Consider the following 55,902-nt stretch of genomic DNA (forward strand, 5'->3'; position numbering starts at 1 on the left):
CGCCCAATATTGCAGCGTGTTGAAGGCGCCGATGCCGGTGACCGAGAGCGTGATCATCAGGCCGAGCCTGCCGCGGATCGCGGGCCAGTCCTGGGCAAGATGTTTCCAGGCGAACGGCAGCACCAGCAGGAAGGCAAAGAACCAGCGCAGGAACGACAGCGTGACCGGCGGGATGTGGCCGGCGGCGAGCCGGCCGACGATGGCGTTGCCGGCCCAGCACAGCGCGGTGATGCTGAGCAGCAGATAGGGCTGGTTGGCGATCCAGCTGTGGCCGGATGTCTCCGCGCTCGTGGTCTGGCCGGTGGCGGACATTCGGATTGGCGTGCCCCGCGTGCGCCGAGGCTTCCAGCCCGGCGGGATCCGGGCCGGCTGATCGCCCGGCGCTGTCCAAAGACACGGAAATCGGGGCTGCATCAACGGGGGGCGGACGCATCGCGACCATGCAGCGGCGGATTGAGCCTCTCACGCTTTGGTCGAAGCCTCGCGCGCCCCCGCGAAGGTTTCTGGATTTTCCGGGGATATCAAAGGCTTGGAGTGGCCCCGAAGCCCTGAAAATGCCCCGTTCTTGCTTGCCTAGAGAGGCTGCTTCCTTTATCCGGTTGGGCTGCCTCGGTGCGAACGGCCTCTGGCCGGGAATTGGGCTGGGCGCAGGCATGATTCCGGAAAAATGGGTACCAATTTTCCGTTCGGATCGTGCCACCTACAGAGAAATCTTCGAAGGATTACCCGCGAATGGCCAATGTTGTCGTCGTCGGCGCCCAATGGGGCGACGAAGGAAAGGGCAAGATCGTCGACTGGTTGTCGGAGCAGGCGGACATTGTCGTCCGCTTCCAGGGCGGTCATAACGCCGGCCACACGCTGGTGATCAACGGCAAGACCTACAAGCTCGCTCTGCTGCCCTCCGGCGTGCTGCGCGAGCAGAAGCTGTCGGTGATCGGCAACGGCGTGGTGTTCGATCCCGCCGCCTTCCTCGACGAGGTCTCCAAGCTGCGGGCGCAGGGCGTCGCGGTCTCGCCGGAGAACCTGCGTATCGCCGAGAACGTCACGCTGATCCTGCCGCTGCACCGCGAGCTCGATGCGCACCGCGAATCCGCCAGCGCGGCGACCGCGATCGGGACCACCCGCCGCGGCATCGGGCCTGCCTATGAGGACAAGGTCGGTCGCCGCGCCATCCGCCTGATGGACCTCGCCGACCTCGACACGCTCCCGCACAAGATCGACCGGCTGCTTGCCCACCACAATGCACTTCGCCGCGGCCTCGGCTTGCCCGAATTCGACGGCAAGGTGATCTTGAAGGAGTTGAGCGCGCTGGCGCCGGAGCTGCTGCCCTACGCCGAGACGGTGTGGCGGCTGCTCGACATCAAGCGGCGTGAAGGCAAGCGCATGCTGTTCGAAGGCGCGCAAGGCGCGCTGCTCGACGTCGACCACGGCACCTATCCCTACGTCACCTCGTCCAACACGGTGGCGGCGCAGGCCGCGACCGGCGCCGGCCTCGGACCGGGGGCGGTCGGCTATGTGCTCGGCCTGTGCAAGGCCTACACCACCCGCGTCGGCCAGGGCCCGTTCCCGACCGAGCAGGACAACGAGACCGGCCGCCGGATCGGCGAGCGTGGCCGCGAGTTCGGCACCAACACCGGCCGTCCGCGCCGCTGCGGCTGGTTCGACGCCGTGCTGGTCCGCCAGGCGGTCCGGACCTGCGGCATCAACGGCCTGGCGCTGACCAAGCTCGACATCCTCGACGGCTTCGACACGATCGAGGTCTGCACCGGCTACAAGCTCGACGGCAAGGAGATCGACCACTTCCCCGCCGGCGAGGGCGCCCAGGCCCGGGTCGAGCCGATCTACGAGACCATCGAGGGCTGGAAGGAGCCGACCGCCAATGCGCGGTCCTGGGCCGACCTGCCGGCCCAGGCCATCAAATATGTCCGGCGGATCGAGGAATTGGTGGGGTGCCCGGTTGCGCTGCTTTCCACCAGCCCCGAACGCGAAGATACTATCCTGGTGCAAAATCCGTTTGAGGCTTAACGATATCTTACCGGGACGCGCGTATAGTTGAGTTGAAATGGCTGATTACTATCCGCTGATCGCCCGCGCTATTGCCGCCTTGGACCCGAACGCTCCCGGCGAAAGCCGTCGCGCGCTCTATGAGCGGGCGCGCACGGCGTTGATCGCGCAGCTCCGCAGCGTGCAGCCGCCGCTCTCCGAATCCGAGATCACCCGCGAAAGGTTGTCGCTGGAGGAGGCCGTCCGCAAGGTCGAATCGGAGGCTGCCCAGCGCGCCCGCGAGGCCTCGCGCCCCGGTGGCGGCGCCCGCAGCGGCAGCAGCGGCGATGCCTTCCGCCGCGCCAGCACCCGAGCCGCCGAAGGCAGCCCGGCTGCGGCTGGGCCGGCCCCGCCGCGGACGCGTCCGGCCCCGCCGCCGCCGCGCGCCGACCGTCCCTCCTTCAACGTCGATGACCAAGGCGAGGCCCCGCGTCCGCCGCGCGCGCCTCGTTTCGACGCCCCGCGCCAACCGGGACCGTCCGCCCCCCCACCGATGCCGGAGCCGGCGGCCGGGCGCGATCGCGCTGGTGCGCGTCGTCCGCCCGATGTCGGACCTCCGCCGCCGCTGCCGCCGGCACCGGGCGTGCGCGGCTTCCGCGACATCACGGCCGACGCCAATGATCTCGGAGGCGCTGCCGCGCAGGCCAGCCGCGCCGCGCGCCGCACCTACGCCAACGTGCCCTCGCCTTCGCCGGAATTCGACCGGCTCGAGCCGAGCCTGGAAAACCGCGCCGGCGAGCAGGACGCGCCCTATTCCTACGACGAGTCGGTCGAGGAGGCCGAGCGCTACGCGCCGCAGCCGCCGTCGCCGCGTCCGCGCATCGCGCCCGAGCGCGACGCCAAGAAGCGCGCCCGCACGCGCTCCGCCTTCCCGTTCAAGAGTGCGATCGCCGTCGGCATCGTGCTGATCCTCGTCGGCGCCGGCATCCTCTGGGGCAAGCAGCTGGTCCAGATCGCGACCAACCTGCTGAAGTCCTCGCCGACCCAGGTGGTGGAGGCGCCGAAGGATCCGTCCCAGCCGCAGAGCAAGCCGAAGATTCCGGATCGTGTCGGCCAGCCCTCGGCCAGCGACCAGCCGGTCGCGCCGGTGGCGCAGAAGGTCGTGCTCTATGACGAGGATCCGTCCGATCCGAAGGGCAAGCAATATGTCGGCTCGGTGGTGTGGCGGCTCGAGCCGATCAAGGCCTCGGGCGCCCAGAAGGCCGACGTCGCCGTGCGCGCCGACATCGAGATCCCCGACCGCAAGTTCAAGATGACGATGTCGTTCCGCCGCAACACCGATTCCTCGCTGCCGGCGAGCCATACGGCGGAGCTGACCTTCATCCTGCCGCCGGATTTTCCGGGCGGCAGCGTCTCCAACGTGCCGGGCATCCTGATGAAGTCGAACGAGCAGGCGCGCGGCACGCCGCTCGCCGGCCTCGCGGTCAAGGTCACCGACGGCTTCTTCCTGGTCGGCCTGTCCAATGTCGACGCCGACCGCTCCCGCAACGTCCAGCTTCTGAAGGAGCGTTCGTGGTTCGACGTGCCGCTGGTCTACGCCAACCAGCGCCGCGCCATCATCGCCATCGAGAAGGGCGCCCCCGGCGAACGCGCCTTCAACGATGCTTTCGCGCAGTGGGGCGATTAGGCGTTTCACCTCTCTCTCCGGGAGAGGTGAAGCAACGGCCCTTCGCGCTCAGCGGCTCAGTTTTATTGAGCCGTCTTACTGCGCCGCCGCTTCCCGCTTGCGCGATGCGACCGCCTCGCGGTCCATCACGGCGCGGCAGCCGGGGCTGACCTGGGCTTTGTTCCGCACCATGCAGGCCCTGACCCTGGGAATGTCGGGGATCTCACTGGAGCACAGCCGCATCGCGTCACCCGTGCACATCTGCTGCGCTTCGGATGAGAAGGCGAGGCCGGGTGAGGTCTGGAGTGCAATGGCGGTGGTTGCGACGGCGAAGAGCGAAGCGATCGTCTGATAGCGTGTCATGTAGAATGCGTCCCCGAGTTCCGTGAGCTTGAGCCACTTGGTTTTTGGGGCGCCGCACACGGCTTGATCTGCCGCATGTCACAGCCTTCACGTCGGGAACTCTAGTCCCGCATGTGGTCGCTCGATTTCATGATGTTCGAATCGAAAAGTGCTGCGCCGCCCGAGCGAAGTATGCGCCATTGTCACGTGGCTGCAATGGCAGGCGCAAAGGAATTTGCAATTGTTGCGTGGACGTCACGCACAAAGCGTGCGCGCGCGATCAGATCATCCGATCGAAAGATGCGCTCGCTTGTTCCACATCGCTCGCGCCGAGCGCGGCGGCGTGTTCCTCGACGGCGGTGACGCCTTTGGCCGTAAGCTCGAATAGATCGCCGTCCTTCATCACGTAGCCGTCGGCGATGAGTTCGCCGATCTTGCCGTGGCGGTCGTCGGCGAAGGCAACGGACTGGCTGATGTCCCGCAGGATCGAGAGCTGTTCGTCGCGCAACATGGCTTCACTCTCCGTTCGCTGGGGATGGTCGGTCCCTCACATGCCGTGGCTCTGAAACACCTTGCTGCAAGAGCGCGACAGCTTGGCCCGGTTGGCTTGCAGGCAGCCCTGCACGGCGCCGTCATTGCCGAGGTCCTTGCGACAGAAGCGCGAGGCGTCGCGCGAGCAGGCCTGCTGTTCCTGCGGCGAGCCCATGTGGCCTTGCGCGAGAGCGGGTGCGTTCGACAGGCCACTCAGGGCTGCCAGCGTGATCGTCGCCAGGAGAAATTTGCGGGCCATCGGCGGCTCCAATCTGACAGGGATAATTCAGGTCCTGTCTGAACTCGTCGCCTTGCCACTTGTTCCCCCAAAGGCGGAGCTCGCCGCGCTATTCAAGGTTCCCGCGGCGCTGCTATAACACCGGCGAAGTGAAAGGGTGTTTGATGAAACGCTATCTGGTGTTTGCGCTGGTTGGCCCGTTCGTCGGCGGGTTCCTGCTGCTGCTGACGACGACCTATCAGTCCGGCTATTGGACCCAGACCAGTCTCGGCGAGGTCGGCAAGCTGTTCGCGGTGTTCTTCAAGACCCTGCAATACAGTTATCTGTTCGGCTTCCTGCCTTCGCTGATGATCGGCGCGGTCGATGACATCCTGACGCATGTCAGGCGGATCGGCCCGGGCTTGCGGATGCTCCTGGTCGGCCTGTTCGCCTTCGTGCTGGCCTCGCTCACCTACAGCTCGCGAGGGCCGGATTCGGGTGCGGTGCAGTTCATCCTTTATGGCCTCGTCGGGTTCGTGCCGGCGGTGATTTCGTCCTGGCTCGTGCATAAATACATCAAGGAGCCGCAGCCGGTGGCGGCGCCGACCTGAGCGCGACGTTCGGGCGCGGCGCAGCAACCTCCGCCGCGCTAGCGCGTTCCCTGAAGGCCATGACCATGTCCGACGACGATATCCTTGCTCCACGCAGATCCCGTTCGGGGAGTTCGCGCGCGACCGCTTCCGGTAGCGAGGCACGCGGGCCGATCATCGATCAGGACGGCCGGGAAATCCGCCCTGAAACGCTGGAGCAGGGCTTTCGCGAGTTCGGTTTCGAGCTGGGCAAGGACAATCCGTTCGCCGGGAGCCCGTTCGGCAATCTCACGCGCGAGCAGCGGATCGCGCGGATCGAGGCGATCGCCAAGCTGCTCGACGTCGCCTTCATCCTGCCCGGCACCAACATCCGCTACGGCATCGACGGGCTGATCGGCCTGATCCCCGTCGTCGGCGACATCATCACCACGGCGATCTCGCTGTGGCTGGTGCGCGAGGCCCGCGCGCTGGGCGCGCCCTGGTACCTCACCGCCCGCATGCTCGGCAATGTCGCGCTCGACGGCGTGGTCGGCATGGTCCCGTTCGCGGGCGACGCTTTCGACGTCATGTTCCGCGCTAACATGCGCAACGTGCGCCTTTTGCGCCGCTGGCTCGACAAGCAGCCGCGGATTTAGCGCGGCGGCTGGGAGCGCTTGCCGCGAGTCCAACTGGTCGATGATGCGCCGCTGCGGGGAGAACCCCCCAAACGCAAAAAACGCGACAGCCTTTCGGCCATCGCGCTTTCTGCGCACATCGGAGGCTTGCGAAAACTTAGGCCGCGTCGGCGGCGTCGGTCTCGGCCGGCGCCGGCTTGGGACGGCGGGGCAACGGGAAGGCTTCGCTCTCATAGAGCGAGCGGATGCCGTTCTGGTCGAAACGCGCTTCCTCGACCTGGAGATAGGCGCCGTTCAGCGAATCCGTCGGCAATTGCTCCATCGCGAACTGCACGGCTTCAGCCGCGGTACCGAACCGGCGATAGGTGAAGCCTGCGCGCTTCTTCTTGCGGATCGCGGCGGGGAAGAGTTCGGCGGAAGTGTTGAAGTTGAACGGACGCAGTGGACGCATGGTCAAAGACCTCGTGATCTCTCTGGGGCTTTAAGCGCGTGGGGTTTGGGAGGGCAGGGGCCGCAATCGAGCGAGCCCGCCGCACATGCCATTTTCGCCCTCTAATATAGGCCGATTTGACAAAAATGCGACCCCCGCGATGGGAGATGATGAATCCGCGCATGGCAGCTCCGCGGATGAAATTAATCAAGTTATTTCAATGACTTATATGGCTTATAATTTGCCAAGCAGCAGCAGGACGACCAGCACCGCCAGCACGACGCCGCCGATGCCCATGCCGGAATGGCCCATCCCATAGCCGTAGCCGCCGACGCGGCCGGACAGGCCGCCGATCAGATAGATGATCACCAGGATGATCAGGACGGTCCCGAGTCGCATGGCATCCTCCCTGGCGGCCGCCAAATGCGATGATCGGCCGCACGCCAGACGAGAAAAGCACATCGCGCGGCCGGGTTCCATGAAGGAACCGGGCCGCGCGCAACCTTATTTCGGCTCCAGCTTCAGCGCGGCCGAGTTGATGCAGTAGCGCAGGCCGGTCGGCCCGGGGCCGTCGGGGAAGACGTGGCCGAGATGGCCGCTGCATTTGGAGCAGAGCACCTCGGTGCGGATCATGCCGTGGCTCGCGTCCCGCTCCTCGTCGATATGGCTCTCGACGGCGGGCTGGGTGAAGCTCGGCCAGCCGCAGCCGGAATCGAACTTGGCGTCTGACTCGAACAGCACATTGCCGCAGCCGGCGCACGTGTAGGTGCCGGCGCGGTGGTCGTGCTCATACTCGCCCGAGAAGGGACGCTCGGTCGCCTTCTCGCGCAGCACCGCGTACTGCATCGGCGACAATTCGCGCCGCCACTGCTCTTCGCTCTTGATGACCTTGTCGTCCGTGGTTTTCATTTTGGTGTCGGGCATGGGTCTCCCGTTTGTTTCGGTGATCCCGCGATCAGTTGGTGGCCTTGCTGGCACTCACCAGCGTCGGCTTTTCAATGTAGTTATCCGCGAACAGCTTTTTCAGGTTCTCGACCTTGGGCAGGTCGTTATAGGCGATGTAAGGCTGGTTCGGGTGCAGCGTCAGATAGTCCTGGTGGTAGGCCTCCGCCGGGTAGAAGGCCTCCAGCGCGCCGACCTTGGTCACGATCGGCTTGCTGAACACCTTGGCGCCGTTGAGCTGGGCGATATAGGCCTCCGCCACCTTCTTCTGCTCGTCGGAGGTGGTGAAGACGGCCGAGCGATATTGCGTGCCGACGTCGGGGCCCTGGCGGTTGAGCTGGGTCGGGTCGTGCGCCACCGAGAAGTAGATCTGGAGGATCTTGCCGTAGGAGATCTTCTTCGGGTCGTACTTGATCTCGACCGCCTCGGCATGGCCGGTCCGGCCGCTCGAGACCGTCTGGTAGTCGGCGGTCGCCTTGGTGCCGCCGGCATAGCCGGAGACCGCGTTGACGACGCCCGCGGTGTGCTGGAAGACGCCTTGCACGCCCCAGAAGCAGCCGCCGGCGATCACGGCGGTCTGGATCCCGCTCGCAGGGGCCGTATCCATGGCGGGGGCGGGGATCACGACCGCATCCTCCGCAGCCCGGGACGGCGCGGCAAAGGTTAGCGAAAGGGCGGTGGTTGCGGCGAGCAGGGAGGCGAGGGCAGGTCGGCGCATGGCGGATCCTCTTTCGGAAGGTCTGACAGTCTAGGGCGGTCGGAGCCGGACGAACAGTTGCCCGGCTGGGTTTTCGCACCATCCGAGGTACGGACGCGGCCGCCGATTGTTACGGTGGGACGGACACGAGTCTGTGAAACGCGCCGCGCGGGATAGCCGGGCGCCAGCAGCTTGGCGAGACCGGGAACTCCGCGCTAGATGAACCGGTGCTATCGATGATCGACTTAAGAAGAATCTGGCTGGAGCAGGCCTGACCCATGCTGCGCGTCGTTTCCCTGACCCTCGTCATCCTGACCGCCGGCCTGTTCAGTGCGGCGGCCGACCCGCAGGCCGACGATCTCACCCTCTGCCGCGACCGCCAGGCGGAGGCCCAGGCCCGCGCGAGCGCCTGCGACAATCTGCTGAAGGCCGACAAGCTCGGCGGCAAGGACAAGGCCATCGCGCTCTCCGTGCGCGGCAACACGCTGATCAGCAAGCGCGATTACGACCGCGCGATCGAGACCCTGTCCATCGCGATCGATCTCGATCCTGATTACGTCATTGCTCTCAACCTGCGCGGCCTCGCCTATGAGCGCAAGGGCCAGGACGACCTCGCCATGGCGGACTACAACCTCGCCCTCCAGAAGCGCCCCACCTACGGTGTCCCCTACAACAATCGGGGCGTCATCTACGCGCGCCGCGGCGCGTTGCAAAGCGCGATCGACGATTTCAGCCTGTCGATCAAATACACGCCCAAATTCCTGCTCGGCTGGACCAATCGCGCCCGCGCGCGCACGCTGATGAAGGATTTCGACGGCGCGATCGCCGATTTCGCGGAGGCCGAGAAGATTGACCCGGCCGCGCCGCAGATCGCCAGCAACCGCTGCATCACTTACGGCATGATGGGCAAGTATGCGCAGGCCCTTGCCGACTGCAACGGCCTGATCGAGCGGCAGCCGAAAAACGTGTTCGCGATCAACAACCGCGCCGACGTCAGCATGATGAAGGGCGACCTCGACGCCGCGCTGAAGGACTACAACACGGCCATCCAGATCAATCCGAATAACATCCGCGCGCATTCCGGCCGCGGCCAGATCTACGAGCGGAAGAAAGATCTCGCGCAGGCGCGCGCCGATTACCGCGCTGCCGCCTATTCGCTGACGAAGTTCGACGAGCCCGACGTTGCCCGCGCCCGTGCCGTCGCGCAGGAGCGACTCGCCGCGCTGACGCTGCAGGCGCCGGCCGGAGCAACCGGGCGCCGCGTGGCGCTGGTGATCGGCAACGGCGCCTACAAGAACGTCCATGCTTTGCCCAATCCGCCGCGCGATTCCAAACTGATCGCGAGCGTGCTGCGCGACGTCGGCTTCCAGAGTGTGATTTCCGTCAATGACCTCACCCGCGACAAGTTCTTCGACGCGTTGAAGGCCTTCGCGGAGGAAGCGGAGAAGGCCGACTGGGCCGTGGTCTATTACGCCGGTCACGGCTTCGAGATCGGTGGGGTGAACTATCTCGTTCCCGTCGACGCCAAGCTCGCTGCCGACAAGGACGCCGAGACCCAGGCGGTCGCCCTCGAGCAGGTGATCGCCGCGGTCGGTGCCGCGCGAAAAATGCGACTCGTGGTTCTGGATGCCTGCCGCGACAATCCGTTCGCGCCGAGCATGCAGCGCACGCTGTCGCTGAAGCTGGTCGACAAGGGCTTTTCCAACATCGAGCCCGGCGCCGGCTTCATGGTGGTCTATGCCGCCAAGCACGGCGAGACCGCGATGGACGGCGACCGCAGCGCCAACAGCCCGTTCGCCACCGCGCTGGCCCGCGAGATCAAGCAGCCCCGCATCGAGATCAGGAAACTGTTCGACATCATCCGCGACGACGTCTGGGCCGCCACCAGGCACGAGCAGCAGCCGTTCACCTACGGCTCGCCGCCGGGACGCGAGGATTTTTACTTTGTGGCGGGGAAGTAAGGGGCGCGATTCCGGCGCCCCATTCTCCGTGCCGTAGGGTGGGCAAAGCGAAGCGTGCCCACGCCTTGTTGCTTATGGAGGGAGATCGTGGGCACGGCGCTACGCGCCTTTGCCCACCCTACGGGAGCGGAGTTTCAGACGACGATGCTGAGCCGCTTCGCCGCCCGCGTGATGCCCGTGTACAGCCGCCGCGCCCTTGAGTCCTGAAACGCAAAACTCTCGTCGAACAGCACGACGTCGTCCCATTGCGAGCCCTGCGACTTGTGCACGGTGAGCACGTAGCCGTAGTCGAACTCGTCATAGGGCTTGCGCTGCTCCCAGGCGATCTGCTCGACGCCGCCCTCGAAGCAATCGGCGCGCACCGAGACCTTGGTCACCTTGTGGCCGAAATCCTCGTCCGGCGACAGCCGCATCGAGAGAATGCGCGATTTCGAGCGCGAGGTGTTGCGCGACTTCACGCGCCACAGCCCGCCGTTGAACAGGCCCTTCTTGCGGTTGTTGCGCAGGCACACCAGCTTGTCGCCGGCGACCGGGAAGACGTCCTCGATGTTCTGGCGCTGGCGTACCCGCATATTGTACGCGCGCCTTGTGTTGTTGCGGCCGACCAGCACCTGGTCAGCGCCCATGACACGATCGGGATCGAGCTCCTTGCGCGACACCACCTCGCTCTCGCCGTAGCGGCCGATGTCGAGCTCGCGGCCTTCGCGGACATCCATCGACATCCGCACGATCGGATCGTCCTGCGCCTGGCGGTGCACCTCGGTCAGCATCGCGTCGGGCTCGGTGTTGGTGAAGAAGCCGCCGCCCTGGATCGGCGGCAGCTGCGCGGGATCGCCGAGCACGAGCAGCGGGCAGTCGAACGACATCAGGTCGCGGCCCAATTCGGCGTCGACCATCGAGCATTCGTCGATCACGATCAGCTTCGCCTTCGAGGCCGGCGCGTCGTCCCACAACTCGAAGCTCGGCTGCTCCTCGCCGGATTCGCGGGCGCGGTAGATCAGCGAGTGGATGGTGGAGGCGTCGTCGCAACCCTTGTTGCGCATGACGAGGGCGGCCTTGCCGGTGAAGGCGGCGAACTTCACCTCGCCGTCGACGCCGTCGGCGATGTGCCGGGCCAAGGTCGTCTTGCCGGTCCCGGCAAAGCCGAACAGGCGGAAGATCGGCGGCGTGCCATTGCGGCCCGGCTTGGCCTTCAGCCAGTCGCCGACGGCCTTGAGAGCGGCATCCTGATGCGGTGTGAAACTGGACATATCTGTCTTGAGGAAGAGCGAAACGAGGCGATTCGCCGTTCCCCAAAACTAACCATTCGGACCAAGGGTTCAAGGCAAGATCAAAGACGTAATACTCGTGTTGTGCTGGGGCGGAGCCGAGGATCGGCCCCCCTGTCTAATCGGACTCAGAGAGGTTTGATCATTTCCAGGACGTTTAGTCCGCCAGAATTTATGACGGGGCTTCCGGTCGGAGTGTTTCCCGTATCAAAAACATGTTCCCAGAATCCGGCGCTCGATTTTCCTCCAAATGTCGTGAGGGACTGTTGGTAGTCTACCCACAATGGCAGCCGTCCGAGGTGCGCTAGGAAGTTCTTGATGTTGATCCAAACTTGTTCTGGGAACGGATACTGGAATAACTTCTCGGTGCGCACGTTCTTTGTCTCGTGTTGGAATGATATGATCGATCTCAAGCTGATCCGAACCGAGGTCCATCTTGTGTCCTGTGATGAAGCAGGACCCTTGCTGGCGCTGCCAAAGGCGCTCTCTCAATTTCTTACGTTCTTCGGGCGAAAGCCTTTGCAAAGCAAGGGACGACATAAAATCTCTCTTAAAATGAATTTACAAAGTCATATTGCTTCATGATCGAATCGATTGCAAGTCGAGCGCAGTACGATATGCAACCAGGGCTCCTGCGTCATCGCTGGTGCGTGCGAGGCTCGCGCGCGGAACATGCACTCCGGCGCCATGCTCTCATGTTTTAGGGCGCCCAAGAGGATGGGCGCGGACCGGCCCTACTGCCAGCCGGGAACGCCGCGCATGTCGGGCAGCTGGTGGGCGATGCCCTTGTGGCAGTCGATGCAGGTCTTTTCCTTCGTGAACAGGAAGCGCTGGTGCGCCACCGAGGCCCGCGGCGACTGCTTGGTGATGTCCATGGAATCGGCACTGTGGCAGTTGCGGCATTCCAGGGAATCGTTGGCCTTGAAACGCGCCCATTCGTGCGCGGCGAGCTCCAGCCGGTGGTCCAGGAATTTTTCCCGGGTGTTGATCGTGCCGAAGATCTTGCCCCAGACCTCCTTGGAGGCCTGCATCTTGCGCGCAATCTTGTCGGTCCAGTTGTGCGGAACGTGGCAATCCGGGCAGGTCGCGCGCACGCCGGAGCGGTTGCTGAAGTGGATGGTCGATTTCAGCTCGGCGAAGACGTTGTCCTTCATCTCGTGACAGCCGGTGCAGAATTTTTCGGTGTTGGTCAATTCCAGCGCGGTGTTGAAGCCGCCCCAGAAGATCACGCCCGCAACGAAACCGGCCAGCACCAGGGTGCCGAGGGCGAACACCGAGCTCGGCCGGGTCAGCACCCGCCAGAGCTCCAGCGCAAAGTCCCAGCTTCGCGCGATGAAGCCGCGCTTGGTTTTCAGCTCTGCATTGGGCTCGCCAGCAGTCGTCGTCATCGGCGGCCACCCGGGCTTGCGCGCGACAGCAGCGTGTCGATGTCGATGAAGTCGTTGCTGACGGGCGGATTGGCGCTGTTCTGTGGCACGTGGCATTCGGTGCAGAAGAAGCGCCGCGGCGAGATCGAGGCCAGAAACTGGCCGTCGCGGTCCATGAAATGCGTGATCGAGACCATCGGCGCCTGCGATTCCGCCGTGCGTGCCCGCGCATGGCAGGACAGGCATTTGTTGCCGTTGAGGTCGATCTGATAGCCGTCGATGGTGTGCGGGATGACCGGCGGCTGCTCCGGATAGTTGCGCACCTCCTTCTCGGACGTGTTGCGGTTCGGCAGCATCGGCGGCGCCGGGCCCTCGTCATTGAGTGGGGCCGGACCGCGCAGGCCTGAGGTGACGGTCTGTGCGGTCAGCGAGCTCGCGCCCGCGGCGATCGCGAAGGCGAGCAGTGCGATTGCGGATCGTTTCATCATGACAGGTTCACCCGCTCGATGCGCACGGCGCATTTCTTGAAGTCGGTCTGCAGCGAAATCGGATCGGTCGCGTCCAGAGTCACCTTGTTGATCAGCTTGGACTCGTCGAACCACGGCACGAAGACGAGGCCCTTCGGCGGCCGGTCGCGACCGCGCGTTTCGACCCGGGCGCGGATGAAGCCGCGGCGGGAGACCACCTTCACCTCGTCCCCGCGACGGAGCTTGGCATCCGCCGCGTCGTCGGGATGCATGAAGCACACGGCTTCGGGGAAGGCCTTGTACAGCTCGGGCACGCGGCGCGTCATGGTGCCGGAATGCCAGTGCTCCAGCACGCGGCCGGTCGAGAGCCAGTAGGGATATTCGTTGTCGGGCGATTCCGCTGCCGGCTCGAACGGCAGCGCGAAGATGCGCGCCTTGCCGTCGGGATAGCCGTAGAACTGCACGTCGGTGCCCTGCTTGACGTAGGGGTCGCTGCCCTCGCGGAAACGCCACTTCGTCTCCTGGCCGTTGACGACGGGCCAGCGCAGGCCGCGCTCGCGGTGATAGGTCTCGAACGGCGCGAGGTCATGGCCATGGCCACGGCCGAACTGGGCATATTCCTCGAACAGGCCCTTCTGCACGTAGAAGCCGAATGCCTTGGCTTCCTCGTTGGAATAGCCTTGTTCGATCTCCGTAACAGGGAATTTATCGACCTGGCCGTTCTTGTAGAGCACATCGAACAGCGTCTTGCCGCGAACGTCCGGCTTCTTGGCGATCAGCTCCTCGGGCCAGACCTCCTCGATCTTGAAGCGTTTTGAAAATTCCATGAGCTGCCAGAGGTCCGACTTGGCTTCGCCGGGCGCGGTGACGAGTTGGTGCCAGAACTGGGTGCGCCGCTCGGCATTGCCGTAGGCGCCTTCCTTCTCCACCCACATCGCAGTCGGCAGGATCAGATCGGCGGCCAGTGCCGTCACGGTCGGATAGGCGTCCGAGACCACGATGAAATTGTCGGGGTTGCGGAAGCCGGGATAGGTCTCCTCGTTGACGTTGGGGCCCGCCTGGAGGTTGTTGTTGACCTGCACCCAATAGGCATTGATCAGGCCGTCCTTCAACATCCGGCTTTGCAGCACGGCGTGCGCGCCGTTCTTGTCGGGAATGGTGCCTTCGGGCAGCTGCCAGATGTGCTCGGCGTGGTCGCGATGCGCCTTGTTGGTCACGACCATGTCGGCGGGCAGGCGGTGCGAGAAAGTGCCGACCTCGCGCGCGGTGCCGCAGGCCGAGGGCTGGCCGGTCAGCGAGAACGGGCTGTTGCCGGGCGAGGAGATCTTTCCGGTCATAAGATGGATGTTGTAGACGAGGTTGTTGCACCAGACGCCGCGGGTGTGCTGGTTGAAGCCCATGGTCCAGAACGAGACCACCTTGATCTTGGGATCGGCGTAGAGCTCGGCGAGCGCCTCCAGCCGGTTCAGCGGCACGCCGGACATCTCGGCTGCCTTTTCCAGCGTGTATTCCGACACGAACTTGACGTACTCGTCATAGCTCATGTCGGTGGAGTCGTTGGCCTTCGCTGCACCCGTTGCCTTTTTCTGAAGCGGATGCTCCGGCCTCAAACCGTAGCCGATATCGGTCTGCCCCCGCCTGAAAATCGTATGCGCGGCGACGAAGTCCTTGTTCACCCGACCGGTCTTGATGATGTGATTGGCAATGGCGTTGAGGATGTAGAGGTCGGTCTGCGGCTTGAACACCATGCCGATGTCGGCGAGGTCGAACGAGCGGTGCTCGAAGGTCGAGAGCACGGCGACGCGGACATGCGGCGCGGACAGCCGGCGGTCGGCGAGGCGCGTCCACAGGATGGGGTGCATCTCCGCCATGTTGGAGCCCCACAGCACGAAGGCGTCGGTCGCCTCGATGTCGTCGTAGCAGCCGGGCGGCTCGTCGATGCCGAAAGTGCGCATCATGCCGGCGACGGCGGAAGCCATGCAGTGCCGCGCATTGGGATCGATGTTGTTGGTGCGGAAGCCGGCCTTGAACAGCTTCGAGGCTGCATAGCCTTCCCAGATCGTCCACTGGCCGGAGCCGAACATGGCGACGCCGTTGGGCCCGCGCTTCTTGAACGCCTCCTTCCACTTCACCTCCATGATGTCGAAGGCTTCGGTCCAGGACACGGGCGTGAACTCGCCGTTCTTGTCGTATTTGCCGCCCGTCTTGCGCAGCATCGGCTGGGTCAGGCGGTCATGGCCGTACATGATCTTGGAGAGGAAGTAGCCCTTGACGCAGTTGAGGCCGCGGTTGACCTCGGCCTTGATGTCGCCGTGGGTGGCGACGACGCGATTGTCCTTCGTCGCGACCATCACCGAGCAGCCGGTGCCGCAGAAGCGGCAGGCGGCCTTGTCCCATTTCATTTCGCTGTTGTCGCGCTCGGTGACGAGATTGGCGGCGAGCGCCGGAGTCGGCATGCCTGCTGCGGCGGCCGCAATCGCGGCGGCCTCGAGCTTGAGCATCTGGCGGCGGTCGAGCTTTGGCGATGTCATGATGGCTCTCCCGGCCCTTAGGCGGTTTCGATGGCGTGGAAGACCAGCGCTGCGGAATAGACGTTGGGCAGCGACTGGATGGTGTTGAGCAGGGTGCCAAGGCTGCCGGCGTCCGGCGCCTCAGTGACGACGATGAGCTTGCCGCGCGCATCGCGGCCATGGATCTCGCAGCCGGGCAGCGCGGCGATCTCAGCTTCGAGTTCGGCGAGGCGCTCGGGGCGCGCCTGCACGATGATGCTGGCGATCTCGCAGCCTGGCGGAGAGATGACGCGCTCGGCGCTGAGGACCCGGCCGGTGATCAATGCGCGGCGGTTGAGTGAGGCTCGGGCCATGATGCCTGTCTTTCGCTTGGAGGAGATCAATGCGGGGAGGGCGGCGGGCCGGGAGGACCGGCAAACATCTGGTAGATCCAGACACCGAGCCCATAGGAGCCGACTGTTCCGACCGCGAGGACGGGCATCACGATCGCGGTCAGGAACAGGAAAGCGAAAATCTCCATGCGCTTGCGGCGCACGCGCGAAGTCGTGTCGTCAGGGGCCGACATATTCGGTCTCTTCGGGATGGTATGGGAAGCGGGACGGCATCCGGGCCGTTGCCTTGCAGCCCTTTTGCTGCAATCGGCCCGCGGTGGCGTTGATCTGGATCAACCTGTCGACTTGCGCGGATGTCGCAGCGGCGGCGCCGAGGCGGGTATGCGTCGCCATGCCAGGCTCGGGATCAGTCTCCCGCGCGGCGGAATTGCTGCTCCGTAGACAGCTCCGCCTCACACCTTAAGATGAGCTTAACAAAAATAAGCGGGAGAGCGACGCCATGAAGTTCGGCATCTTCTACGAGCTGCAGCTGCCGCGGCCCTGGGTGGCCGGCGACGAGCTCCGGCTCTACCAGAATGCCCTCTCGCAGATGGAACTCGCCGACAAGCTCGGTTACGACCATGCCTGGGTGGTCGAGCATCATTTCCTCGAGGAATATTCGCACTCGCCGTCACCGGAATCCTTCCTGGCCGCCGCAAGCCAGCGCACCAGGAACATCCGGCTCGGGCATGGCATCCTGCAGCTCACCACCAATCACCCGGCGCGCGTTGCCGAGCGTGTTGCTGTGCTCGATCTGCTCTCGAACGGCCGCTGCGAGTTCGGCATGGGCGAGAGCGCCTCGATCACCGAGCTGACGCCGTTCGGCCGCGACATGGAGACCAAGAAGGAAGTGTTCGAGGAGGCGGTTGCCGCGATCTTCCCGATGTTCAAGGATGCGGGCAGCGAGCATCACGGCAAGTATTTCGACATTCCCCTGCGCAACGTCGTGCCAAAGCCGGTGCAGAAGCCGCATCCGCCGTTGTGGATGGCGTGCTCGCAACTGCCGACCATCGAGCGTGCCGGCCGCCATGGTTTTGGCGCGCTCGGCTTCCAGTTCGTCAGCGCCGACGCCGCGCATGCCTGGGTGCACGCCTATTACAACGCGATGACCAAGCGGCTGCATAAACTGGCCGACTACCAGATCAACCCGAACATGGCGCTGGTGTCGTTCTTCATGTGCGCCAAGACGGATGAAGAGGCGCGCGCGCGCGCCGACGGCGCCACCTTCTTCCAGTTCGCGCTGCGCTTCTACGGCGCCTCGCAGAACCGCCAGCGGCCCGCGCCCTACACGATCAACATGTGGGACGAGTACAACAAGTGGAAGCGCGACAATCCCGAGGCACAGGAAGCGGCCTTGCGGGGCGGCCTGATCGGCTCGCCGGAAACGATCCGCAGGAAGCTGAAGCGCTTCCAGTCCTCGCATATCGACCAGGTCATCCTGCTCAACCAGGCCGGCAAGAACAGCCACGAGCACATCTGCGAATCGCTCGAGCTGTTCGGCCGCGAGGTGATGCCTGAGTTCCAGAACGACCCGGCGCAGGCGGCCTGGAAGCACGGCGTGATGAGCGGCCAGATCAAGCTGGAAGAGATCGACACCGAGGCCTTTACGGACCGCTACGGAAAGCTGGCGATCAACGTCGCACCGGCGAAGGCCGCCGGGTAGGGGGCTCTGTTGCCAAAACACCGGATCTATACAACCAGCTTCGCGAGCGTTTACCCACTCTACGTTGCGAAGGCGGAGAAGAAAGGGCGCTCGAAGGCTGAGGTCGATCAGATCATCTCATGGTTGACGGGCTATGGTCAGAAAGAGCTGCAAATCCAGTTGGAAAAGCAGACGGACTTCGAAGCCTTCTTTGCGGAGGCCCCCGCAATCAACCCTTCGCGCGCCCTCATCAAGGGTGTGGTGTGTGGCGTTCGGGTGGAGGACGTCAAGGAGCCCACGATGCGGGAAATCCGCTACTTGGATAAGTTGATTGACGAACTGGCCCGGGGAAAAACAATGGACCAGATACTGCGAAGAAAGTGATTTCGAGCAGCCACATCTGTCCATTCGGCTCAGCGACTTCCGCGCAATCTGCTACGCAGAGCCGGCACTTCCAGCCTGCCGCCATTGCTGGTAGACCATGTCAAAAGCGACAGGGAGAAGACGATGCACCCTCGCGGGACACCTACAACTCCAGCGGCTAGTGACATCACGCCCGCGGTGCTCGCCATCGGCCGCTCCGATTTCCCAAAAGTCCTCATCGACACGCTGCGCCGGCAGGCCGATGTCGGTCATTGCATGGTGTTCGCGCTGAGCCGTGCCGGTGCCGCGACCTGCCTGCTCGATGCCGGCAACATCCCGATCGGCGGCGATCTCGGTGCCGCCTATGCCGGCCAGTTCCACGAATCCGATCCCAACCGCGATGCGCTGTTCGAAGGCGAGGGCACCGCGCCGATCATGCTCCCGAGCTTCGCGCCGCGCATGTACGGCGCGCGCTACCGCAAGATCTTTTTCCACGATTCCGGCATCGTCGACAAATGCGCCACTGCGATCTGGACGGGCGACACCTGCTTCTACGTCAACTTCTACCGCATCACGTCCCAGGGCCGTTTCAATGCCGCGCAACGCGAGCGGCTCCAGGCGATCGCTCCGGCGATCGGTGCGAGTATCGCGCGTCATTTTCAGGAGAAGCTGGCGCCCGATCTCTCGACGCTGTTCGCGACGCGCGCGCCACTCTCGAACCTGACACCGCGTGAGCAGGAGGTCTGCCGCCGCATCCTGCTCGGTTTCAGCTCCGAAGCGATCTCGCAAGGACTCGGCATCAGCCTGCATTCGACCCTGACCTACCGCAAGCGCGCCTATCAGCGGCTCGGCATCTCCTCGCAGAACGAATTGTTCTCGATCGTGCTGCGCCTGCTGGCGGGGCCTCACGGCCTAAATTGACGAGACTCTAAGCCCGCGATACCTGCTTCCGAGAGCAAAGCGGACACGCAGTCCACCCTCGGGGATCGTCGCCTTTTGACCCGAAGCTGACGTTTCGGATCCGTGGGCGGAACGTTGATCTAGATCAACTGAAGCGTTGCGGATTGAGCCTCGGGTAGCGTCCACAGGGTTCTTATGTCTCCGAGAGGGAGCTTTCGATGACCCGTGCCCGTCAGGTGACGATAGCTCAAGGCCAGAAAGCCGCTTGGTAAACCGCCGCAACTTGCTGCTTTGTGGCACCGCACTCATCGCCGCTTGTTTGCTGTGCGCGCAGGGAACCAGCCTTGCGCAGCAAACCATCGGCACGCCGGGCTCACCCGGGTCTACCACGACGATAGATGGAAAATATCTTCCGCCGCCGCCGCCGAAGTTTGGCGGCGACATCAACCTGTAGGCCAGTCAGTCCAAACCGTACTGGGCGCGGTATGTCACAGCTCCTAGCCCGTAGCGGATATTCACGGCGATGCGAGTTTTGCCGAAGTAGCACAGGCTCGCAAACGTCGATCGGCTACTATCAGACGTGGCATTGTGCCACGGTTCAAGCGCAAGGAGGAAGCCATGATAAATCTAAAAGTTCTTGCTGCGGTCGTGATTGCGGCATCCGCCCTGTCCAGCTCTGCTGCACTGGCGCAGGCGGCCCTTTCCAATCCTGACGAATGCCAAGCTGAATTCGCGAGCTGCACGGGTCTTGGAACCGGGAGTACTCCCACCGGCGGCTATCAATATCGGCAATCGAATCGGCGAACGGTATATCGGCAGCCGGCGGCGGCGGCGGGCGCTACCGTTGGCAGCTGGGGCAATTCGTACGCGATGTCCGGGGCCGGCGAGATGGGCTGGCACGGCAACTGGAATGCGTATGCTGCCCGCAACGGCATCGTCTGCAGGCCCGGCACCTATTTCAAGGGTGCTGACGGTCTCCGGCATCTCTGCCAATAGGTCATCCGCTCTGAGGCTGAATCAGGCGGCCCCAAAAGGGCCGTCTGTTTCATGCCGGAGAGTAGCTCTCGTTTCTGAGTGCGCCAGCATGGAGGCGGGCAGGCACTTGTCTGCCAGCTGACGACCGCTTCTGGCCCTTCACCGAAGTAGCGCCCCGTCTGACGGAGGTCCGCTCACCGCTGCCGAGCGGACCAGATTTGCTCAACCTGAGTTATTCGCAGTTTGACCCGATGCAGACATCTAGCCGCTCAATGTCCCGCATTCACTACACATATTTTGCTGAGCTTTGTCGGCATTGAGAGCGGGTCTCGTCCAACAACAACAAACGAGAAGCCGTCATCCATGCAACCTAGTCGGTGGGTTGATTAGTGTGCACGACCTTCATCCGTACCAGATCATCCAGCAACGCCCTCGCGTCCCGCAGGTCCGGGCAGTTGAAGCCCTCGCTAAACCAGCCGTATATCGGCGCGAGCAGATCGTACGCCGCTTCTCGCCGGTCCTGGTGTTGCCAGAGTCGGGCCAAGCCCAGGGCTGTCCGCAGTTCCAGAGATTTAGCTTTTTGGCTTCGGGCGATCTCTAAGGAGCGGCGAAGGCACGCCTCCGCATCCCCCGTCGCCGCCCTCTCCAGCAGCAGTTCGCCGCGCACCCTATGGATCTCGGCTTCGAGAAGCCTTTCGTGGAACGTGCGGGCATGCTCTGCTGCGACCTTGATATGATCGAGACCCGCCGCAACGCGACCCGCCTTCGCACACGCATCCCCTAGCCCGACGCTCATTTGCGTCGTAGCGAGCTCGGCGCCCAGCGCCTGCCAGTCGGTCCAACCTTGTTCCATCTCGGCGATACCATCATCGGTTCGACCGAGCGCCGCGCGAGCTCGGCCTCTCATGATCATGGCGTAGGCCGTCCACTGCGGGAAACCGTACACAGCGCAGATAGCTGAGGAGGCGTCGGCGCGCTCCAAGGCTTCAGAAAATTCGTTACGATAAACATGTAGCGCGGATGCGAGGCCGAGGGTCATGGCGTAAATGAAAGGGTTGGACAGCCGCTCGGCATCGGCCAACGCTTTGCTGATCAGTACGCTCGACTTGTCCGGATAGCCGAGGAACCATGTTAGCCACGAGCCATAAGCGCGGCAGAGCACGCTCGGGTCCTCGCCGTAGACGAGGATCTCTGCGCGCGCCTTGTCGGCATCCCAAAACTCGATGGCCTGACGAAAGCTTTCCCAGCCGGACTCGAATTCGCCGCTGAAAAATCGAGCGCAGCCTTGCGCCCGATGAGCGAGCGCCCGACGTGTATCATCACCTTGCGCATCTGCCAGGGCCACCAAATCGGCGCTCAGTGCTTGCGCCTTCAGGAGCGGCTTGCGCAGGAATGCGCTATTCCAAAGGCCGCGCAACACGGTAAAGCGGTGCGGAGTCTCGGTCACGCTGCCGCATAGGTCGCTCGCTCGGTCGTAGATGCTTTCGACGTCAGCGGCCATGTAGCCTCGTGCTGCGATCGTCGGTACGCCGAGGGCGATGAGCAGCTCAAGCTCCTGCCGATCTCGCTCCAGTCCCGCCGATTTCGTCCCCAACAACTCCAGTGCTTTGGTGTAGTGGGTGATCGCCTCTTCGTTGGCGGAACGCACCGCAGAGCGCCGTCCTGCTCTCAGGCTATAAGCGATGGCATCATCGATGAGCCCCGCCTGCGCATAGTGATGCGCGAGAAGTTCGGGTTGGGTCTCAACGATTTGGGGCATCAGCTCCGTGATCGCTACAGCGATGCGGCCGTGAAGCTGTCGACGCGTTGAGCGCAGAAGGCTTCGATAGGCGGCGTCCTGCACGAGCGCGTGCTTAAACATGTAGGTTGTTTCAGGCAGCGCTCCCCTAGGAAAGATCAGTTCCGCCTTGCTAAGCTCGTCGAGTGCGTTCTCCAGCGCCCTGTCGTGTACCGGCGCCACGGCATCCAGCAGCCTGTAGGTAAACTCCCTTCCAATGACAGCCCCGATCTGGGCGATCTCCCTCACGGGCGCGAGGTGGTCGAGCCTCGCCAACAGACTGTCGTGCAGCGTTGCCGGAATCGCCAGAGGAGGCAGCGGGCCCTGCAGAACATAGCGGTCGGCGGCTTCCTCCAGGAGCCCCGATCCCAGGATTGCTTTGGTGAGCTCTTCCACGAACAGCGGCACCCCATCCGTCTTCGCGATGATCTTGTCTCGGACGTCGGCCGGCAACATCTTGCCGTCCGTCAATCTGTCGATCATCTCCGCCACATGGCTCCGCTCCAGCCGATTCAAAGCGAGCGCAGTCACGTTTGGATAGTGGCCCCACGGCACTTCGAACTCGGGACGGAACGTGACGATCAGCAGAACCGGCCAGCACTGCAGCCGGTCGATGGTTCGCGTAAACGATTCAAGAGTCGTCGGATCAATCCAGTGCGCATCTTCCAGGATGAACAAGACTGGGCGTTGCTTCGCCAGGCCGCCGAGCAGCTCGTTGAGCGCCAGTAAAGTTCGCTCCTTCTGCTCTCGGGGCGTGAGGTTGAGTGCTACGTAGCGGTCCTTGATCGGCAGCGACAAAAGCGTCGCAAAGATTGGCGCAACATCATCGATCGTCGAGAACGAACGTGCCAGAACCTGTTCTAATTTGTCGAGCTTAACCTCAGCGGAGTCGTCAGGCGCAATCCCGGCCGCACGCTCGAGTCGGGAAATCACGGGATAAAACGGACTATTCGTATGATGAGGCGAGCACTGATACAGGATGGGCGTATGGTCGTCGTCGACGATTTTCTGCCGGATCTCCGCGACGATCCGCGACTTGCCGATTCCGGCCTCGCCGGACAAGAGGATGACTTGGCCTTCGCCATTTTGCGCCTGGACCCAGCGGTCCATCAGAAGATCGACCTCGCGTTCGCGGCCAAAAAAGCCGGTCGCACGTTGAGCCTGCCCAGCCTCGAAGCGACTTTCGGCCGCGCGTTCGCCAACGACCCGCCACGACGGAATTGGATTGGCCATTCCCTTGAGAAACCGCAGGCCAAGATCCTCGAGGTCGAACAATCTGCCGAGCAGCTGTCTCGTTCCGTCGGCGATGACAACACTGTTCGGCTCGGCGATGACCTGGAGACGGGCTGCAAGGTTCGGCGTCTCGCCGATGACGACCTGCTCCTGAGACGAACCTTCGCCCACCGTCCCGCCGACCACCACGAGACCCGTGCCGATGCCCACTCGGACCTCTAGTCGCACCTTGGTCGGCAGCATCAGTCGGCTGATAACATCGACGACCGCGAGTCCCGCTCTGACCGCGCGTTCCGCATCGTCTTCATGAGCCCTCGGATAGCCGAAATAAGCAAGCACGCCGTCGCCCATGAACCTTGCGATGAAGCCGTCAAATCGACGGATCGCCTGGACGCACGCGTCCTGAAATCCCCGGATGACCTCGCTCAGGTCCTCTGGATCGAGGCGAGCCGAAAGCGCCGTCGAGTCGGCCAAATCGCAAAACATGACGGTCAGGTGCCGGCGTTCCGCAACTTGCCGAGACAGTTCGATGCCCGGCGGCCTCTCCGTGGCAAGGGCACTTGCTCGAACATCCCACGCTAGTCCCATGCCACATTGGCCGCAGAACTTGGCGCTTGGCTCGTTCAGCGCACCACAAGCGGCGCAAATTGGCGCAAGCGGCGCTCCGCATTTGATACAGAACCTATTGCCCGCCTTGGTCTCGGCCCCGCAGCTCGGACACCTCATGGGCTTCCTCGCGATGGCTCAGCCCAATCATACTAGCACAGAGCCGAGCTCGACCGCGATTCCCCGGCGAGACCTTAGGCGGTGGTAACGGAAGAAGGGAAGACTTGAGCCTCGCTAATGCCGGCGACGCACGACGCCGTAAACCAACCGGTCGCCGCCTATCCCTAGCGCCAACTCGTTGTTGTGATGGACAAGTTACCACGCACAACCGTAGCTGCGACCGCGAGGCGCGTCATGCTTGCTAACGAGGGACTTCCGGAATTGGCCCTTAGCTGTCGTCTGTCTCTGGCCTCAGAATGTCGGCTGTCGGGCTTGAAGCGGTCAAGGTCGGAGCGGGGCCGCTCCGCCGGGCGATTCAGGCCTCGCTCGTTCCGCGATGAGAAGCGCGTTGTCCACGTCGCTAGCTCAATATCACGCGGTACTCCGAAATTTGATGCCGCCGAACAAGAGCCCGGCGTTAACCATCGCCGACGGTTCCAGCCTGGACGGCATCGCTTCGAAGTTTCTTAAATTTTGCTGGGTACCTCTGTTGGGCATGGTGACCAGGGGAAAGCGATGAAGAAGCGGGCCAAACGTGGGAAGGCAGAGACGCTCGCAATACCCATGGCCGCGAGAGTTGCCATTGGCGCCGTGGCTGTCGCCGCATTGGGCTACGGTTTGCTGTCCGGCCCGGCAAGCGTTCAGCCGGTACGCAAGCCGTCCGGACAGGAAGCCAAGGCATCGTCAAGTCCGGTTTACGTGGCGCCCCCGGTTCATGCATCCGCGCCGGCGGTAGCTCCGGCTCCGATTCCGACCCCGGCGCCTCTGGTCGAACCACCAAAAGCCGACGCTGATGGTCCCGGAGCATTGGTCCGGCAGGTGGTTGACTACGCCAGCCGCCAGACGCCCGGCACCGTGATCATCGATACCAGGAACACATTCCTCTATTTGGTTCTGAACGACACCCAGGCGTTGCGCTACGGCATTGGTGTTGGCCGCGAAGGTTTCACCTGGTCTGGCGAGCAGACTGTGGCCCGCAAGGCAGAATGGCCGGATTGGCATCCGCCTACGGAGATGGTCTCGCGTCAGCCTTATCTGCCGCGGTTCATGGCAGGTGGCCCCGGCAATCCGCTCGGCGCCCGGGCGATGTATCTGGGCGAGACCGAATATCGAATTCACGGCACCAACAAGCCCGATACGATCGGCAAGCGGGTGTCGTCCGGCTGTATCCGGCTGACCAATGAGGACGTCACGGACCTCTATGAGCGTGTGAAGGTCGGAGCGAAAGTGATCGTGCTTCCGGCAAGCGCTGCCCGCAGACCATCCCAGGGCACGCCGGCCGACGCCGCGTTCCGGTTGCCGGACCCGGCACCGCCATCGAAGCGGCCCTTGGCAGCTAACGCGCAGATGCTGCCATCTGGAGCGAAGATCGCCGAGGCCCGGTAGCTCCAAGGATCTAGCTCCAAAGGGTCGAGCTCGAAGGGTCTGGCTCCAAGGGTCTGGCTCCAAGGGTCTGGCTCCAAGGGTCAGCAGAGCGCCGCGCAGCATCGTCCGGCACGCGCTGCTGGACCGGCGGTGTCAGCTGCCGCCCTCTGCCAGTTGTCCGGCTCCAATGACGTGCGTTCCTGGTTCGCCGGCAACAGCCGCCTCGATGAGCTGCCGGGCCACGTTGGTCACCGCGCTTACACGCGCAACTCGCGGCAACAGGGGGGACGCGAAGTCTAGGACGTTCCGAACTGCTCGCTGTACCGGCCTGCTTTCGGCACGCTCGCCATCCAGGAAGCCTGGCCGCAGGATCGTCAGGGACGGGAAAGCGAGCGCCCCGATGGCCTCTTCCACCTCGCCCTTCGTCCGCGTGTAGAGAAACAGGGATCGTGGGTCGGCGCCCAAGGACGATACCAGCGCTAACCGACCGACTCCAGCGTCGCGCAGCCGCCGCGCGATCAGCAGCACCAGTTCGTAATCGATCGCTCGAAATGCTGCTGCCGACCCCGCAGCCGCCCGCGTCGTTCCGAGCGCGCAGATTGCGCCGTCGGCTCGCCATTCCTCACCGCCGGCACCAGCAATCAGATCATCGAGCCGAGGATTGGTTACCCGCTCCTCGGCTGGCAGCGCACGCCGCGTTGGCGCGATGATGCGCGTGATGCGAGAGTCCGCAAGAGCAAGCGTCATCGCGCGGCCGCCAACCAGCCCCGTCGCGCCTACGATGAGCAATGTGGTCATGACCATCCCGTCTTGGCTTTGCAGGCCAAGCTTTGCACGCCAAGTGTACAGGAACCGGTTGCCACGGCAAATTCGACGCCTGCGTCGCGACGATCTCCAAGCCCGGCACATATCGAGGTTGCGAGCCACGGGGAATTCCTTGTCGTTTTGTCCCGTCAACCGGACTTACACGTAAATGCTCTCCTGCCGTCTGTCCCCATCGCTAGGGACAGACGCCGGCCGCGGAGGTCGCTAGTCTGGCCCGAAGGATACGACAATCCGGGAGGCAGCTTTGAGCACCGCGCCGCGCATCGACATCGACCCGCCCGCGTTCTGGGCCGATCCCTATCCGATGCTCGCCAAAATGCGGAAAGAGGCGCCGATCGCGTTCGTGCCGCAGCTCGGCTCGACGCTGCTGACCAGCCGCGACGACATCTCGATCTCCGAGAAGCAGATCGACGTGTTCTCCTCGCACCAGCCCGCAGGCCTGATGAACCGGCTGATGGGCCACAATATGATGCGCAAGGACGGCGAAGCGCACCAGGTCGAGCGCCGCGCGATGTTTCCGACGGTGTCGCCGAAGACGGTGAAGGCGCACTGGACCGCGCTGTTCCAGGCCCATGCCGACCGCATCCTCGATGCGATCGAGCCGGGGCGGATCGACTTCATGCGCAATTTCGCGCTGCCGTTCTCCGGCGAATGCCTGAAGTCGATCACTGGCCTCACCAATATCGGCTTTGGCGACATGGACGCGTGGTCGCAGGGCATGATCGAGGGCATCGCCAACTATGCCGGCGACCCTGAGGTCGAGGCGCGCTGCCACGCCGCGACGTCGGGCATCGATGCCGCGATCGACGACATCCTGCCGGCGATGCGCAAGCATCCCGACCAGAGCATTTTAGGCGTGCTGCTCGCCTCCGGCATGCCGATGGAGAGCGTGCGCGCGAACGTCAAACTCGCGATCTCGGGCGGTCAGAACGAGCCCCGCAAGGCGATCGCCGGCACGGTGTGGGCGCTCTTGACCCATCCCGAGCAGCTCGATCTGGTGCGCAGGGGCGAGGTGACTTGGCTCGAGGCGTTCGAGGAATATGCCCGTTGGATCTCGCCGATCGGTATGTCGCCGCGCCGCATCGCCAAGCCGTGGAGCATCCGCGACGTCGCCTTCGAGACGGACGAGCGCGTGTTCCTGATGTTCGGCTCCGCCAATCGCGACGAGAGGCATTTTGAGCGCGCGGATCAGTTCGACGTGCGGCGTGATACGACCAAGAGCGTCGCGTTCGGCGCCGGCCCGCATTTCTGCGCCGGCGCGTGGGCCTCCCGCGCCATGATCGCCGATGTCGCACTGCCGACGGTGTTCGCGCGGGCGGCGCAGATCGAGATCGCCGATGACGAGCCGGTGCGGATCGGCGGCTGGGCGTTTCGCGGACTGCAGAATCTGCCGGTGCGGTGGCATTAGCTTGCAGCGCGAACCCTCGCCGCAAGGACGGTGTCATCGCTCGGCCTTGTGCGCAATTGCGCACTGGAGCGGGCGATCCAGTACGCCGCGGCAGTCATGTGAAGTATTGACGTCTCTGGAATACTGGATTCCCCGCCTACGCGGGGAATGACAGCGGAGGTGGTGGCGGGAGCTTCACGCCACGACGGCTCCTACTCCGCGATCATGCCATCATGCTCCTGTTTTGCCCGACGGAGCAATCGGTATCGCCTGCCGCGCAAGTCGCCTGCCATGTAAGTCATTGATCCCGCTATTGCCGGCTACTGTGCATGGGGTCGTTTTCGACATTTTGAGTCTCGGGGCGGTGCGCTCACATTCGCGTGCAGAAAAAATCCCTCTGCATCATCGCGGCCGCTTGAAAGATTAATCATGCGCGCTGCCGCACGCGCAGTGCTCGCATCGCTATTTTTCCGCACGTCTCGACACCTCCGACAACCCGCACCATCATTCCCGAACTGGAATGACTGACGGCCGCACGCGGCCGGGAGTGTGGAATGCAGCGTCGTGATTTTCTCAAACTCTCGATCGGAACCGCGGCCGCCGCTGCGTTCGCCTCGCCCGCACTTGCGCAAGGCGCGGTGAAGGAAATTCGTATCGGCTATCAGAAGAACGGCGTGCTGGTCATCACGCGCCAGCAGGCCGCGCTGGAAAAACATTTCGCGCCGCTCGGCATCGAGGTGAAATGGGTCGAGTTCTCCTCGGGCCCGCCGATGATGGAAGCGATGAATGTCGGCAGCGTCGATTACGGCGCAGTCGGCGATTCCCCGCCGGTGTTCGCGCAGGCCGCTGGCGCCGCGATCGTCTATGCCGCGGGCCAGCCCATCACCAACGGCCAGGGCATTCTGGTGCCGAAGGATTCGCCGATCCGCGCCATCACTGAGCTGAAAGGCAAGCGGGTCGGTTTCACCAAAGGCTCCAGCGCGCACAACATCGTGGTGCAGACGCTGGAGAAGGCGGGCCTGGCCTATGCCGACATCACGCCGGTTTATCTGACGCCGCCGGACGCAGGCCCCGCCTTTGCCAATGGCAGCATCGAAGCCTGGGCGATCTGGGATCCGTATTTCGCGATCGGCGAGACCAGGCAGAACGGCCGCATCCTGATCAACGCGCGCGAGGTCACCAAGACCAATTCCTTCTACATCGCCAAACGCGACTTCGCGAAGAACCACGGCGCGATCCTGCAGCAGATCGTCGACGTCACCACCGCGACAGCCAGATGGGCCGAGCAGCATCGCGACGAAGTCGCGAAGTCTCTCGCCGCGGTGACCGGCATCCCGCTGGAGATCCAGACCATCGCGGCGAACCGGTCGTCCTTCGTCGTCGGCCCCGTCACCGACGACATCGTCGCGACCCAGCAGGGCGTCGCCGATCGCTTCTACAAGCTCGGCCTGATCCCGAAGCCGATCGCGATCCGCGACATCGTCTGGCGCAATCCGGCAGCCTGATCGTGCCGACCAGCCTTCCCACACACAGGGGTTTGAACATGAGGCGTATCATCCAGCGTCTGATCGCGGCCGTCGTGCTGTCGATCGGCATCGTCGCCGCCGCGGTCGGCACGTCCTATGGTCAGGACAAGGTGGTCCGCATCGGCTACCAGAAATACGGCAAGCTGGTGCTGCTCAAGAGCAAGGGCACGCTGGAGCCGAAGCTGGCGGCCGACGGCTACAAGGTGGTGTGGACCGAATTCCCCTCCGGACCGCCGCTGCTCGAAGCGCTCAATGTCGGCGCGATCGATTTCGGCAACACCGGTGAAGCCCCGCCGATCTTTGCGCAGGCCGCCGGCGCGCCGATCCAGTATGTCGCCTATGAGCCGCCGGCCCCACAAGGCGAGGCGATCCTGGTGCCGAAGGACAGCCCGTTGAAATCGGTCACTGAGCTCAAGGGCAAGAAGGTCGCCCTCAACAAGGGCTCCAACGTCCACTACCTCCTGGTCAAAGCGCTGGAGAAGGCTGGCGTGAAATATTCGGAAGTTGAGCCGGTCTTCCTCGCGCCCGCCGATGCGCGCGCCGCCTTCGAGCGCGGCGCGGTCGATGCCTGGGTGATCTGGGATCCGTTCCAGGCCGCCGCCGAAGCGGCCACCGGCGCGCGCACACTCGCTAACGGCACCGGCATCGTCGCCAACTACCAGTTCTATTTCTCCTCGAAGAAATTCCTCGATGCCAACCCTGAGGTCGTCGACGTCGTGCTCGCCGAGCTCAGCACGGTCGACGACTGGGCCAAAGGCGACATTCATGCGGTGGCCGAGCAGCTTGCTCCGGCGATCGGATTGTCGGTGCCCGTGGTCGAGGTGGCGTTGAAGCGACAGTCCTACGGCATCAAGCCGATCACGGATGCCGTCATCGCCGACCAGCAGCAGGTGGCCGACGCGTTCTTCGCGCTGGGCCTGATCCCCAAATCCATCAAGATCTCCGACGTCGCTCGGAAGTCAGGATCGTGAGCAAGACCATGAGCAAGCAACCCAGCGCCAATATCCTCTGGTTTCTGCCGACCCACGGCGACGGCCGCTATCTCGGCACCGGCATCGGCGGCCGCGAGGTCAACTTCAACTATCTGCGCCAGATCGCGCAGGCGGCCGACCAGCTCGGCTATTTCGGCGTACTGTTGCCGACCGGGCGATCTTGCGATGATTCCTGGATCGTCGCCTCCTCAGTCGCGCCGTTCACCGAACGTCTGCACTATCTCGTGGCAGTCCGCCCTGGCCTGCAATCGCCGAGCGTTGCGGCGCGAATGACCGCGACGCTCGATCGCGTCACGGGCGGCCGGCTGCTCGTCAACGTCGTCACCGGCGGCGATCCCGTCGAGAACAAGGGCGACGGCATCTTCCTGTCGCATGACGAGCGCTACGAGGTCACCCGCGAGTTTCTCAACGTCTATAGCGACCTGCTCGCCGGCAAGACCGTCAATGTCGAGGGCAAGCACATCCATGTCGAGGGCGGCAAGTTGTTGTTCCCGCCGGTGCAGTCGCCGCGCCCGCCGCTTTATTTCGGCGGCTCGTCCGATGCCGGCATCGACGTCGCCGTCGATACCGTCGACAAATATCTCACCTGGGGCGAGCCACCGGCCCTTGTTGCCGAGAAGATTGCGAAGGTGAGGGCGGTCGCAAGCGCGCGGGGCCAAAAACTCTCCTTCGGCATCCGCCTTCATGTCATTGTTCGCGAGACCAACGAGGAAGCCTGGGGTGCCGCGAACGAGTTGATCAAGCATGTCAGCGACGACACCATCGCGCTGGCGCAGAAGAACTTTGCCCGCATGGACTCCGTCGGCCAGCAGCGAATGGCGCAGCTTCACGGCGGCAAGCGCGACAAGCTCGAGATCGCCCCGAACCTCTGGGCCGGCGTCGGCCTCGTGCGCGGCGGTGCCGGTACGGCGCTGGTCGGCGATGCCGAGACCGTCGCGGCCTGCATCAGGGAGTATCAGGACATCGGCATCGATACTTTCATCATGTCGGGCTACCCGCATCTGGAGGAGGCCTATCGCTTCGCCGAGCTGGTGTTCCCGCTGCTCGCGCTGGAGCAGCCCTCCAACGTGACCAAGCTGCACTTCAACGGCGGTCCGTTCGGCGAGACGGTCGGCAGCGACTTCCGTCCGCAACATCGGGTGTCGCAGTCATGAGCGCGATCGACAGCGTTTCACTTCCGCGCAGCTTTCGTTTGCCGCGGATCGACGGCCTGATCCAGTGGATCGTGCCGCTCGCCATCATCGCGATCTGGCAGGTCGCCAGCGTGACCGGCTTCGTGCCGACGCGGGTGCTGCCGGCCCCGAGCGACGTCCTGCTCGCCGGCTGGAAGCTGCTGCTCTCCGGCGAGCTCGTTCGCAACATCTGGGTTTCGTTCTGGCGCGCTTCGATCGGCTTTTTTATCGGCGGCAGCATCGGCTTCGCGTTCGGCCTCGCCAACGGCCTGTCGCAGCTCTCGGCCAAGCTCACCGACACCACGTTGCAGATGGTGCGCAACGTGCCGCATCTGGCGCTGATCCCGCTCGTCATCCTCTGGTTCGGCATCGACGAGAGCGCAAAACTGTTCCTGGTGGCGCTGGGCGTGTTCTTCCCGATCTACCTCAACACGCTGCACGGCATCCGCACCGTCGATCCGCAGCTGATCGAGATGGGCCGCATCTACGGCATGACCGACGGCGAATTGTTCCGCCGCGTGATCTTCCCGGGCGCGCTGCCGTCGATCTTCGTCGGCATCCGTTTCGCGCTCGGCATCATGTGGCTGACCCTGATCGTCGCCGAGACCATCGCGGCGTCCTCAGGCCTCGGCTACATGGCGATGCAGGCGCGCGAGTTCATGCTGATCGACGTCGTCGTGCTCTCGATCCTGATCTACGCCCTGCTCGGCAAGCTCGCCGACAGCGCCTCCCGCGTGCTGGAGCGTTTGACGCTCTCCTGGCACCCCGCCTTCCAGAAAAATTGAGCAGAGATACTGGGAATCACATGCAGACAGCCGTTCGTACGTCCCTTCCGGAAACCGAGCTCGCAAGCCGCGCCAATTTTGCGCCTCACGCCCGAATCGTGCGCGAGGCGCAGAGCAGCGGCCTGCCGCTCAGCATCCGGGGCCTGCACAAATCCTTCGGCGACAACGAGGTTCTGCGCGGCATCGATTTGCACATCCCCGCCGGCCAGTTCGTCGCCATCGTGGGAAAAAGTGGTTGCGGCAAGAGCACGCTGCTGCGCTTGATCGCGGGCCTCGACAAGATCGACGCCGGCAGCATCAGCTTCGGCCAGGACATTCAGCCAAAAGACATCCAGCCCGAGGACATCCGCGTGATGTTTCAGGAGCCGCGGCTGCTGCCCTGGGCCCGCGTGCTGGCCAATGTCGAGGTCGGTCTCGGCCGAGATCGCGCTTCAGGCGATGCGCATGCACGCGCCGAGAAGGCCCTGAGCGAGGTTGGCCTTGCCGACAAGCGCGACCAATGGCCCTCGGTGCTGTCGGGCGGACAGAAGCAGCGCGTCGCGCTGGGCCGGGCGCTGGTCTCGCGCCCGCGCGTGCTGGCCTTCGACGAGCCGCTCGGGGCGCTGGATGCGCTGACCCGGATCTCGATGCAGCGTCTTCTGGAGCGCGTCTGGCGCGACCAGGGTTTTACCGCGATTTTGGTCACCCATGACGTCGCCGAAGCCGTGGCGCTGGCGGATCGGGTGCTGGTGATCGAAGAGGGCCGCATCGCCCATGATGTCGTGATTCATGCGGCCCGGCCGCGCCAGCGCGGCTCGGCCGAGCTTGCGGGTCTGGAAGGCTCGATCTTGAGCCACCTGTTGTCGGCGGACGATCGTACCTAAATACAAGGGAACCCCGCCTCGGGGACCATGCCATGAATGTAGTGCCCCGCGATCTCATGACTGAAATCCCCGTCTCGTCCGCCGATTTCCGCGGCGCCATGCGCCACCTCACCGGCGGCGTCAGCGTCATCACCGCCGGGCGCGGCAAGGACGTCACCGGCATGACGGTGACCTCGGTGACCTCGCTGTCGGTCGAGCCGCCGACGCTGCTGGTCAGCATCAATCGTGATGCCTCGTCTTTCCCCTTGATCCGGCGGCACAGCGCCTTCGGTGTGAACATCCTCAATGCCGACCAGCTCGATGTCGCCGAACGCTTTGCCGGCAAGGGCGGGCTGAAGGGCGCTGACCGTTTCAAAGGCGCCAAATGGGTGACGGCGGTCTCGGGCGTTCCGCTGCTCGTCGGCGCGCTGTCGGCCTTCGACTGCGAGGTCGAGGAGATCGTGGAGCGGCATTCGCACGGCATCGTCATCGGCCGTGTCAGGGGCATCAGGAGCTCGACGCGGACCGCAGCGCTGGCCTATTGGCACGGCCAGTATGTGGCGGTCGACCAGGACGAGGACGTCGCGCGGCTTGCAGAAGTGAGCGTTCCCGCGCACGGCCGGCGCGGCCTTTGATCGCGCGGGCAGGCGGGCCGGAAGGCTGGCCTTTTCCCCCTCATCGCTCTAGAAGCGCCTGAGCCTCCCGTTTCGGGACGGCAATGGAGTGGATCGATGAAGCGCGTCGCGACCTTCGCGTTCTATGCCATCGGCGCGCTGGCGATCGCCTATCTCGCGCTCTACGCGTACGCGATGTACTCAGGCCAGCCCGTGATCATCCCCGGCGATCCCATCCACATCTTCCGCAAGCCGGACGCGCCGAGTTATTCGTGAGGCTCGGGAGGTCCGTAGGGTGGGCAAAGCGAAGCGTGCCCACGACTTCCATCCAGCGCAGATAAATCGTGGGCACGGCGCAAGTGCGCCTTTGCCCACCCTACGGCACCTTCATCACCCCCGCAAAATCGCCAGCGCCAGCGCCTGCGCGCGCGGCACGATGCTGTCGATCTCCAGATATTCCTCCGGCGTGTGCGCGAGGCCGCCAACCGGCCCGAGGCCGCAGATGGTCGGCGTTCCGACCGCGGCGGTGAAGCCGGAATCGGCGCAGCCGCCGGAGAATTCGCCCTGGAGCGTGGTGAGGCCGACCTGCTTTGCTGCGGCCTGATAGTTTTCGAACAGCGCCTTTGAATCCGCGCTCTGCACCACCGGCACGAACTCGCCCTTGATCGTCAGCGTCGCACTCGTGCCCGGCACGAAAGATTTCGCGACGATGGTCTCGATCGCTTCCATCACCCTCGCACGATCGGCCGGATCGACGTAGCGCAGGTCGATCTGGCCCTCGGCGTAAGGCGCCGTGGTGTTGACGGACTGTCCGCCCGAGACCAGGCCGACATTGAGCGTGATGCCCTTGTCGAGATCCGTGAGCGCGTGGATCTGCACGATCTTGTGCGCGAGTTCGCCGATCGCGCTGATGCCCGCGGCGAAATTGGCGCCGGAATGCGCGGCTTTGCCGGTGATAGCGAGATGCATGAAGATGCCGCCCTTGCGCCCCGTCACGATGTTGCCGGTGGGGCGGCCCGGCTCGGAATTGAACACGGCGCGGGCGGTGCGGCCTTCGCGCTCGATCACGGGCCGGGAGGAGGGCGAGCCGATCTCCTCGTCCGAAGTGATCAGCAACTTGATCGGATGCGGGTTGCCGCCGAATTTGTGGAAAGCGGTGGCCACGAAGATGTTCATCACGACGCCGGACTTCATGTCGGCGACGCCAGGCCCATAGGCGCGGCCGTCCTTGACCGTGAACGGGCGCCGCTCCGCCTCGCCCTTGCCGAACACGGTGTCGCGATGTCCCATCAACAGCACCGGCTTCTCGTTGCTGCCGGGTTTTGCGACGTCGGCATGGATGGCGTCGCCGAACGTGGCATTGGCCTCGCGCCGGAACGGAATGCCGTGCTCGGCAAAATGCCGCTCGAACCGCGCACCGACCGCATCGACGCCTTCCTTGTCATAGGATCCGGAATCGATGTTCACGACATCGCGCAGCAGATCGATCATCGCCTGCCGCTGCGATGCCAGCCAGTCCGTGATTTGAGCTTGAGACATGTGGTTCCTCGCGTGTTCTCACGCGGGGTTATAGGACCTTGCGCAGGGGCGGCCTAGTCGCTGGATGCGGTGCGGCCATGTGTTCGGTTCGGTAGCTCCCGTAGCCCGGATGAGCGAAGCGATATCCGGGGAAGCGGGCGAGCCGTCCCGCATGTCGCTCCGCTCATGCGGGCTGCGGCGTTCAAAGAGGCAGGACTACCGGCTTGGCTCGGCCTTCGCCTCGGCACCGCGAAGCTGCGTCGCGACGACCAGGGCACCTATCTTTCGGCCCATGTCCTTGCCGACCTCGGTCGAGAACCGGTAGTGGAAGCCGGCGTAGATGCGGGCAATGGCGACTTCCTCGCTGTAGTCCTGCAGCCGCGACCATTTGCGTGTGACCCCCGGTGCCGTCGGGCTGGTCAGGGAGAACTCGCCGAAATCTCCGACGACAGTCTGGAGCACGGTCGAAATCGCGGCCGAGACGATGCAGTGCGCGCAGGGATATTCCGGATGCATCGGCGTGTCCCCGAGCGGCAGCCAGGACGGATCGCGAGGTGTCGCGGCATTCGAGGTTAGATCGGCGTTGCGTATGGCCGTGATCGGACGCCAGAAATTGTAGTGATACTTGGCCTCGAACACGGCGACGATGGCATCGTTGCCGGTCATCGACGTCAAGGCGAACAGGCGGGCGCAGTCGACGAGATCCATTCCCTTGGCCAATGCCGCCTGCCTGACGATGGGATTGTAGGTACGGGCGCCGACGAAGAACCAGAAGCGGCCGATCGTCGTTTGCTCAGGCGTCCGGGTCAGGCTGCCGCGGCCGCCGACCTCGCGGATTTCGTTGACGTCCTTGGTCCAGACCTCTGAATCGAGCGCCGGTGGCGGTCCGGGACGGAATTGCGATCCCGACGCCATGACCCAGGGCGTCGTCGCGCCCGTGGTCTGGAACAACGGAACGGCGGTTGGAGCATAGACGCCAGCTGTGGTGAGGGGGCGGTAGGACTCCGGAGCGTTACTGCCGTCGTTGGCGCGAAGCTGGATGATCTGCACCGCGGCGTCCTTCCCGAGTGCGATGCCGGCGATCTTGGACTCGCCCTCGGCAATCGGCGCCAGAGAGCTCGTCAGCGCCGAATCCAGATCGGGTTTGATATCCGGATAGATCGACAACAGCACATCGTGAGCCGCAGCCGCCGCCGCGGCTTCCCGCGAGGTCGAACGCTCCGCGGACAACGCGAGCTTGTAGGGCGCGTAGCGGCGGTCGATCGCGTTGACGGCCTCGAACATCGCAACGTGCATCATGGACAGGACACGGCTGTGCGGCGCCGGAAGAATTTGCTTCTCGGCGGCGATCGCGTCGGCCTTTGCGTTCCAGTCCATGATCACGTCGGCGCGTGCGAGCGGCGCCGTGGCTGCGATCAGCGTTGCAATCAGCGATAAGCGGGAAATCGTCCACGAAGTGCATTTCATGGCGTGCCCTTTCGGTTGAAGGAGGTTCGCAAAACGCGGATGCGGCCCCTCGCCGGCATCCTGGCAAGCGGCCCCGGGACTCTAGCGATGTCGCGGCGTGTTGATTGTGAACTGCTTCACGCGCCGTACCTCCCGGCGTCGTCCGGCCTCTTACGCAGTTGCGCACGCGGCCGGGACGGCGCCAGCATAGCATCAGCCCTTGCCCGCAAAGAAAATGCCCGGGGCTGGCCCGGGCATCGCATCCTCAATCTTGTCAGAAGCCCTTACGCTCCTATCATCGGCATCCGTGGATACTCGCCCGGCGCTCCCGCCGGGGTGATCGGGATGCCGCCGTCGGAATATTCGTTGAGCTTGTTGCGCAGCGTGCGGATCGAGATGCCCAGGATGTTGGCGGCATGGGTCCGGTTGCCGAGGCAATGCTTCAGCGTCTCCAGGATCAGGTCGCGCTCGACGTCCGCAACCGTGCGGCCGACCAGAGCGCGCGTCACCTGCTCAGCGGCCATCGTGGCGTGCGCCACCGCCGGCGCGGTCTTGGCGAGGTCGAGGCGGTCGCCGTCCGGGGTGATGATGGCATCGGGGCCGATCTCGTCGCCCTGCGCCATCAGCACCGCGCGGTGCATGGTGTTCTCGAGCTCGCGGACGTTGCCCTGCCAGCGGTTGCTGGAAAGCACGCGGCGCGCGTCCGCCGAAATCGGGCGCATCGGCACGCCGTTGGCCTCGGCATATTTCTTCACGAAATGCTGGGCGAGCTCCAGAATGTCGGCGGGGCGTTCGCGCAGTGGCGGGATCTTCAGGTTCACGACGTTGAGGCGGAACAGGAGGTCCTCGCGGAACGTGCCTTCGCGCACCGCTTCCGCGAGGTTGCGGTTCGAGGTCGCGATGATGCGGATGTCGACCGGCACGGGCTTGGTGCCGCCGACGCGGTCGATCACGCGCTCCTGGATGGCGCGCAAGAGCTTGGATTGCAGGCGGACGTCCATCTCGGAGATTTCGTCGAGCAGCAGCGTGCCGCCGGTCGCCTCCTCGAACTTGCCGATGCGGCGCGCAACCGCGCCGGTGAAGGCGCCCTTCTCGTGGCCGAACAGCTCGGATTCCAGGAGATGCTCGGGGATCGCGGCGCAGTTGATCGAGATGAAGGGGCGCTTGGCGCGGGCCGAGCGGGTGTGGACGTAGCGGGCCAGCACTTCCTTGCCCGTTCCGGACTCGCCGGTGACCATCACCGAAGCGTCGGAGCCGGCGATCTGCTGCGCCAGCTTGATCACCTTCGCCATCGCCTCGTCGCGATAGACCAGCTCGCGGGAATCGTTGGCGACCGCGGCCAGCACGGCGGCGATCAGCTCCGGCTCCGGCGGCAGCGGGATGTATTCCTTGGCGCCGGCGTGGATCGCGGCGACCGCGGCGCGGGCGTCGTTGGTGATGCCGCAGGCGACGATCGGGGCGTGGATGTGCTCGGCCTCGAGCCGCATCACGAGGTCGCGGATGTCGAGGGCGACGTCGACCAGCAGGAGGTCGGCGCCCTTGCCGCCGCGCAGCACGCGCATGGCCTGCTCGTGGTCCTCGGCATGGGTCACGGTGGCGCCGTTGTCCATCGCGATCTTGGTGGCAGTGGTGAGCTGGCCCTTCAATGTGCCAACGATGAGAAGCCGCATGTCAGTCTCCTGTCCGTCTGGCCGCGCGCGCTATCAGCTGCGTTCGGTCTTGATGATTTCGGTCATGGTCACGCCGAGCTTGTCCTCGACCAGGACGACTTCGCCGCGGGCGACCAGCTTGTTGTTGACGTAGATGTCGATGGCCTCGCCGACGCGGCGGTCGAGCTCGAGCACGGTGCCGGGTCCGAGCTTCAACAGCTCGCTGACGTCCATCTTCGAGCGGCCGAGCACGGCCGAGACCTGCACGGGAACGTCGAACACCGCCTCGAGGTCGGCGGCGGCACGCGCCGCGTATTCGTCCTCGTTGTAGCCGACGTCCGTGCCGGTGGGCGGCATCGGGCCGTTGAGATCGGGCAGCGGGACCTGTCCGTCGGTGTCGCTCATGGCTTAGCTCCCCCTGCGGGACGCGACATAGCGTCCAACCATCTCGTCGATCTTGGCCGCGATGGCGCCGCGCTCTAGCACGACGCCGCCATCGGCCCATTCGATCCGGCAGTCGCCGGTCGCAATCTCCGGCTCGGCCAGGATCACCAGCCGTCCTTCGAAGCCGCTCTGCTTGGCGAGCCGCTCGATCTTCTCGCATGCGCTGTCGTAGAGCGCGTCGTTGATGCGGACCACCAGATGCGGCGTCGCGACCAGATGCGAGAAGCAGTCCTTGACCAGCGCGACGATCTCGCCGAGCGGCTCGGCGGCGACCAGGTCGGCGCACAGCTTGCGCGCGACCGCCACCGCGACGTCGACCGCCTCGGTTTCCATCTTGGATTCGATATTGCCGATGCCGGATGCGATACCGCGGATGCCGATGTTGATCTCTTCCATGGCAAGCGCGACGCGGCGGTCGCTCTCGGCTTTGGCCTCCTGCTGGCCAGCGGCAAAGCCGTCCTGATAGGCGCGCGCCTCGGCTTCGGCGACCTTCTGGGCGATCTCCGCAGCGGTCGCGGCCTTCTCGCGCGTCGTCCGCTCGGGCGCCGCGAAGTCGGTATCGAACAGGAATTTTGCCGGAGCGCCCATCAATACACCAGCTCGTCGTCGGCGCGGTTCTTGGTCAGCATGATCTCGCCCTTGGCGGCGAGATCCTTGGCGAGGTTGACCAGCAGCGCCTGGGCCTCGTCGACGTCGCGCAGCCGCACCGGGCCCATCGCCGCCATGTCGTCCTGGAGCATCTTGGCGGCGCGCGAGGACATGTTGCCGAAGAAGAAGTTGCGGACGTCCTCGTTGGCGCTCTTGAGCGCGACGCCGAGCTTGTCCTTGTCGACGTTGCGCATCAACGTCTGGGCCGAGCCGGAATCCAGCTTCACGAGGTCGTCGAAGGTGAACATCAGCGCCTTGATGCGCTCGGCCGATTCGCGGTTGTCCTCTTCCAACGAGGTGATGAAGCGGGTCTCGGTCTGGCGGTCGAAATTGTTGAAGATTTCCGCCATCACCTCGTGGGCGTCGCGGCGCCGGGTCTGGGACAGGTTGGACATGAATTCGGTGCGCAGGGTCTTCTCCACGCTCTCGATCACCTCCTTCTGCACCGCCTCCATCTTCAGCATGCGGTTGACGACATCGAGCGCAAGCTCCTCGGGGAAGATGCCGAGCACGCGCGCGGCATGCTCCGGCTTCAGCTTCGACAGCACCACCGCGATGGTCTGCGGGTATTCGTTCTTGAGATAGTTGGCGAGAACTTCTTCCTGCACGTTGGAGAGCTTCTCCCACATGTTGCGCCCCGCAGGACCGCGGATCTCGTCCATGATGCCGTTGACGCGCTCGGGTGCCAGATATTGCTGCAGCAGCCGCTCGGTGGCGTCGAAATTGCCCATCAGCGCGCCTGATGCCGACATGCGCGAGACGAATTCGAGCAGCATGTCCTCGACGGTGTCGACCTCGACGGTGCCGAGCGTCGACATCTCCAGCGAGAGCTGACGCACCTCGTCGTCGTCGAGCAGTCCCCAGATCTTGCCGCCATATTGCTCGCCGAGCGCCAGCATCAGGATCGCGGCGCGCTTCGGCCCCGACACCGTTTCGACCGGCGCGCCCGCGCGGGTGCCGGCACGCTGGCCGAGCGTGGAAATGACACTGGTGATGTCGTTCGAGTTGGCGTTTTGCAGACTGGCGGCCATGTCAGATCACTTCTTGATTCACTTGGCGAGGGATCACTTGGTGTGGATTACTTGGTTGGTTCGGTCAGCCACTGGCGGATGATGGCGACGGTTTCGTTGGGGTTGCGCTCGGCGAGCTCGCCGACGCGATGAACGGACTGGGCGTGGACCTGGCCCTGGATGGTGGCGACGTCGATCGCGCTGGCGGCGCCGCTCGGCAGCAGTGCCTGGCCGGCCGGCGCGGTCTCTTCCGAGGCCGCCGGGCCGGCGAGCACGCCGGAGATGGCGGCGGCGACTTCGTCGGAGGCCAGGATGCGCTTGACCAGCGGGCGGATCACCAGGAACAGCACGATCAGGCCGAGCAGCATCATCACGCCGAGCTCGACGAAGTACATGACGTCGTCCTTGGTGAACTGGAGCATGCCGAGGAAGCCGCCGGGCTCGCCGATCGGGGCAGTGGAGGGCGCATCCGCAAAGCGCAGATTGACGACCTCGACCTGGTCGCCGCGCTTCTGGTCGAAGCCGATCGCCGAGCGCACCAGCGTGGCGATGCGGTCAAGCTGCTCCTTGGTGCGGTCCTGATAGGCCAGCTCGCCCTTGTCGTTCTTGGAGTAGATGCCGTCGACAAGCACCGCGACCGAGATGCGGTTGACCCGGCCGGCTTCGGTCACCTCGGTCTTGGTGGTGCGGGAGATCTCGTAATTGTTGGTCTCTTCGGACTTCTTGCTCTGGTCCTTGGCCGCGACGCCGTTGTTCTGCTGGTTGCCGGGCAGCTCGTTGTTGACGGTGACCTGGCCGTTGTTGTCGGCGGTCATGCTCTGCTCTTCGCGGGTCTGGCTCGAGCGCAGCACGCGGCCCTCGGGGTCGAACTTGTCCGAGGTCTGGGTGATCTTGTTGAAGTCGAAATCGGCGGAGAGCTGGACACGGGCGCGGCCCGAGCCGACCACGGAGGAGACGATGTCCTCGACCTGCTTGCGCATCCGCTTCTCGAAGGAGATGCGGCGCTCGTCGCCGACCGCCTGCTCCGGATCGGTGGCGGCGCCGTCGGCGAGCAGCTGGCCGGCCTCGTCGACGATCGAGACCCGCTGCGGCTTCAACCCGTTGACGGCGGAGGCGACGAGGTGGCGGATGGCGCGGATCTGCTGGGCTTCCAGCGAGCCGCGGACGCGGACCACGATCGAGGCCGACGGCTCCGGCGCCTCGCGCGCAAACAGCGGGCGCTCGGGCAGCACCAGATGGACGCGGGCGGCCTGGATGCGGTCGATGGCGCGGATGGTGCGGGCGAGCTCGCCTTCCAGCGCGCGAAGGTGATTGATGTTCTGGACGAAGGAGGTGGTGCCGAGCGCGTCCGACTTGTCGAACACCTCGTAGCCGACGCCGCCGCCCTTGGGCAGGCCGCCCTCGGCGAGCTTCATCCGCAGGCGCGTGACCTTGTCCTTGGGCACCATGATGATGCTGCCCTCGTTGCGGATCTCGAACTGGATGCCCTGGCGTTCCAGGTCCTTGATAATGCCGGAGGAATCCTCGACGCTGAGGTCGGTGAACAGCGTCGTCATCTGCGGCGTGGTGACGCGCATGATGACGAACGCGAAAAAGCCGACGAGCGCGGCGGTGACCGCGATCATCGCCCCGAACCGGGCGGCGCCGATACTCTTCAAAAAGTCCGCAAGACCTTGCAAGCAACCGCCCCAACAGATTCGGCCGCTTTCACCGGAAAGGCCGACTGGGCAATTATTGCCTAGGTGATGGTTTCGATATGGTTAACGAAGGTTAAGAGGTCGGACAAAAGTCGCGCAAAGGGCGGATATGAAAAAAATCGGCCTCGCAGGGCGAGGCCGATTTTCGTCAAAAGCCGCAGATTTCCGGATCGCCTACTGGCGATATTGCTGGATGCGGGTGGTGCGAAGACCCGCCAGACCATGCTGGTCGATGGAAAACTGCCAGGAGAGGAATTCGTCGACCGTTAGGGTATAACGGCTACAGGCCTCCTCGAGCGAGAGAAGTCCACCACGGACGGCGGCGACGACTTCGGCCTTGCGGCGGATGACCCAGCGTTTGGTGCCGGGTGCAGGCAGATCCGCGATCGTCAACGGACTGCCGTCCGGCCCGATGACGTATTTTACCCTCGGGCGATGGGGTTCTGTCATGGCGTACTCACAAACTCTCAACCACTGAACTCACGCCCGTAACCCTACGCCCGGCGGCTTAAAAATCCGCTAAGCCTAAGGCTTCAATACAATTCTCGTTGAAAATGGCTGGAACGGTGCCGTGTCGGCCGGCGGAACGGTGATATCCGGGCCGGTCGAGGGGGAGTTCGTAAATACTTTACTAACGAATGGAGCCGCAGCGGGCTCTCTAGCCGTCGTCCCGGGGGCGCGCACAGCGCGAGCTATGATGTGCAATTGCGCATCTGAGGACCCATACCCCAGGAAGTAGCTTGACGATGCCTCGGGGTTACGACCTCACGCGAAAACGACTTGCTGTGGCTATGGATCCCCGCCCCCGTGCGCAATGGCGCACTAGGCGGGGATGACACCTGTACGTGGTGAGCGCGGCGCGCCCCTTTAATTGCTGCTGGTGGCGATGATGCTCTTCACTTGGCTCAGGGTGTAGCTGGCGCCGTCGATGGTGAGCAGGGGCGGCGACTGGGTCAGGTCGACCGACGACACGACGCCCTGCACCTGGGCGGCGATGCCGACATTGTTGTTCGCCACGTCCTTGCCCGTCGCCGTGATCGTATACTTGCCATCGGGCCATTGCGTGCCGTCATTGCCCATGCCGTTCCAGGTGAAGGGAATGTCGGTGCCGGCGGCGGCAGTATATTTGCCGGTGAACACGGTCTGGCCGCTGGCATTGGCGACGGTGATGTCGACGGTGGAGTCGGTCGGCACGTTGAGATGCCAGGTGGCTGTCGACTTGGTCATGGACGCGGTCGAGCCGTCGACCAGGGCGGTCTTGCCGACGAAGCCCAGCGCCTGGGTCGCCTGCGTGGTCTGCTGCAGGGTGACGAGCTGCGACAGCGCATCGTTGGTCTTGAGCTGCTGCTCGACGCCGGCGAACTGCACCAGCTGCTGGGTGAACTGGTTGGTGTCGAGCGGATCCAGCGGGTTCTGGTTCTGCAGCTGCGTGGTCAGCAGCGTCAGGAAGGTCTGGAAGTTGCCGGCGAGCGTCGATCCCGTGGTCGAGCTCAGCGAGTTCGACGAGGAGGATTTCGGGAGGTCGGTCGTCCCGGAGACGACAGCAGGAGCGGTAGCGCCAGTCGTGGTGGTCATGTCGGATACTCCTTTACACTCTGATGTCGACGCCGCTGCTCGGCCCGTACATGCGGCCATAGCCGCGCCCGACGGGTGCGGCAGCAGCGGTGTCGTCCTCGCTGATGATCAGCCGGCGGGCATTGCCGCCATTGTCGTTGTTCTGGCCGGAGTTCTGGCCCGATGAATTCTGGTCGCGCAGGCTGAAGGACAGCCCGTTGCTGCCGGACTTGAGGCCGGCATCGTCGAGTGCGCGCTGCAATTGCGGCGCGTCCTGGCGCAGCATCTGCAGCGTCTCCGGCTTCTCCACCGTGAGATGCGAGGTGACGTTGCCGTTGCGGTCGACATTGATGCGGACGTCGATGCGGCCGAGCTCGGCCGGGTCGAGGCTGATGTCGAAGCGGGACTTGCCGGAGCGGATGGCGGCCGCGATCTCGATCGGCACGCCGTTGATCGGCACCGCCGTCGCACTGGCCGCGGTCGCGGTCAGCGTCGCGGTCGAAGCGGACGCGGTCGAGGTCATGTTGGTCAGCGGCGCCTGCATCGCGGAGGCGGCCTGCGCGCTGGTGTCGGCGGTGTTGAAAGCGGCCTGCGCATTGGCATGGGCCTGGGCGGCCGGTGCGGCCGGGATCGCGTCGGGCGTACGGTCCGCTGCGCCGGGCTTCGCCTCGGTCACGCTGCCATCTGCCTGCGGCTTGGCGCTTTGCGCATGCGCGGCGGCATTGGCGGTCGCAGCGCCCGGCGCTTGCGTCGGGGCGGCGTTCGCCGCGCCGGCGTCCTGGCCGATATTGGAGACGTCGGACTGTCCTTGCGCGGTGACGACGGCGGCCTGGAACGAGGTCTTCGGCGTGCCCTGGTTGACGGGGATCAGCCCGCCGTTCGCCTTGGCGTCGGTCGTGGCCCCGTCGGTTGCTCCGGTCGCGGCATCGGCCAGCGTCGCGGTGGTGTCGGCATCGACCTTGGCGCCGGCGGTCTTGGCGCTCTTGTCGGCGGGCGTGGCGGTGTCGGTCTTGGTGCCCGCGATCTGCGCCGCGGTCGAAGCGCTGGCGGCGATGCCGGCGGCGGCGATCGTCAGCGGCGAGGCGGTGGCGGCCTGGTTCGCAGCCGCGTTGGGATCGGCCGGGACGACCGGCGCGGCAACCACGATCGCGTTCGGATCGGGCATGGCCTGTGCCGCGTCGGCCGGCGCCGTTGCTGCGGCATCGACGGCGGCGGTGAGCGTGTCGGTGCCCTCGGTCTGGTCGTCCTTGGTTTTCTCGGATGTGTCAGCCGATTTGGCGTCTGACGCCTCGGACTTGTCCTTGACCTTGTCCTTGGCCGTGCCGGCGTCCTTGGCCGCATCCGTGGTCGTGTCGTTTGCCTTGTCGTCCGTCTTGTCGTTCCTGGCGGGCGCGGATGTGTCGGTGTCGTCGCTCGCCCTGCTCTGCGAGGATTGATCCGTGGACGAGGTGTCGCGCGGGCCCTTGTCCGCGGAGGACGAATCGTTCCGCCGCGGCGCGCTATCCTGGGCCTGCGAGGCCGCATTGGTGTTGATCGCCTGGGTGTTGCTGTCGACCAGCGACCCGAAGGAGTCGTTCGCGGACGGCTCCCTGGTGCTCTGCGACCGCGCAGGCTTTTGCTGCGCGCTGGAAACTTGCACGCTGGCCACGACATCTGACGTACGACTGACCACAGGCGACCCCTTGGAAACATCTTCGGCATCAGGGGAGCAAGGAGCGGGCCAGTGCCCTTCCTGGTATATTTTTATAGCAAAATCAATATCTTATAGATTCGAGCCCGTCGCCGCAGGGCCCGCTGCGACCCCGCCATTTCTGCCTCCCCGGCAAGAATTGCCCTAAGCTGGCCGCCCCCGTGATTGCTTCACCGGAACGCCGCCTATATTAAAGAGGTTACTCTCAGCCGCCTTCGACCGGGCAGTCGTGCCTTGCGGGAACTAAAGTTCCCGGGGATCGACGACGTCCCGCGAGAAGCATGAAATCGCGGATCGCCGCACGCCGCCGTCACAACCCTTAAGGCCCATGCTCAACAGTCTGGATCTCGAAGGCCGTCCTGAGGACACCAGGGTCGTCGTCGCCATGTCGGGCGGCGTCGATTCCTCGACGACGGCTGCGCTCTTGAAGGCGGAAGGCTACGACGTCGTCGGCATCACGCTGCAGCTCTACGACCATGGCGCGGCGACCCACCGCAAGGGCGCCTGCTGCGCCGGCCAGGATATCCACGACGCCCGCGACGTCGCGGCAAAGCTCGGCATTCCCCATTACGTGCTCGACTACGAGGATCGTTTTCGCGAGTCCGTCATCGACAATTTCGCCGACAGCTACGCGCTCGGCGAGACGCCGGTGCCGTGCATCGAGTGCAACCGCAGCGTCAAATTCCGCGACCTCCTGAAGACCGCGCGCGAGCTCGGCGCGCAGGCGCTCGCCACCGGCCATTACGTCGCCTCGCGCCGCCGCGAAGACGGCTCGCGCGCGCTGGTCTGCGCCGCCGATGCCGACCGCGACCAGAGCTATTTCCTGTTTGCGACCACGCAGGAGCAGCTCGACTTCCTGCGCTTCCCGCTCGGCGACATGACCAAGCCCGAGACGCGCGAGCTCGCTCGCCGCTTTGGCCTCAGCGTCGCCGACAAGCACGACAGCCAGGACATCTGCTTCGTGCCGACGGGCCGCTACACCGACATCATCACGCGCCTGCGTCCGAATGCGATGGACCCCGGCGACATCGTCGATCTCGATGGACGCGTGCTCGGCCGGCACAATGGCATCGCCAATTTCACCGTCGGCCAGCGCCGCGGCCTCGGCATCGCGGCTCACGCGCCGCTGTTCGTGGTGCGGTTGGAGGCCGCCACCCGCCGCGTCGTCGTCGGCCCGCGCGATGCCCTGAAGATGCACCGCATCTCCTTGCGCGACGTCAACTGGATCGGCGGCGGCGACATCGACCGCGCCATCGGCGCCGGCCTCGAATTGTTCGTGCGCGTGCGTTCGACCCGCGCGCCGCAGCCCGCCTGGCTGCGCGGCAGCGATGGTCATTACGAGGTCGAGCTCGTCGCCGGCGAGGAGGGCGTCTCGCCCGGCCAGGCCTGCGTGTTCTACGACGCGCCCAGTGGGCAGGCGCGCGTGCTCGGCGGCGGCTTTATTCAAAGCGCCGCCGCGAAAGTCGCGACAGGCACGGCGAGGCCGCTCGCCGAAGCGGTGCGCGGCTAGCGCATGATCCGGAAAAGTGTGAAGCGGTTTTCCGACAAGATCATGCGCAAGACAAAAAGCTAATCTGGGGCAGGGCAGGGGGCATGGCAGCAGACATCTCGCGGGCCGGGGTCGAGAAGGCCTATGGCCGCTGGGCGCCGGTCTATGATCTCGTGTTCGGCAAGGTGTTCGACGCCGGACGGCAGTCGACCATCGCGGAGGCCGACCGCATCGGCGGCCGCATCCTCGACGTCGGTGTCGGCACCGGCCTCTCGCTGTCGGACTATTCGCGCACCACGAAAATCTGCGGCGTCGACATCTCCGAGCCGATGCTGCGCAAGGCGCAGGCGCGCGTGCGTGCGCTACGCCTTTCCAATGTCGAAGTGCTCTCGGTGATGGATGCGAAAAACCTCGCCTTCCCCGAAAACCTCTTCGACGCGGTGGTGGCGCAATATGTCATCACCGCCGTGCCCGATCCCGAAGGCACGCTCGACGAGTTCGTGCGCGTGCTCAAGCCCGGCGGCGAGCTGATCCTCGTCAACCACATCGGCGCCGAAACTGGCCCGCGCAAACTGTTCGAGCTCGCCTTCGCGCCCGTCGCCCGCCGCCTCGGCTGGCGCCCGGAATTCCCGTGGGCCCGCCTCGAGGGCTGGGCCGCCAGGCACGGCGGCGTCACGCTCGCCGAGCGGAGGCCGATGCCGCCGATGGGCCATTTCTCGCTGATCCGCTACGTAAAGTCATAATCGCGACCGCTGCGGCCGTGTGTCGCTCAGTGCGATCGCATTCGAGAGCAGCTTCCCCGCGGCACATCCTTCGAGACGCCCGCCTTTGGCGGGGCCTCAGGATGAGGGCGGAGTGCGCGGTAGCAGCTACACTGGTTGAGCCTCATCCTGACGTGACCGAGAAGCGGTCGTCTCGACGGACGAGGCGCTTGCTCAATCGTTCCCCCGATCACATCGCGCTTTGTCCGGGAACAGCCCACCCGCCCCGCGCGTTTCCCTCCCATGCGCACGACATCAAACATCATCCTGGCCAGCCTCCTGATCGCCGCCTCCGGCAGCGCGATCGCGCAGGCCCCGCCCGCCCCGGCGACGCCGCCGCAAGCGACCGCGCCGCCATCCCCGCAACATGCGGCCAATTGCACCCCGCAGGACCGCCCGAACCGCCAGGCCGATGGCACCACCACCGGCCAGTCCCGGGAACCGCTCGGCGACAAATTGGCAAAGTCCGACGGCGTGCTCTGCCCGCCCGCGGGCGTCGACCCCGAAATGCACGCCCCGGCCCCCGAGGCCGGCGGCAACACTCCGGTCATCCCGCCCCCCGGCAGCCCCGGCGGCAACCCGAACGTTAGGCCGAAATAAGGGATTTCACGCCTCTCGCGCCCTTCGCCTCTCCCCGCCTCCAGGAGAGGCCGGAGCGCATCGCAGATGCGATCCGGGTGAGGGGACTCTCCACGAGTCCGGTCCTCAAACGGGCAAATCCGGCGCCCAAATCGGCCTTTTCTCGCCGACTTGTCCCGCCGAAGCCTTGGCGAAGGCGGAAGCTTTTGGCGAAGGCGGATTGACTTCCCGCCGCCCCCTTCTTTATATGCCGCGCGTTCGCGAGATCGGCCGTAGTCGCCGTTCGCGATCCCTGTGGCGGGGTAGCTCAGCTGGTTAGAGCACGGGAATCATAATCCTGGGGTCGGGGGTTCGAGTCCCTCTCCCGCTACCACCTTTCCCCACACTCCTCTTACGTGGTTAGGATAGGCCTTTTCCCCGAGCAGGGCATTTAACCGGCCTGCTATCTCCACGGCTACACCACCTGGGCGCGCTGGATCGCGGAACACAGTGACCGTCTCGACCAGGTCTCTGATGGCTTCTGCGGCCTCTCCGTCGCCCGCACCGGCACCTTTTGCTAGTGCTTCTTCAAGCCGACCGAGTTGATCCTCATATCGTTTGAGGATGGCAGGATGCAGCGAGATCGGGGCGAGCGGTTCACTCTGCAACTCCTCGGATATCCGCTTTCGTTTGGCATCCAGTGCGGTTGATCGCGGTCCGAGAACAGACGGATCGCCATGTCCTTTCGCGATCGCATCCACCAGTCGTTCTATTTCCCGGTTCAATTGCCCAAGCTGCTGCTCAAGGCGCTGCCGCTTTGCGTTTGATGTAGCTGCGAGGCGCTTCCGCTCCTCTAGATATGTTCGCACGTACTCCGAAAGAACGTTCGGCGCACGCAATTCGGCCTTCAGCCCGCCGAGGACTGCACTCTCGACCGTGTCTAAATAGAACGTCTTGGCGTCAGGACACGTGCCACTTTCGGTGGCCGCCGAGCAGCGAATCCGAACGCGCCCCGATTTGTCCCGTCCATTCGTTGCCATACCCGAGCCGCATGAACCGCAATGGAGTAAGCCAGATAGCACCCGACGGGGCCGACGTTGATGGCTGGGGTGGCCGTGGCTGCGCTCCCCTTTGCGTTGCTGGGCAGCTGTGAACAACTCTGGCCTGACAATTGCCAGATGCGGCACTTCAGCAATCTGCCAGTCACTCCTCGGATTCGGTCGTGACAGGCGCTTTCCCGAGTCGGGATCTTTCACCATCCTGACCTTGTTCCAGACGAGGCGCCCTACATAAAGCTCGTTCTGCAGAATTCCGGCGCCACGCTGAACGTTGCCATTGATGGTTGAAGCATTCCATGCGCGCCCTCGCGGAGGTGATACCCTTTCCTTGTTGAGATCGTGTGCGATCTCGCGAGGCGTTCGGCCGTCCACGTATTCCTGAAAGATGCGCCGGATCACTTGTGCCTCGGTCTCGAGGACGACCCGTTCGCCGCTTTTTCCGGCAACCGCGGCGTATCCGTATGTCAGGCCACCTCCAGCCAAACCTTGCTTGACCCGCCCTGCTTGGCCACGACGCACCTTGTGAGCGTTGTCTTCACGATAAAGTTGTCCGACCAAGCCGCGAAGGCCGACCAGCACGGTGTTGACAACACCTTCGTGAACCGCCCGGATCTCGATTCCCAGAAAAGACAGCCGCTTATGGATGCCTGCGAGATCTTCCATGTCGCGAGAAAGACGATCGAGCGCTTCGACGATTACTACGTCAAAGGATCTCTCCCGCGCTTGGTCCAACATCTGAAGAAGGCCTTCGCGTCCCATGACTGAGCCACCCGAACGGGCCCGATCCTCATAGGTGCTGAGAACAGTTAAGCATTCGCGCTCGGCATAGCTCCGACAAAGTGAAAGCTGATCCTCAATCGATCTCTCGTTCTGTAGATCGGTTGAGAATCGAGCATAGATCGTCGCTCTCTTCCTTATCGCTTCGATCGATGAGCTGTCTTTCATGATCTTCCCTCGCGGCCACACGGGCAAGTACTCGCGCGAGACGTAAGATCGCCTTGTCTGGATTCGTCTGCAAGGAAAAAATGCGATCGGCTTCCCGCACGATCGAACCTTTAGGCCATCGCGCAGCTCAACGAGGTGCACGCACCTGCGCTGGGGCCAGTCGATAAGACGTGAGGGGAACTGATCATTTCGAACATCCTGCTCGGATGAAAACTGAGTGCAACGGCCGCTATGAGCTCGTCGTGCAATCGGATGCCCAGGCGAAGAAAAAGAGAGGAGCCAATGGCTTTGCTGGCGCGGAATTGATACGCTTGGAAGCGCACGCCCTCTCCATCTATCGAATACCTGAGTGGAAACTCCGGGCCTCGCCAGAGCTCTATTCCGGCCATCGATTTCGCCACCAACTCGGCGTGATTAGAGCCAGTAGCTAGACCTTAGGCCAGGAGGTGGTGGGGCTCAACGGTCCTTAGGCAGGTCTATCCAGCGAGCGGAAATGGCCTGTGAGGGGGAGACACCGATCAAATCTGGGAGGTGCCTTTGCGAGACCGGCTTCGAAGATACACTTAGAAAGACTCTCATAGCGCGCAACCGCAATAAGCATATGGCCCGGTACGATTTTCTGCCGAATTTTTGTCTCAGATGTATAGCCAATTCTGCGAAATGCCTTCAGGTTCTGACATTTTGATATTCCTGAGAGTTGGCCGGTGGCTTCACGTGCGCTCCAATGATGCGGAAGTCGCGAAGATCCGTGCCTACTGTGAACAAGCCAGAAGCTCCTCATTGTCCCTCGCGATAAGCGGCGTCAGGCTTGGGTGCGGGGGCAGGAGTGGTCGGCAAAACGACTCGTTTTCACTTCAGTTTCTTCTTGGTAACCAGCTCAACCGACCAAATCTGGCGGGTGCCTTGCGGGACTTCTCTACGATAAAAGGCAGAGCGCCCCGGGCAGCCGCCCAAGGGTGCTAGGTGGCAGCGTTGCAGCACCGTGACGCTGGCGAGCCAAGTGGCGCACGTGATAGGGACAGCGCTTTCCAAGGGGCCTCTTCGACGAGCGCCGAGTCACATCGTCATTTAACTCCGTTGGCAGCGCGGAGCCGGTAGTTTCAGAGCTTTGAACAGCGCGGAGAGCCGGCCCGCGCTGCCTCCCCTCTTGTTCTAGACCTTCCGGGCTCGGAATACTTCAAAACATTAACAGGTGAGCCATGCCCGATCCCTGCCCGTCGATTCCTCTCAGCCAGAGCCTTGAGACGCTGAAAGGCGGGCAGCCGTTACGTGCGGTGCGTCGCTCTCGCGATCTGCTGCATAAGTGGGCGGACACGTTCCTTGGCAAGCGACATCATGAGCCGAGGCGGCTGCCGAACGATACCTAGCGCCGCTGAGATCGCTTCTGTCACCAATGGACAACGTCTCTGATCTCGATCTGCGACGTCGATTTGCGCCCTCTTAAACCGATAGGTTACAGCTTCCTTGATCCCGGCTCAGCTGCAGAGGACGCCGAATTATGCTGGTGGCGCCAAACGGCGCCGATAGATGCGCGCCTTTGCGATCCGGCAGGCGAGCGGATCTTTGCAGCGCAGACAGATATCACAGATGAGTCGGGATTTTTGGCGAGAGCGAAGAGGCAAACGCGTAAATCAAATAGTCTACCGCAGCATTGCAGAGCAACAAGCTCCTTTCCAATCGTCGTCGCCAAACAAATCTGGCAGATCCTAAGGCCGACGACGGCGGCAACGCACTTCTCTTCCGCGCCCAGTTCCGCAGCCGATGCCGCACATTCACAATTGCCATATTCCCAGTTATTCCGCAGAGTCCCGACGAAGCAAAATGGTGCCATAGCGTTGACAAACCGGCAGACGCGACTTTCAAAGCTATGCTGAGCACAGATAACATCAAGACTGATCGCCTCCCAGCCTCACAAGTTGAGGCCGCGCCAATTCTCGTAATCCATCACGAAAGATCCTGCGGGACTTCGGAGCCACGCGCTGACAGTACGCAAAAAGGCCCGGCTGCATTGCGGCTTTGCTGGCGTGGCTTCATTTTGGGAGCGAAAGCCGTTCGGTCGACCGCGAGAGAAGGAATTGACCGATGCTTAGTGATAAGAAGGGCATGGAGGCTTGCGCCTCTCTACAGATCAAAGGCTCTGCTCGACAACGAGCTGTTCGCCGCGAACTTCATCGCGCAACTGCGCTTCAGCGAGCTTGCCGCAGACGCCAGCTCGAGGGACAAACGCCTCGAAGCCAACGCTCGCCGCCGCAAGCTGTGGTGGCCATACCTTGGTCTCTCGCAAGCAAAGGGAGGGTGGAGGTGCTGGGGAACGAGAGGTTCGCCAGAATCGCGAACGGCGCCGGGAGCTATATCGGCGCGACAAAGCCGCGGTGTAGTGAGGGGCTCCAATGCTTGTACGCAAAGATGCTCTGCAACGGCGTAACGGAGCGCCTGATACCCCCGATACCCGGCATGAAGCGTTCTGCCGTCATGCAAGGTAAGAAGCTCACAGTGGACGGCATGAGCCACATCGCTGCGGTCTCGTTAACGGCCGCGTCTCGCTGGCGCTCGACGGTGAGACATTGGTTTATGAACCGACGCGAACTAAGAACCTTGCTGAGGTGACGACGAAACCCGATGTCGCGACGCAGTGGAGACAGCGTCGCGAGAGTGTCTCGCCCGCACCGATTTTGGAGTCGGGGACCGCGTCATGGCGCCGAAGAATGTTAACAAGAATTCTATCGCTGCGCCGATCGACGATGCGCGAACCGTCATCACAGTTGGGTGGCGAGTGATCAGGGGTGCGCAAGATCGCCCCCATAGATAGCGCTAGGCGGTCGGCGCAAAACACCCTCCGCTTGTCGAGGAGCTGCCTCAAGTCTTGTTGCCATTCCTAACTTAGGCCACTTCACGACGGCAGGACATGCCAGCTCGCGCCATCCGCGTTGTGGCGAAATGCTGCGGCTGGCCGATGCTTTAGGGTGCGCTCGGTTTTTTTACTTACGGCAGCTGATACCGAGATGTGGCAAAATAGCGGCGACCCAGCGTCGTCTGATCGTTCGGGAAGACTGAGCGGCGTTAACTCGCCAGGTCTTCAAGTTTGACCAACAGTTTCTCCATTGCTGTGCATCACTACCAATGCTGGTAGGTCACCCGACGCCGCTCTCTCGCTAAAGTCCCACTGCCCTGAGGCGACGGGCCTCACGGGAAAGCCGGGTGGGTTAGCCTTGTGATCCCCGAGGCTGACTACTGAGCCAGCGGCACGTGACAGGGACAGCGCCTTCCTTCCTCCAATGGAGAGTGCCGAGTCATGTCGCCCCTAGGTTTCCGGCGAAGCGGATGCGGCAAATAGCGCATTTATCCACCGTCCCCCGGTGGGTATAGGCGCCGAGTCGCATCCGCGCTGCTTTCTCTCGAACTCGCCAATTGCGTCTAGTTTTCGCTCCTTACCGGCTGATCGGCGTGATCGAGTTCAGTAACGGATTTTGACAAATCGGGACCCAATCGTCCTCGACACGCGAAACCAGCGTGGAGCGCGACCCGGTAAGCGGCGCGACGTGTTTGGGTTCGAAAGCAAATAGATGCGCGATCCGAATGGCCAATCCTAGAGCCGCACGAGCCGGGGGAGTGAGGTCATAGCGGCGATCAGTCGCAAACGTGCAGTGGATTGGCTGAGCGTCAATCCGGCGCCTGGCCCCGGGTGCGGCTGCCGCCGATCGCAAGCGCGCCGAATGGCTATTGTCCGAGGCGTAAACGTCGATATTGCTGCCGACGGCAAGCGGCCCACATGGCCTTTTGTTTTGTAATTGCTGCGCAGCTCTGTCAGCTTTCGGTAAGCCAGCCCCGATAAAGAATCGTTAGGTTTAACGGGGGCGTGGCAGCGACAGCGCATGAGCTGAAGGACCACCATGTGCCGAGTCACGCTTCCGTTAAGCTCATTGCACTGCGGATGCGGCAGAATAGTGCCTCATGATGCCCCCAGGCCGTCAGGCGCCGAGCCGCGACCGCCCCGCTTCCAACTCGCGGATTAGTTCTCGTTCTGTCGATTTTGCTCCTTTTGCGAGCGATAAGCTCCCGATCAGCTTCTTGCCTCCACTTCAAGCTGAGTTTGGAACAGTTAGCTGGATGGCAGGGACAGCGGTGCCCCTGTGTATGCGTGGGGGGCCAGCGCTGAGTCAAGTTCTGCTAAGTTCAACTGGCAGTGCGGGCGGGGTAGGGACAGCGTCTGCTCCAGCGCAACCAAACGACGCCGAGTCGCGCTCGCACTGCTTCCGATAATCATCAGCAACACTCAGGAACGGAAAGGAGATTGCCTGGCTGAATTCCGCCCGCTGTTGTCTTGATGCAATTGTCTCCGCCATGTGTGGCGACAACGGCGCCGACAGCCTCTCCGATTCTTCAACGCGGTACTCCCTGTCGCGGGGTTTCGAGGCCTCGGATGATCTTTCCAACGGACTGCTTCTATCGCGCTTCGTCTGGATTTACTCCGCCAACATTCTTGCATCCCTCATGTGCGTTTGGCCCATCATTCTTGTTTATGCAACGAGCACGTGTCTGGACCTGCTGGTGTCTCCAGTTTCTTCAAGGCAAAGACCCAGCTTAGAGAGGCGCCGATGAGGACGGGACCGACCGATTTTGGTAGGTGCCCTTCGTTACTTCTCGAAGATACAGCTTGGTAGCCCTTGAGAATTTGAGCCTCTTGGGAGCAAAGGTGGCCAGCCTCAGTCTTTGTAACCGGGTTGCCACCAGCGCTTGCGACACCATGCCCACAGGGCAGCTACAGGCCAACAAATGCATACATTCGAGCGGCATATCGCGTCCCTGCGGTCGCAAGCGCTTGCGGTGCTTGTAGCCAATCAGGTCCGTGCCGCCGATCAGTCGCTGGGACTATCAGATCGCAAGGTCGCGACATTAAACATCGACGAAGTTCGGGCGATGCTAGCCATACTCGATTGCATGAAACCCAACCTGCGGCCCAACGAAGCACGGCAGATCGCCGCGCGCATACGCGCGCTTTTAGAGGAGCCGCCCGGGTGTCAGCCGGTTCGGGTAGGATGTCTGTGAGGCCACTAGTGGGAGCTTTCGGTAGGTTGTCCAACCGGACCTGTACGAGGTAGAGAAAAGTTGTCAAAGCTTTAGCCCACTCCCGAAGGATCGATGGACACCCACAAGGATGCGCCTCTGACGCCGAAAGGCTGAGAGGCCATGGCGCGGAGCGTCATCGTAGATGGCCTGACAAAGCTGCAACCGCGCTGCACTTTGATATTTCGGCGAAGACCGTCGCCAAGTCGGTCAAGCGTTCGCGAGGCAGGCGTCGATGGACCGTGACCGCTCCACAAGACCTTTTTCATGCCAAGCCAAACCCTGCCTACCACATGCGCCGAAGGAGTGCGACGACAGCGCCACACAAGCAAATGGATCGCAACCGAGGCCGGCTTGTCGCCGGCGACTGCCAGCCCTATCCAGCGGCGGCTAGGATTGAGCGAATTGCGTCCGGCCGAGCCGATGCGGCGCTATGAACGTGAACATCCGGGCGACCTGATTCAACGAAATCAAAACAAGCTCTGCAAGTTCAACCGTGTAGGCCATCGATCAACATGTGGCGGAATCGACAGAGCAGCCGGCGGCTCGCCGCGAAGAGCCTGGCGGAGATTATCTCGAAATCTGTCTGGACGATGCCTCCCGAAATTCCTTCAGAAAGGTGATGAAGAGCGAGCGACAGGCAGCGCCGTGGTCCTCCTCAAGGCTGCGTTCGCCACAAGCCTCCGCATCAAGGTCACCGCGTCATGACCCTGGCTGTGTGAAAAGCCGCGAGTCGGCTGGGATTCTTCCGTTCCCTGATGGGGGATACGGATGGGACGCTTCGTTGAAGGCGCGGACAGATCCCAGATGACGCTCTTGCCGGAATGTCTGGAGGATCGGGTAAGCGAGGACAACGCGGTCCGTGTAATCGATGTGTTTGTCGAGGCGCTCGATCTGTACAGACTGAACTTTGAGCCTGTGATCGCCATGGAGGCGTGCCGCAATATCGAGGTGGTGTGGCTGATCGGCCGCCTGGCTCCCGATCATAAGACGATCGCCGATTTCTTCCGGAAGGACAATGGTGCGGCGATCAGGAAGGTTTGTGCGAAGTTCATCGCACTATGCCGGCAGATGGGCCTGTTGCAGACGCCAAGCATCGCAATCGACGGCAGCAGTTCAAGGCGGTGAACAACCGCGACCGCAACTTCACGCATGCCAAGATGGCGAGGCGGATGGCGTAGAGCGAGAAAAGCGTCGGTCGATATCTGCGTCAACTCGATAGCGCCGATCGGCAGGAGCCATCGGAAGCGAT

The 55,902-nt window shown here is 63.7% G+C and carries 52 protein-coding genes, 1 tRNA gene and 1 pseudogene (1 of these 54 running past the window's edge); 26 read left to right on the forward strand and 28 right to left on the reverse strand.

The window, feature by feature from the left end:
- Positions 1–312, reverse strand: partial view of a DMT family transporter gene (locus tag GA0061098_RS11850; RefSeq protein ID WP_091956492.1) — the 5' end (the start) only. Its footprint begins 621 nt before the window's first position; 312 of the gene's 933 nt are visible here — the first part of the coding sequence; the start codon lies at positions 310–312; the stop codon falls past the left edge of the window.
- A gap of 420 nt (positions 313–732) precedes the next feature.
- On the opposite strand from GA0061098_RS11850, the gene GA0061098_RS11855 reads away from it, so the two are divergent.
- Both GA0061098_RS11855 and GA0061098_RS11860 read left to right on the forward strand, forming a co-directional pair.
- A complete protein-coding gene (locus tag GA0061098_RS11855) occupies positions 733–2,025 on the forward strand; it encodes an adenylosuccinate synthase (protein ID WP_018318369.1) in 1,293 nt (430 codons plus the stop codon).
- Between the two features lie 37 nt (positions 2,026–2,062).
- Positions 2,063–3,670 carry a hypothetical protein gene (locus GA0061098_RS11860; RefSeq protein ID WP_091956493.1) on the forward strand — a complete coding sequence of 536 codons (1,608 nt, stop codon included), beginning with the start codon at positions 2,063–2,065 and terminating at the stop codon, positions 3,668–3,670.
- Positions 3,671–3,745: 75 nt separating this feature from the next.
- Here GA0061098_RS11860 and GA0061098_RS11865 read toward each other — a convergent pair whose 3' ends face one another.
- From GA0061098_RS11865 to GA0061098_RS11875, 3 genes are all read right to left on the reverse strand, one after another.
- Complete coding sequence (locus GA0061098_RS11865) at positions 3,746–4,012, reverse strand: hypothetical protein (protein WP_165637300.1); 267 nt, start codon at positions 4,010–4,012, stop codon at positions 3,746–3,748.
- Between the two features lie 259 nt (positions 4,013–4,271).
- Entirely contained in the window at positions 4,272–4,502 is a 231-nt protein-coding gene (locus GA0061098_RS11870) for a hypothetical protein (protein WP_026202008.1), read from the reverse strand.
- A 36-nt stretch (positions 4,503–4,538) separates the two neighbouring features.
- The gene (locus GA0061098_RS11875; RefSeq protein WP_018318371.1) at positions 4,539–4,781 is read right to left on the reverse strand and encodes a hypothetical protein; all 243 of its coding nucleotides are present in this window, start codon (positions 4,779–4,781) and stop codon (positions 4,539–4,541) included.
- A 143-nt stretch (positions 4,782–4,924) separates the two neighbouring features.
- On the opposite strand from GA0061098_RS11875, the gene GA0061098_RS11880 reads away from it, so the two are divergent.
- Both GA0061098_RS11880 and GA0061098_RS11885 read left to right on the forward strand, forming a co-directional pair.
- Positions 4,925–5,350: a DUF5413 family protein gene (locus GA0061098_RS11880; RefSeq protein ID WP_091956494.1), complete on the forward strand. Its 426-nt coding sequence runs from the start codon at positions 4,925–4,927 to the stop codon at positions 5,348–5,350.
- A gap of 59 nt (positions 5,351–5,409) precedes the next feature.
- The gene (locus tag GA0061098_RS11885) at positions 5,410–5,964 is read left to right on the forward strand and encodes a DUF4112 domain-containing protein (protein ID WP_091956495.1); all 555 of its coding nucleotides are present in this window, start codon (positions 5,410–5,412) and stop codon (positions 5,962–5,964) included.
- Positions 5,965–6,100: 136 nt separating this feature from the next.
- On the opposite strand, the gene GA0061098_RS11890 is transcribed toward GA0061098_RS11885, so the two are convergent.
- The 4 genes from GA0061098_RS11890 to msrA form a co-directional block, all read right to left on the reverse strand.
- Complete coding sequence (locus GA0061098_RS11890) at positions 6,101–6,394, reverse strand: hypothetical protein (RefSeq protein WP_018318374.1); 294 nt, start codon at positions 6,392–6,394, stop codon at positions 6,101–6,103.
- 213 nt (positions 6,395–6,607) lie between these two features.
- A complete protein-coding gene (locus GA0061098_RS11895) occupies positions 6,608–6,772 on the reverse strand; it encodes a DUF3309 family protein (RefSeq protein WP_165637301.1) in 165 nt (54 codons plus the stop codon).
- Positions 6,773–6,877: 105 nt separating this feature from the next.
- Positions 6,878–7,297 (reverse strand): peptide-methionine (R)-S-oxide reductase MsrB, encoded by a 420-nt coding sequence (gene msrB, locus GA0061098_RS11900; RefSeq protein ID WP_091956496.1) that lies wholly within the window; start codon positions 7,295–7,297, stop codon positions 6,878–6,880.
- A 31-nt stretch (positions 7,298–7,328) separates the two neighbouring features.
- The gene (gene msrA, locus GA0061098_RS11905) at positions 7,329–8,033 is read right to left on the reverse strand and encodes a peptide-methionine (S)-S-oxide reductase MsrA (protein WP_091956497.1); all 705 of its coding nucleotides are present in this window, start codon (positions 8,031–8,033) and stop codon (positions 7,329–7,331) included.
- Positions 8,034–8,290: 257 nt separating this feature from the next.
- On the opposite strand from msrA, the gene GA0061098_RS11910 reads away from it, so the two are divergent.
- A complete protein-coding gene (locus GA0061098_RS11910; RefSeq protein WP_091956498.1) occupies positions 8,291–9,973 on the forward strand; it encodes a tetratricopeptide repeat protein in 1,683 nt (560 codons plus the stop codon).
- A gap of 134 nt (positions 9,974–10,107) precedes the next feature.
- On the opposite strand, the gene GA0061098_RS11915 is transcribed toward GA0061098_RS11910, so the two are convergent.
- On the reverse strand, positions 10,108–11,223 hold the full coding sequence (locus GA0061098_RS11915; RefSeq protein WP_091956499.1) for an ATP-dependent DNA helicase: 1,116 nt from the start codon (positions 11,221–11,223) through the stop codon (positions 10,108–10,110).
- 417 nt (positions 11,224–11,640) lie between these two features.
- Here GA0061098_RS11915 and GA0061098_RS43660 point away from each other — a divergent pair, with 417 nt between their 5' ends.
- Positions 11,641–11,826 carry a hypothetical protein gene (locus tag GA0061098_RS43660; RefSeq protein WP_129590836.1) on the forward strand — a complete coding sequence of 62 codons (186 nt, stop codon included), beginning with the start codon at positions 11,641–11,643 and terminating at the stop codon, positions 11,824–11,826.
- A gap of 149 nt (positions 11,827–11,975) precedes the next feature.
- On the opposite strand, the gene GA0061098_RS11920 is transcribed toward GA0061098_RS43660, so the two are convergent.
- The 6 genes from GA0061098_RS11920 to GA0061098_RS44885 are packed head-to-tail and all read right to left on the reverse strand — an operon-like array spanning position 11,976 to position 16,310.
- Positions 11,976–12,629 carry a NapC/NirT family cytochrome c gene (locus tag GA0061098_RS11920; protein WP_091956500.1) on the reverse strand — a complete coding sequence of 218 codons (654 nt, stop codon included), beginning with the start codon at positions 12,627–12,629 and terminating at the stop codon, positions 11,976–11,978.
- Complete coding sequence (locus tag GA0061098_RS11925) at positions 12,626–13,096, reverse strand: nitrate reductase cytochrome c-type subunit (RefSeq protein ID WP_165637302.1); 471 nt, start codon at positions 13,094–13,096, stop codon at positions 12,626–12,628. The genes GA0061098_RS11920 and GA0061098_RS11925 overlap by 4 nt, the downstream gene beginning before the upstream one ends.
- The gene (gene napA, locus GA0061098_RS11930; protein ID WP_091956502.1) at positions 13,093–15,606 is read right to left on the reverse strand and encodes a nitrate reductase catalytic subunit NapA; all 2,514 of its coding nucleotides are present in this window, start codon (positions 15,604–15,606) and stop codon (positions 13,093–13,095) included. Before napA ends, GA0061098_RS11925 begins: the two co-directional genes overlap by 4 nt.
- A gap of 17 nt (positions 15,607–15,623) precedes the next feature.
- Positions 15,624–15,938, reverse strand: a complete 315-nt coding sequence (locus tag GA0061098_RS11935) for a chaperone NapD (protein WP_091956641.1) — start codon at positions 15,936–15,938, stop codon at positions 15,624–15,626.
- 26 nt (positions 15,939–15,964) lie between these two features.
- A complete protein-coding gene (napE, locus tag GA0061098_RS11940; RefSeq protein ID WP_018318384.1) occupies positions 15,965–16,150 on the reverse strand; it encodes a periplasmic nitrate reductase, NapE protein in 186 nt (61 codons plus the stop codon).
- A complete protein-coding gene (locus GA0061098_RS44885; RefSeq protein WP_161499988.1) occupies positions 16,137–16,310 on the reverse strand; it encodes a hypothetical protein in 174 nt (57 codons plus the stop codon). The genes napE and GA0061098_RS44885 overlap by 14 nt, the downstream gene beginning before the upstream one ends.
- Before the next feature lie 106 nt (positions 16,311–16,416).
- On the opposite strand from GA0061098_RS44885, the gene GA0061098_RS11945 reads away from it, so the two are divergent.
- The 5 genes from GA0061098_RS11945 (at position 16,417) to GA0061098_RS11960 (ending at position 19,857) form a co-directional block, all read left to right on the forward strand.
- Complete coding sequence (locus GA0061098_RS11945; RefSeq protein WP_091956503.1) at positions 16,417–17,619, forward strand: LLM class flavin-dependent oxidoreductase; 1,203 nt, start codon at positions 16,417–16,419, stop codon at positions 17,617–17,619.
- Positions 17,620–17,628: 9 nt separating this feature from the next.
- Entirely contained in the window at positions 17,629–17,982 is a 354-nt protein-coding gene (locus tag GA0061098_RS11950; protein WP_091956504.1) for a DUF2200 domain-containing protein, read from the forward strand.
- Positions 17,983–18,105: 123 nt separating this feature from the next.
- The gene (locus GA0061098_RS11955; protein WP_091956642.1) at positions 18,106–18,882 is read left to right on the forward strand and encodes a helix-turn-helix transcriptional regulator; all 777 of its coding nucleotides are present in this window, start codon (positions 18,106–18,108) and stop codon (positions 18,880–18,882) included.
- Positions 18,883–19,126: 244 nt separating this feature from the next.
- Positions 19,127–19,315 (forward strand): hypothetical protein, encoded by a 189-nt coding sequence (locus GA0061098_RS43665; RefSeq protein WP_129590837.1) that lies wholly within the window; start codon positions 19,127–19,129, stop codon positions 19,313–19,315.
- A 164-nt stretch (positions 19,316–19,479) separates the two neighbouring features.
- Positions 19,480–19,857 (forward strand): hypothetical protein, encoded by a 378-nt coding sequence (locus tag GA0061098_RS11960; RefSeq protein ID WP_091956643.1) that lies wholly within the window; start codon positions 19,480–19,482, stop codon positions 19,855–19,857.
- Positions 19,858–20,206: 349 nt separating this feature from the next.
- On the opposite strand, the gene GA0061098_RS11965 is transcribed toward GA0061098_RS11960, so the two are convergent.
- Positions 20,207–23,572: an adenylate/guanylate cyclase domain-containing protein gene (locus GA0061098_RS11965; RefSeq protein ID WP_091956505.1), complete on the reverse strand. Its 3,366-nt coding sequence runs from the start codon at positions 23,570–23,572 to the stop codon at positions 20,207–20,209.
- A gap of 555 nt (positions 23,573–24,127) precedes the next feature.
- Here GA0061098_RS11965 and GA0061098_RS11970 point away from each other — a divergent pair.
- Complete coding sequence (locus GA0061098_RS11970; RefSeq protein WP_165637303.1) at positions 24,128–24,997, forward strand: L,D-transpeptidase; 870 nt, start codon at positions 24,128–24,130, stop codon at positions 24,995–24,997.
- A 132-nt stretch (positions 24,998–25,129) separates the two neighbouring features.
- On the opposite strand, the gene GA0061098_RS11975 is transcribed toward GA0061098_RS11970, so the two are convergent.
- Positions 25,130–25,774 (reverse strand): Rossmann-fold NAD(P)-binding domain-containing protein, encoded by a 645-nt coding sequence (locus GA0061098_RS11975; RefSeq protein WP_245323233.1) that lies wholly within the window; start codon positions 25,772–25,774, stop codon positions 25,130–25,132.
- Between the two features lie 271 nt (positions 25,775–26,045).
- On the opposite strand from GA0061098_RS11975, the gene GA0061098_RS11980 reads away from it, so the two are divergent.
- The 8 genes from GA0061098_RS11980 to GA0061098_RS44890 all read left to right on the forward strand — a co-directional run bounded on the left by GA0061098_RS11980 (position 26,046) and on the right by GA0061098_RS44890 (position 33,395).
- Positions 26,046–27,209: a cytochrome P450 gene (locus GA0061098_RS11980; protein ID WP_091956508.1), complete on the forward strand. Its 1,164-nt coding sequence runs from the start codon at positions 26,046–26,048 to the stop codon at positions 27,207–27,209.
- Positions 27,210–27,742: 533 nt separating this feature from the next.
- Positions 27,743–28,693, forward strand: a complete 951-nt coding sequence (locus tag GA0061098_RS11985) for a sulfonate ABC transporter substrate-binding protein (RefSeq protein WP_091956509.1) — start codon at positions 27,743–27,745, stop codon at positions 28,691–28,693.
- Between the two features lie 38 nt (positions 28,694–28,731).
- Positions 28,732–29,685, forward strand: coding sequence for a sulfonate ABC transporter substrate-binding protein (locus tag GA0061098_RS11990; protein WP_091956510.1), 954 nt, complete (start codon positions 28,732–28,734; stop codon positions 29,683–29,685).
- 8 nt (positions 29,686–29,693) lie between these two features.
- The gene (gene ssuD, locus GA0061098_RS11995) at positions 29,694–30,860 is read left to right on the forward strand and encodes an FMNH2-dependent alkanesulfonate monooxygenase (RefSeq protein WP_091956644.1); all 1,167 of its coding nucleotides are present in this window, start codon (positions 29,694–29,696) and stop codon (positions 30,858–30,860) included.
- Positions 30,857–31,663 (forward strand): aliphatic sulfonate ABC transporter permease SsuC, encoded by an 807-nt coding sequence (ssuC, locus tag GA0061098_RS12000; RefSeq protein WP_091956511.1) that lies wholly within the window; start codon positions 30,857–30,859, stop codon positions 31,661–31,663. The genes ssuD and ssuC overlap by 4 nt, the downstream gene beginning before the upstream one ends.
- Positions 31,664–31,683: 20 nt before the next feature.
- Positions 31,684–32,526 (forward strand): ATP-binding cassette domain-containing protein, encoded by an 843-nt coding sequence (locus tag GA0061098_RS12005; protein WP_091956512.1) that lies wholly within the window; start codon positions 31,684–31,686, stop codon positions 32,524–32,526.
- Positions 32,527–32,558: 32 nt separating this feature from the next.
- Positions 32,559–33,140, forward strand: coding sequence for a flavin reductase family protein (locus tag GA0061098_RS12010; RefSeq protein WP_091956513.1), 582 nt, complete (start codon positions 32,559–32,561; stop codon positions 33,138–33,140).
- A gap of 96 nt (positions 33,141–33,236) precedes the next feature.
- The gene (locus GA0061098_RS44890; protein WP_165637304.1) at positions 33,237–33,395 is read left to right on the forward strand and encodes a hypothetical protein; all 159 of its coding nucleotides are present in this window, start codon (positions 33,237–33,239) and stop codon (positions 33,393–33,395) included.
- A 114-nt stretch (positions 33,396–33,509) separates the two neighbouring features.
- Here GA0061098_RS44890 and GA0061098_RS12015 read toward each other — a convergent pair whose 3' ends face one another.
- From GA0061098_RS12015 to GA0061098_RS12060, 10 genes are all read right to left on the reverse strand, one after another.
- The gene (locus GA0061098_RS12015; RefSeq protein ID WP_091956514.1) at positions 33,510–34,658 is read right to left on the reverse strand and encodes a M20 family metallopeptidase; all 1,149 of its coding nucleotides are present in this window, start codon (positions 34,656–34,658) and stop codon (positions 33,510–33,512) included.
- 195 nt (positions 34,659–34,853) lie between these two features.
- Positions 34,854–36,104, reverse strand: coding sequence for a vanadium-dependent haloperoxidase (locus GA0061098_RS12020; RefSeq protein WP_091956515.1), 1,251 nt, complete (start codon positions 36,102–36,104; stop codon positions 34,854–34,856).
- A gap of 263 nt (positions 36,105–36,367) precedes the next feature.
- A complete protein-coding gene (gene flbD, locus GA0061098_RS12025; protein ID WP_091956516.1) occupies positions 36,368–37,753 on the reverse strand; it encodes a sigma-54-dependent transcriptional regulator FlbD in 1,386 nt (461 codons plus the stop codon).
- Between the two features lie 33 nt (positions 37,754–37,786).
- Positions 37,787–38,137 (reverse strand): flagellar motor switch protein FliN, encoded by a 351-nt coding sequence (fliN, locus tag GA0061098_RS12030; RefSeq protein ID WP_018318401.1) that lies wholly within the window; start codon positions 38,135–38,137, stop codon positions 37,787–37,789.
- Positions 38,138–38,140: 3 nt separating this feature from the next.
- The gene (locus GA0061098_RS12035; protein WP_091956517.1) at positions 38,141–38,764 is read right to left on the reverse strand and encodes a FliH/SctL family protein; all 624 of its coding nucleotides are present in this window, start codon (positions 38,762–38,764) and stop codon (positions 38,141–38,143) included.
- Entirely contained in the window at positions 38,764–39,855 is a 1,092-nt protein-coding gene (gene fliG, locus GA0061098_RS12040) for a flagellar motor switch protein FliG (protein WP_091956518.1), read from the reverse strand. Before fliG ends, GA0061098_RS12035 begins: the two co-directional genes overlap by 1 nt.
- A 47-nt stretch (positions 39,856–39,902) precedes the next feature.
- Complete coding sequence (gene fliF / locus GA0061098_RS12045) at positions 39,903–41,513, reverse strand: flagellar basal-body MS-ring/collar protein FliF (RefSeq protein ID WP_091956519.1); 1,611 nt, start codon at positions 41,511–41,513, stop codon at positions 39,903–39,905.
- A 192-nt stretch (positions 41,514–41,705) separates the two neighbouring features.
- Positions 41,706–41,981, reverse strand: a complete 276-nt coding sequence (sciP, locus tag GA0061098_RS12050) for a CtrA inhibitor SciP (protein ID WP_002714638.1) — start codon at positions 41,979–41,981, stop codon at positions 41,706–41,708.
- A gap of 417 nt (positions 41,982–42,398) precedes the next feature.
- Positions 42,399–43,106: a flagellar hook assembly protein FlgD gene (locus GA0061098_RS12055; RefSeq protein WP_091956520.1), complete on the reverse strand. Its 708-nt coding sequence runs from the start codon at positions 43,104–43,106 to the stop codon at positions 42,399–42,401.
- A 13-nt stretch (positions 43,107–43,119) separates the two neighbouring features.
- Positions 43,120–44,757: a flagellar hook-length control protein FliK gene (locus GA0061098_RS12060; protein WP_091956521.1), complete on the reverse strand. Its 1,638-nt coding sequence runs from the start codon at positions 44,755–44,757 to the stop codon at positions 43,120–43,122.
- A 346-nt stretch (positions 44,758–45,103) separates the two neighbouring features.
- Here GA0061098_RS12060 and mnmA point away from each other — a divergent pair, with 346 nt between their 5' ends.
- The 4 genes from mnmA (at position 45,104) to GA0061098_RS12080 (ending at position 47,977) form a co-directional block, all read left to right on the forward strand.
- The gene (gene mnmA, locus GA0061098_RS12065) at positions 45,104–46,285 is read left to right on the forward strand and encodes a tRNA 2-thiouridine(34) synthase MnmA (protein ID WP_091956522.1); all 1,182 of its coding nucleotides are present in this window, start codon (positions 45,104–45,106) and stop codon (positions 46,283–46,285) included.
- An 83-nt stretch (positions 46,286–46,368) separates the two neighbouring features.
- Positions 46,369–47,007, forward strand: coding sequence for a class I SAM-dependent methyltransferase (locus GA0061098_RS12070; protein ID WP_091956523.1), 639 nt, complete (start codon positions 46,369–46,371; stop codon positions 47,005–47,007).
- A gap of 261 nt (positions 47,008–47,268) precedes the next feature.
- On the forward strand, positions 47,269–47,625 hold the full coding sequence (locus GA0061098_RS12075; RefSeq protein ID WP_091956524.1) for a hypothetical protein: 357 nt from the start codon (positions 47,269–47,271) through the stop codon (positions 47,623–47,625).
- A gap of 275 nt (positions 47,626–47,900) precedes the next feature.
- Positions 47,901–47,977, forward strand: a tRNA-Met gene (locus tag GA0061098_RS12080).
- 526 nt (positions 47,978–48,503) lie between these two features.
- Here the strand turns inward: GA0061098_RS12080 and GA0061098_RS12085 are convergent.
- Positions 48,504–49,586, reverse strand: a pseudogene (locus GA0061098_RS12085) (recombinase family protein); the annotation flags it as partial.
- Positions 49,587–54,359: 4,773 nt separating this feature from the next.
- On the opposite strand from GA0061098_RS12085, the gene GA0061098_RS45610 reads away from it, so the two are divergent.
- Together GA0061098_RS45610 and GA0061098_RS12110 are read left to right on the forward strand one after the other, a co-directional pair.
- The gene (locus GA0061098_RS45610) at positions 54,360–54,632 is read left to right on the forward strand and encodes a hypothetical protein (protein WP_091956527.1); all 273 of its coding nucleotides are present in this window, start codon (positions 54,360–54,362) and stop codon (positions 54,630–54,632) included.
- Between the two features lie 789 nt (positions 54,633–55,421).
- Positions 55,422–55,778 (forward strand): hypothetical protein, encoded by a 357-nt coding sequence (locus GA0061098_RS12110; protein WP_091956528.1) that lies wholly within the window; start codon positions 55,422–55,424, stop codon positions 55,776–55,778.
- The last annotated feature ends 124 nt before the right edge of the window (positions 55,779–55,902 follow it).

This window comes from Bradyrhizobium shewense (assembly GCF_900094605.1).
Lineage (GTDB): Bacteria > Pseudomonadota > Alphaproteobacteria > Rhizobiales > Xanthobacteraceae > Bradyrhizobium > Bradyrhizobium shewense.

What these genes read in the sequence shown, in the direction of transcription:
- fliG (WP_091956518.1), bottom strand. Translation starts at nt 39,855, where the DNA reads ATGGCCGCCAGTCTGCAAAACGCCAACTCGAACGACATCACCAGTGTC.
- GA0061098_RS12055 (WP_091956520.1), bottom strand. Translation starts at nt 43,106, where the DNA reads ATGACCACCACGACTGGCGCTACCGCTCCTGCTGTCGTCTCCGGGACG.
- GA0061098_RS11915 (WP_091956499.1), bottom strand. Translation starts at nt 11,223, where the DNA reads ATGTCCAGTTTCACACCGCATCAGGATGCCGCTCTCAAGGCCGTCGGC.
- napE (WP_018318384.1), bottom strand. Translation starts at nt 16,150, where the DNA reads ATGTCGGCCCCTGACGACACGACTTCGCGCGTGCGCCGCAAGCGCATG.
- GA0061098_RS45610 (WP_091956527.1), top strand. Translation starts at nt 54,360, where the DNA reads ATGCATACATTCGAGCGGCATATCGCGTCCCTGCGGTCGCAAGCGCTT.
- flbD (WP_091956516.1), bottom strand. Translation starts at nt 37,753, where the DNA reads ATGCGGCTTCTCATCGTTGGCACATTGAAGGGCCAGCTCACCACTGCC.
- GA0061098_RS12020 (WP_091956515.1), bottom strand. Translation starts at nt 36,104, where the DNA reads ATGAAATGCACTTCGTGGACGATTTCCCGCTTATCGCTGATTGCAACG.
- GA0061098_RS11945 (WP_091956503.1), top strand. Translation starts at nt 16,417, where the DNA reads ATGAAGTTCGGCATCTTCTACGAGCTGCAGCTGCCGCGGCCCTGGGTG.
- GA0061098_RS11925 (WP_165637302.1), bottom strand. Translation starts at nt 13,096, where the DNA reads ATGATGAAACGATCCGCAATCGCACTGCTCGCCTTCGCGATCGCCGCG.
- ssuD (WP_091956644.1), top strand. Translation starts at nt 29,694, where the DNA reads ATGAGCAAGCAACCCAGCGCCAATATCCTCTGGTTTCTGCCGACCCAC.
- GA0061098_RS11895 (WP_165637301.1), bottom strand. Translation starts at nt 6,772, where the DNA reads ATGCGACTCGGGACCGTCCTGATCATCCTGGTGATCATCTATCTGATC.
- msrB (WP_091956496.1), bottom strand. Translation starts at nt 7,297, where the DNA reads ATGCCCGACACCAAAATGAAAACCACGGACGACAAGGTCATCAAGAGC.
- GA0061098_RS11975 (WP_245323233.1), bottom strand. Translation starts at nt 25,774, where the DNA reads ATGACCACATTGCTCATCGTAGGCGCGACGGGGCTGGTTGGCGGCCGC.
- GA0061098_RS11870 (WP_026202008.1), bottom strand. Translation starts at nt 4,502, where the DNA reads ATGTTGCGCGACGAACAGCTCTCGATCCTGCGGGACATCAGCCAGTCC.
- GA0061098_RS12075 (WP_091956524.1), top strand. Translation starts at nt 47,269, where the DNA reads ATGCGCACGACATCAAACATCATCCTGGCCAGCCTCCTGATCGCCGCC.
- sciP (WP_002714638.1), bottom strand. Translation starts at nt 41,981, where the DNA reads ATGACAGAACCCCATCGCCCGAGGGTAAAATACGTCATCGGGCCGGAC.
- GA0061098_RS11970 (WP_165637303.1), top strand. Translation starts at nt 24,128, where the DNA reads ATGAAGAAGCGGGCCAAACGTGGGAAGGCAGAGACGCTCGCAATACCC.
- GA0061098_RS12015 (WP_091956514.1), bottom strand. Translation starts at nt 34,658, where the DNA reads ATGTCTCAAGCTCAAATCACGGACTGGCTGGCATCGCAGCGGCAGGCG.
- mnmA (WP_091956522.1), top strand. Translation starts at nt 45,104, where the DNA reads ATGCTCAACAGTCTGGATCTCGAAGGCCGTCCTGAGGACACCAGGGTC.
- GA0061098_RS12035 (WP_091956517.1), bottom strand. Translation starts at nt 38,764, where the DNA reads ATGGGCGCTCCGGCAAAATTCCTGTTCGATACCGACTTCGCGGCGCCC.
- GA0061098_RS12070 (WP_091956523.1), top strand. Translation starts at nt 46,369, where the DNA reads ATGGCAGCAGACATCTCGCGGGCCGGGGTCGAGAAGGCCTATGGCCGC.
- GA0061098_RS11890 (WP_018318374.1), bottom strand. Translation starts at nt 6,394, where the DNA reads ATGCGTCCACTGCGTCCGTTCAACTTCAACACTTCCGCCGAACTCTTC.
- GA0061098_RS12005 (WP_091956512.1), top strand. Translation starts at nt 31,684, where the DNA reads ATGCAGACAGCCGTTCGTACGTCCCTTCCGGAAACCGAGCTCGCAAGC.
- GA0061098_RS12010 (WP_091956513.1), top strand. Translation starts at nt 32,559, where the DNA reads ATGAATGTAGTGCCCCGCGATCTCATGACTGAAATCCCCGTCTCGTCC.
- ssuC (WP_091956511.1), top strand. Translation starts at nt 30,857, where the DNA reads ATGAGCGCGATCGACAGCGTTTCACTTCCGCGCAGCTTTCGTTTGCCG.
- GA0061098_RS11920 (WP_091956500.1), bottom strand. Translation starts at nt 12,629, where the DNA reads ATGACGACGACTGCTGGCGAGCCCAATGCAGAGCTGAAAACCAAGCGC.
- msrA (WP_091956497.1), bottom strand. Translation starts at nt 8,033, where the DNA reads ATGCGCCGACCTGCCCTCGCCTCCCTGCTCGCCGCAACCACCGCCCTT.
- GA0061098_RS11875 (WP_018318371.1), bottom strand. Translation starts at nt 4,781, where the DNA reads ATGGCCCGCAAATTTCTCCTGGCGACGATCACGCTGGCAGCCCTGAGT.
- GA0061098_RS11865 (WP_165637300.1), bottom strand. Translation starts at nt 4,012, where the DNA reads ATGACACGCTATCAGACGATCGCTTCGCTCTTCGCCGTCGCAACCACC.
- GA0061098_RS11855 (WP_018318369.1), top strand. Translation starts at nt 733, where the DNA reads ATGGCCAATGTTGTCGTCGTCGGCGCCCAATGGGGCGACGAAGGAAAG.
- GA0061098_RS11955 (WP_091956642.1), top strand. Translation starts at nt 18,106, where the DNA reads ATGCACCCTCGCGGGACACCTACAACTCCAGCGGCTAGTGACATCACG.
- GA0061098_RS43660 (WP_129590836.1), top strand. Translation starts at nt 11,641, where the DNA reads ATGATCGATCTCAAGCTGATCCGAACCGAGGTCCATCTTGTGTCCTGT.
- GA0061098_RS11935 (WP_091956641.1), bottom strand. Translation starts at nt 15,938, where the DNA reads ATGGCCCGAGCCTCACTCAACCGCCGCGCATTGATCACCGGCCGGGTC.
- GA0061098_RS11880 (WP_091956494.1), top strand. Translation starts at nt 4,925, where the DNA reads ATGAAACGCTATCTGGTGTTTGCGCTGGTTGGCCCGTTCGTCGGCGGG.
- napA (WP_091956502.1), bottom strand. Translation starts at nt 15,606, where the DNA reads ATGACATCGCCAAAGCTCGACCGCCGCCAGATGCTCAAGCTCGAGGCC.
- fliN (WP_018318401.1), bottom strand. Translation starts at nt 38,137, where the DNA reads ATGAGCGACACCGACGGACAGGTCCCGCTGCCCGATCTCAACGGCCCG.
- GA0061098_RS12110 (WP_091956528.1), top strand. Translation starts at nt 55,422, where the DNA reads ATGGGACGCTTCGTTGAAGGCGCGGACAGATCCCAGATGACGCTCTTG.
- GA0061098_RS11965 (WP_091956505.1), bottom strand. Translation starts at nt 23,572, where the DNA reads ATGAGGTGTCCGAGCTGCGGGGCCGAGACCAAGGCGGGCAATAGGTTC.
- GA0061098_RS11910 (WP_091956498.1), top strand. Translation starts at nt 8,291, where the DNA reads ATGCTGCGCGTCGTTTCCCTGACCCTCGTCATCCTGACCGCCGGCCTG.
- GA0061098_RS44885 (WP_161499988.1), bottom strand. Translation starts at nt 16,310, where the DNA reads ATGGCGACGCATACCCGCCTCGGCGCCGCCGCTGCGACATCCGCGCAA.
- GA0061098_RS11885 (WP_091956495.1), top strand. Translation starts at nt 5,410, where the DNA reads ATGACCATGTCCGACGACGATATCCTTGCTCCACGCAGATCCCGTTCG.
- GA0061098_RS11990 (WP_091956510.1), top strand. Translation starts at nt 28,732, where the DNA reads ATGAGGCGTATCATCCAGCGTCTGATCGCGGCCGTCGTGCTGTCGATC.
- GA0061098_RS11985 (WP_091956509.1), top strand. Translation starts at nt 27,743, where the DNA reads ATGCAGCGTCGTGATTTTCTCAAACTCTCGATCGGAACCGCGGCCGCC.
- GA0061098_RS44890 (WP_165637304.1), top strand. Translation starts at nt 33,237, where the DNA reads ATGAAGCGCGTCGCGACCTTCGCGTTCTATGCCATCGGCGCGCTGGCG.
- GA0061098_RS11960 (WP_091956643.1), top strand. Translation starts at nt 19,480, where the DNA reads ATGATAAATCTAAAAGTTCTTGCTGCGGTCGTGATTGCGGCATCCGCC.
- GA0061098_RS11860 (WP_091956493.1), top strand. Translation starts at nt 2,063, where the DNA reads ATGGCTGATTACTATCCGCTGATCGCCCGCGCTATTGCCGCCTTGGAC.